This is a genomic window from Pseudomonas khavaziana, from assembly GCF_019145205.1.
In the GTDB taxonomy this organism is placed as follows: Bacteria; Pseudomonadota; Gammaproteobacteria; order Pseudomonadales; family Pseudomonadaceae; genus Aquipseudomonas; species Aquipseudomonas khavaziana.
On the sequence record NZ_JAHSTT010000003.1, the window covers coordinates 284013 to 341001 of the forward strand.

Genomic DNA, 56989 nt, shown 5'->3' on the forward strand with positions numbered 1-56989 from the left:
CGACCCGGCGACGGGAGTGATGCGTCATGCGGATGCGGGTTATCAGATCGCTATCGATTGCGCTAAAGAGCAGGGTCTGAACCTGCCGATGATCACTGGCTGACGCACCTACTGTAGGAGCGAGCTTGCTCGCGAAGGTATTCCAGGCGCCTCGCTGCGTTGAATGTACATTTTTCGCGAGCAAGCTCGCTCCTACAGAAAAGCATCGAACAATCCATCAGAGGTTGAACAACATGGCTGCGAATGACACCACCCCGTTGATCGAAAGGCGCTCGATCGACTACATCCCGGAAGCGGAAAGACACGGTCGTCTATTCAGTCAGTTCACCCTGTGGATGGGCGCCAACCTGCAAATCACTGCGATTGTCACCGGGGCCCTGGCGGTGGTGCTGGGCGGTGATGTGTTCTGGTCGTTGATCGGCCTGCTGGTCGGTCAACTGATTGGCGGCGGCGTCATGGCCTTGCATGCGGCCCAAGGACCCAAGCTTGGCCTGCCGCAGATGATTTCCAGCCGGGTGCAGTTCGGCGTGTATGGCGCGGCCATCCCGATCGTGCTGGTGTGCTTGATGTATCTGGGTTTCACCGCAACTGGCACCGTGTTGTCGGGTCAGGCGCTGGGGCAGTTGTTTGGAGTCAGCGACAGTGTCGGCATCCTGATCTTCGCCAGTGTCATCGTGCTCGTCACCGTGCTGGGTTATCGGGTGATCCATTTCATCGGTCGTGTCGCCAGCGTCATTGGCGTGATTGCCTTTGTCTACTTGTTCAGTCGCCTGATGAGCCAGACCGACGTTGGCGCGCTCCTGCAGATCCGCCATTTCAGCTGGAGCAGTTTTCTGCTGGCCGTGTCGCTCGCGGCATCCTGGCAGATCGCCTTCGGCCCGTATGTGGCGGATTATTCGCGTTACCTGCCGAGCCAGACCTCATCGGTGAAAACCTTTCTCGCCGCTGGCGCGGGCTCGGTCACCGGTGCGCAGGTGGCGATGGTCCTCGGCGTGTTTGCCGCGGCCATGTCCAACGGGCAGTTCGCCGGTCATGAAGTGGCTTATATCGTGGGCTTGAGCGGCACGGGCGCCACCGCTGCATTGCTGTATTTCAGCATCGCGTTCGGCAAGGTCACCATCTCGACGCTGAACTCCTACGGCAGCTTCATGTGCATTGCGACCATCGTCAGCGGTTTCCGTGGTCGCCTGGAGGTCACGCGGCTGCAGCGCCTGATGTTCGTGTTGGCGATTGTTGGTACGGCCACCCTGATTGCGTTGCTCGGCCAGCACTCGTTCCTCGGTGCGTTCAAGTCTTTCATCTTGTTCCTGCTGGCGTTCTTTACCCCCTGGAGTGCGATCAATCTGGTGGATTACTACTGCATCACCCGCGAGCGCTATGACGTGCCGGCACTGGCCGACCCGAACGGCCGCTACGGGCGTTGGAACCTGCTGGGTATCAGCGTCTATGTCTTCGGCGTGCTGGTGCAACTGCCGTTCATCGCCACCAAGTTCTACACCGGACCTTTGGTGGCCACGCTGGGTGGCGTGGATATTTCCTGGATCATCGGCCTGGTACTGCCGGCGGCCCTGTATTACGTGTGTGCGAAAAAATGGCACGGCACGGTACCTGATCACCTGATCCTGCCAAAAGAGCAGGGCGCTTTACCCACAACAAGCGGGCTGGCTGCACAAGCCTGATGGGACGTGGACAGGGCAGGACGCCTACTGACTGCCGTAATCCATTTCATGATTGGGAGCGTCACAACAATGACTATGAATAAGACCTTGCTGGCTACCTTGTTCTCAGTGGGCTTGCTGACAAGCGCCGGCGCCCAGGCGGCCGGCTGGTGCGAATCCGGCAAACCGGTGAAATTCGCTGGCCTGAACTGGGAAAGCGGCATGTTGCTCACCGACATCCTGCAAACCGTGCTGGAAAAAGGCTACGACTGCAAAACCGACAGCCTGCCGGGCAACTCCATCACCATGGAAAACGCCCTGGGCAGCAATGACATCCAGGTATTCGCCGAGGAGTGGGTAGGCCGCAGTGAAGTCTGGAACAAGGCCGAAAAGGCCGGCAAGGTCGTCGGCGTCGGTGCCCCGGTGGTCGGCGCGGTGGAAGGTTGGTACGTGCCGCGTTATGTGATCGAAGGCGACGCCAAGCGCAAGCTGGAAGCCAAGGCCCCGGACCTGAAACGCATCGCCGACCTGGCCAAATACGCCTCGGTGTTCAAGGACCAGGAAGAACCCTCCAAGGGCCGTTTCTACAACTGCCCGGCCGGCTGGACCTGTGAGCTGGACAACAGCGAAATGCTCAAGAGCTACGGCCTGGAAAGCACCTACACCAACTTCCGCCCAGGCACCGGCCCGGCGCTGGATGCGGCGGTGCTGTCGAGCTACAAGCGCGGCGAGCCGATCCTCTTCTACTACTGGTCGCCGACGCCGCTGATGGGCCAGGTGGATTTGGTCAAGCTGGAAGAAAAGCCCGGCGTGGATAAGAGCGTGCACATCAAGGTCGGCCTGTCCAAGACCTTCCACGAGCAAGCCCCGGAACTGGTGGCCGTGCTGGAAAAGGTCAACCTGCCCATCGACCTGCTGAACCAGAACCTCGGGCGCATGGCCAAGGAGCGCATTGAGTCGCCAAAACTGGCGAAAATTTTCCTCAAGGAACATCCTGAAGTCTGGCACGCCTGGGTGAGCGACGACGCAGCCAAGAAAATCGAAGCGGCCTTGTAGGTCAAGTGTGCACGGCTACCCTCAGGGGTGGCCGGGCGGCTGGCCACAACCCACTGGATCGAGAGCACGATATGTTTCCTGAGAGTTTTACGTTTTCCATCGCCGACTGGGTCAACGGTTGGGTGGACTCGCTGGTCACCAACTACGGCGATGTGTTCCGGCACATCTCCGACACCCTGCTATGGGCCATCGTCAACCTGGAAGGCCTGCTGCGCATGGCGCCCTGGTGGCTGATGCTGGCCATCGTCGGCGGCATTGCCTGGCACGCCACGCGCAAGCTGGTAACCACGGCGGTGATCGTCGGTTTGCTGTTCCTGGTGGGCGCCGTTGGCCTGTGGGACAAGTTGATGCAAACCCTGGCACTGATGATGGTCGCCACGGTGATCTCGGTGCTGATCGGCATTCCCCTGGGCATCCTGTCGGCGCGCAGCAATCGCCTGCGTTCGGTGCTGATGCCACTGCTCGACATCATGCAGACCATGCCCAGCTTCGTGTACCTGATCCCGGTGCTGATGCTGTTCGGCCTGGGCAAGGTCCCGGCGATCTTCGCCACGGTGATCTACGCCGCGCCGCCACTGATCCGCCTGACGGACCTGGGCATTCGCCAGGTCGATGGCGAAGTCATGGAAGCCATCAACGCCTTCGGCGCCAACCGCTGGCAGCAACTGTTCGGCGTGCAACTGCCGCTGGCGTTGCCGAGCATCATGGCTGGGATAAATCAGACCACCATGATGGCGCTGTCGATGGTGGTGATCGCCTCGATGATCGGCGCCCGTGGCTTGGGTGAGGACGTGCTTGTCGGCATCCAGACGCTCAACGTTGGCCGTGGCCTGGAAGCCGGGCTGGCGATCGTGATTCTCGCAGTGGTCATCGACCGCATCACCCAGGCCTATGGTCGTCCACGGCATGAGGCGAGCAAATGACTACTGTCAGCAAAATCGAAGTAAAGAACGTTTTCAAGATATTCGGCGCGCGTTCCAAGGATGCCCTGGCCATGATCGGCCAAGGCAAGACCAAGGACCAGGTATTGGCCGAGACCGGCTGCGTGGTTGGCGTGAATGACCTGTCGCTGAGCATCGGCACTGGTGAGATCTTCGTGATCATGGGCCTGTCGGGTTCCGGCAAGTCCACCCTGGTACGCCACTTCAATCGCCTGATCGACCCCACCAGCGGCGCGATCCTGGTAGACGGCGAAGACATCCTGCAACTGGACATGGAAGCCCTGCGCCAATTCCGCCGACACAAGATCAGCATGGTGTTCCAGAGCTTCGGCCTGTTGCCCCACAAGAGCGTGCTCGACAACGTTGCCTACGGCCTGAAAGTACGTGGCGAAACCAAGCAGGTGTGTGCCGAGCGCGCCCTGCACTGGATCGAAACCGTGGGCCTCAAGGGCTATGAAAACAAATACCCGCACCAGCTTTCCGGCGGCATGCGCCAGCGTGTGGGCCTGGCCCGCGCCCTGGCGGCCGACACCGACATCATCCTGATGGACGAGGCCTTCAGCGCCCTCGACCCGCTGATCCGCGCCGAGATGCAGGACCAGCTGCTCGAGCTGCAAAAGACCCTGCACAAGACCATCGTGTTTATCACTCACGACCTCGACGAGGCCGTGCGCATCGGCAACCGCATTGCGATTCTCAAGGACGGCAAGCTGATCCAGGTCGGCACACCGCGGGAGATCCTGCATTCGCCGGCGGATGAGTATGTGGATCGGTTTGTTCAGCGACGGGCGGCGGTGGTCTGAGCCGGGCTTTGTGGTGAGGCTGCTGGCTCCATCGGGAGCAAGCCCCCTCCCACATTTTGAACTGTGAACACCTTTAAAGGTGGGAGGGGGCTTGCCCCCGATTGGGCCGGTAAGGCTGCACAAGAATTAAAGAAGGTATGAAGATGCCCCAGGCAACAACAATCATCATCGCCGACGCGCCGATGCGCTGGCAGGACGTGGCCGCCGTGGCTCGTCATGGCGCCGTGCTCGAGCTCTCGGGCCAGGCCTGGGCGCGCATCGACAACGCCCAGGCCATCGTGCAACGCATCGTCGCCAGCGGCGAGCGCGCCTATGGCGTCAACACCGGCCTGGGCGCCTTGTGCAACGTGTCGCTCAAGGGCGAGCAATTGAGCCAGCTGTCGCGCAATACACTGTTGAGCCACGCTTGTGGCGTCGGCCCGGTGCTCAGCGACGAGCAGACCCGCGCGATCATCTGCGCGGCGATCGTCAACTACAGCCACGGCAAGTCCGGCCTGCACCCACAGGTGGTGCACTCGTTGCTGGCGCTGCTCAATCACGGCATCACCCCACAAGTGCCGTCCCAGGGCTCGGTGGGTTACCTGACCCACATGGCCCATGTCGGCGTGGCCTTGCTCGGCGTCGGCAACGTGAGCTATCGCGGCCAGGTGGTCACGGCGCAACACGCTTTGCAGGCTGAAGGCTTGCAACCCGTGGTGCTCGGCGCCAAGGACGGCCTGTGCCTGGTCAACGGCACGCCGTGCATGACCGGCCTGAGCTGTTTGGCCCTGGCCGATGCCCACCATTTGTTGCAATGGGCCGATGTGATCGGTGCCATGAGCTTCGAAGCCCAGCGCGGCCAGATCGACGCCTTTGACGCAGAAATCATCGCCCTCAAGCCGCACCCGGGCATGCAGCAGGTCGGCAGCAACCTGCGCGCCTTGCTCGACGGCAGCGAAGTCATCGCCAGCAATAAAGGTATTCGCACCCAGGACGCCCTGAGCATTCGTTCGATCCCGCAGATCCACGGCGCGGCTCGCGATCAGCTTGAGCACGCCACCCGCCAGGTCGAGACTGAGCTCAACAGCGCCACGGACAACCCACTGCTGCTTGGCACCCCGGATAACTACCGCGTGGTATCCCAGGCCAACCCGCACGGCCAGTCCGTAGCGCTGGCGGCGGACATGCTGGCGATTGCCATGGCCGAAATCGGCTCGGTGGCCGAACGTCGCCTGGACCGCCTGATCAACCCGCACGTCAGCGGCTTGCCGGCGTTCCTGGTCAGCAACCCCGGGGTCAACTCCGGAATGATGATCGTGCAGTACGTCGCCGCATCCTTGTGCGGGCAGAACCGTCAACTGGCGCAACCGGCGGTGCTCGACAACTTCGTCACCTCGGGCCTGCAGGAAGACCACTTGAGCATGGGCACCAACGCCGCGCTCAAGCTGCACCAGGTGCTGGTCAACGTCACCCAGATCCTCGCCATCGAGTATTTGCTGGCCGCCCAGGCGTTCGAATTCCTCAAGGACCAGCGCTTCGGCGTGGGCACCGACCACGCCTGGCGCTTGCTGCGCGAAGTGGTCCCCGCTTACGAGCAGGACCGTTGGCTGGCGCCGGATATTGCCGCCGCTGCCCAGTTGCTTAAAGACACTGCGTTACCGAATTTGCACTGAACACTCAAGAATAATTCACAAGGAGAACGAATGTGACTGCGCTAAACCTGATTCCAGGCCAACTGACCCTCGCCCAACTGCGGGCCATCTACCAGCAGCCGGTAACCCTCAGCCTGGATGACAGCGCCTCGGCCCAGATTGAAGCCAGCGTCGCCTGTGTGGAGCAGATTCTCGCCGAGAACCGCACCGCCTACGGCATCAACACCGGTTTCGGCCTGCTCGCCTCTACCCGCATCGCCAGCGAAGACCTGGAAAACCTCCAGCGTTCCCTGGTGCTGTCCCACGCTGCAGGCGTCGGTGAGCCGATCAGCGATGCGCTGGTGCGGCTGGTCATGGTGCTCAAGGTCAACAGCCTCAGCCGCGGGTTCTCCGGGATCCGTCGCCAGGTGATCGACGCGCTGATCGCGCTGATCAATGCCGAGGTGTATCCGCACATTCCATTGAAAGGTTCGGTCGGCGCCTCTGGTGACCTGGCGCCATTGGCCCATATGTCCCTGGTGCTGCTGGGCGAAGGCAAGGCGCGCCACAAGGGTCAATGGCTGGAAGCCACCGAAGCGCTGAAAGTTGCCGGCCTCACGCCGCTGACCCTGGCCGCCAAAGAAGGCCTGGCCCTGCTCAATGGCACCCAGGTATCCACCGCTTATGCATTGCGCGGCCTGTTCGAAGGTGAAGACCTGTTCGCCGGCGCGCTCACCTGCGGCGGCCTCACCGTAGAGGCCGTACTGGGTTCGCGCTCGCCGTTCGATGCGCGTATTCATGCGGCGCGTGGCCAGCGTGGACAGATCGATTCGGCTGCGGCCTATCGTGACCTGTTGGGCGAAAGCAGCCAGGTGTCGCAGTCGCACCAGAACTGCGACAAGGTGCAAGACCCGTACTCCCTGCGTTGCCAGCCACAGGTCATGGGCGCCTGCCTGACTCAGTTCCGCCAGGCCGCCGAAGTGCTGGTGGTCGAAGCCAACGCGGTATCGGATAACCCGCTGGTATTTGCCGCCGAAGGCGACGTAATTTCCGGCGGTAACTTCCACGCCGAACCGGTGGCCATGGCCGCTGACAACATGGCCTTGGCCATCGCCGAAATAGGCTCCCTGAGCGAGCGGCGCATCTCGCTGATGATGGACAAGCACATGTCGCAACTGCCGCCGTTCCTGGTAGGCAATGGTGGGGTGAACTCCGGTTTCATGATTGCCCAGGTCACTGCCGCTGCACTCGCCAGCGAGAACAAGGCACTGGCCCATCCCCATAGCGTCGACAGCCTGCCGACCTCGGCGAACCAGGAAGACCACGTGTCCATGGCCCCGGCTGCGGGCAAGCGCCTGTGGGAAATGGCCGAGAACACCCGTGGCATTCTCGCGGTGGAATGGCTTGCAGCCTGCCAGGGCCTGGATTTGCGCGACGGCCTGAAGACCTCGCCTGCACTTGAAAAAGCCCGCGGCATCCTGCGCGATAAGGTGGCGTTCTATGACAAGGATCGCTTCTTCGCCCCGGACATCAACGCCGCCAGCGAACTGCTCGCCACCCGTTGCCTGAATGAGCTGGTACCGGCCAAGTTGCTGCCAAGCTTGTAAGCACGACGCCGCCTTCACGTTAGGAGCGAGCTTGCTCGCGAAAATCGCCAACGATTACGCGGTAAACCTGACATCCATCAGCGCTCTCAGGTTTTTCGCGAGCAAGCTCGCTCCTACAGGTGAGGTCGCGTTTTTCTCAGGATAAGAATAATAGGGACGAGAAATGCACCAGCCAGAAAAAGGTTTGAAACGCGGGCTCAACGCCCGACATATTCGCTTCATGGCACTCGGTTCCGCGATCGGCACCGGGCTGTTCTATGGTTCGGCCTCGGCCATCCAGATGGCCGGCCCTGCCGTGCTGCTGGCCTACCTGATCGGCGGCGCCGCCGTGTTCATGGTGATGCGCGCCCTCGGTGAAATGGCTGTGCACAATCCGGTATCCGGCTCCTTCGGCCAGTACGCCAGCACCTACCTGGGGCCAATGGCCGGGTTTATCCTCGGCTGGACCTATGCGTTTGAAATGATCATCGTCTGCCTGGCCGACGTCACCGCCTTCGGCATCTACATGGGCTTCTGGTTTCCCGAGGTCGCCCGTTGGGTCTGGGTGCTGGGCATCGTGTTTTTGATCGGCGGCCTGAACCTGTGCAACGTCAAGGTTTTTGGCGAGATGGAGTTCTGGCTGTCGTTGCTCAAGGTTGGCGCCATCGTGGCGATGATCCTTGGCGGGTTCGGCATCATGCTGTTCGGCATTCACTCGGCGGGTGAAACCCAGGCCAGTGGCTTGAGCAACCTGTGGGCCCACGGCGGCTTCATGCCCAACGGCATCGGCGGGCTGATTGCCTCGTTTGCGGTAGTGATGTTTGCCTTTGGCGGGATCGAAATCATCGGCATCACGGCCGGCGAAGCCAAGGACCCGCAGCGGGTGATCCCCAAGGCGATCAACGCGGTGCCGCTGCGTATCCTGTTGTTCTACGTGCTGACCCTGTTCGTGTTGATGGCGATCTACCCATGGCCGCAGATCGGCAGCCAGGGCAGCCCGTTCGTGCAGATCTTCAGCAACCTGGGAATAGGCTCGGCGGCGACCATTCTCAATATTGTGGTGATCTCGGCGGCCGTGTCGGCGATCAACAGCGACATCTTCGGCGCCGGCCGCATGATGTACGGTCTGGCCCAGCAAGGTCAGGCGCCCAAGGGATTCGCGCAATTGTCCAAACAGGGCGTGCCGTGGATGACCGTGGTGGTGATGGGGGCCGCGTTGCTCGGCGGCGTGGTGCTCAACTACCTGATCCCGGAAAACGTGTTCCTGCTGATCGCGTCGATTGCCACCTTCGCCACTGTGTGGGTATGGCTGATGATCCTGTTTACCCAGGTCGCCATGCGTCGCTCCATGACCAAGGAGCAGGTCGCCGAACTGAAATTCCCGGTGCCGTTCTGGCCCTATGCGCCGGCAGCAGCCATTGTGTTCATGCTGTTTGTATTTGGTGTGCTCGGTTACTTCCCGGACACCCAGGCCGCCTTGATGGTCGGCGCTGTATGGATTGTGCTGCTGATCGTCGCGTACCTGCTGTGGGTCAAGCCCGCCGCCGGGCAAGGGGCCAAGGTCCATTACGAACAGGCTTTGTCTCATCGATAACTTAGGGAGGCGTTGATGAAAACCCTTTGGCAACACTGCCACGTCGCAACCATGGCTCAGGGCAGATACTCGATTATCGAGGATGCCGCCATGGTGACTGCGGGCTCGCTGATCGAGTGGATCGGCCCGCGCAGCCAGGCACCCACGGGCGATTACGCCCAGGTGCATGACCTGCAAGGCGCGTGGGTCACCCCCGGGCTGATCGACTGCCACACTCACACCGTGTTTGGCGGCAATCGCAGCGGCGAATTCGAGCAGCGCCTTGAGGGCGTCAGCTACGCCGACATCGCGGCCAAGGGCGGCGGTATCGCCAGCACCGTGCGTGCCACCCGCGCTGCCACGGAAGATGAACTATTTGCCAGCGCTGAAAAGCGCCTGCGCAGTCTGTTGCGTGACGGCGTGACCACGGTGGAGATCAAATCCGGCTACGGCCTGGACTTGGCCAACGAACGCAAGATGCTGCGCGTGGCCCGGCGCCTGGGCGAAGCGCTGCCAGTCAGTGTGCGCGCCACGTGCCTGGCCGCCCACGCTTTGCCGCCGGAATACAAGGACCGCGCCGACGCCTACATCGAGCATATCTGCACCGAGATGCTGCCGGCCCTGGCGGCAGAAGGGTTGGTGGATGCGGTGGATGCCTTCTGCGAATACCTGGCGTTTTCCCCCGAGCAGGTTGAGCGCGTATTTAAAGTAGCCCAGCAACTCGGCCTGCCGGTGAAGCTGCACGCCGAGCAACTCTCGTCCCTGCATGGCTCGAGCCTGGCGGCGCGTTACCAGGCGCTGTCGGCAGACCACTTGGAGTTCATGACCGAAGACGACGCCATCGCCATGGCCGCTGCCGGCACCGTCGCCGTCTTGCTGCCGGGTGCATTTTACTTTCTGCGTGAAACCCAGTTGCCGCCGATGGAGGCCCTGCGCAAGCACGGGGTAAAGATCGCCATCGCCAGCGATCTCAACCCTGGCACCTCGCCGGCGTTGTCGGTGCGCCTGATGCTGAACATGGCCTGCACCCTGTTTCGCATGACCCCGGAAGAAGCCCTGGCTGGCGCCACGCAACACGCGGCTACCGCATTGGGCATGGGCGACACCCATGGTTCCCTGGAAGTGGGCAAAGTTGCGGATTTTGTCGCCTGGCAGATCGATCGCCCCGCCGACCTGGCCTACTGGCTGGGCGGCGAGCTGGATAAACGCGTCGTGCGCCATGGCGTCGATGTCACTGTTTAAGGAGAAGCGTTGTGGATAAGGTCCTGACATTCAAACAAGGCCGCGTACCGCTGCTGATCAGCATGCCCCACGCCGGCCTGCGCCTGACGCCTGCGGTCGAGGCCGGGTTGATCCCCGAGGCGCAAAGCCTGCCGGACACCGACTGGCATATACCTTTGCTGTATGACTTTGCCGAAGAACTGGGCGCCAGCACCCTGGCGGCAGAGTACTCGCGGTTTGTCATCGACTTGAACCGGCCTTCCGATAACACGCCGCTTTATGCCGGCGCCACCACCGGCCTGTACCCGGAGACGCTGTTCGATGGCGTGCCGTTGTTTCGTGAAGGGCAGACGCCCTCCGAGGAAGAGCGTGCGAGCTACCTGCAGAAGATCTGGGGGCCTTATCACCGCCAGCTGCAAGAGGAACTGGCGCGCCTCAAGGCCGAGTTCGGCTATGCGCTGTTGTTCGATGCGCACTCGATCCGCTCGGTAATCGCGCACCTGTTCGACGGCAAGTTGCCGGACTTCAACCTCGGTACCTTCAACGGCGCCGCATGCGATCCGGAATTGGCCCGCCAGCTGGAAGCCATCTGTGCTCAGCATCCCCAATACACCCATGTGCTGAACGGGCGTTTCAAGGGCGGCCACATCACCCGGCACTACGGCGACCCGGCGCAGGATATCCATGCCGTGCAACTGGAGTTGTGCCAGAGCGCGTATATGGAGGAGTTTGAGCCGTTTCGCTATCGCCCCGACCTTGCGGAGCCGACCCAGGTGGTGTTGAAGCAGCTGCTGCAAGGGTTTTTGTCTTGGGGGCAAAGCCGTTACCGATGATTCAGGGTGCTGCTCAAATAGCTATCGGGAGCAAGCCCCCTCCGACATTTTGACTGCATTCACACAGTCCAAATGTCGGAGGGGCTGGAGGGGGCGACTGTAGGATTATCTGCGGAGCGAACTGCTGACACAGGTCTGAGTGCTCAAGGACATGCTCATTGCACAATTCGGGTTTATGATGCCAGACGGCAAAATAATAGACGTCCCCCCAGGGATGAACCCGACACCCTACGGAGCGCGCAATGCAGACTTGGTACCCGCAGATCAAACCCTACGCCCGGCATGATCTGGCAGTCGATGACACCCACACCCTGTATGTCGATGAAAGTGGCTCCCCCGAAGGCTTGCCCGTCGTGTTCATCCACGGTGGCCCAGGTGCCGGTTGCGACGCCCAGAGCCGCTGCTACTTCGACCCGAACCTGTACCATATTGTGACCTTCGACCAGCGTGGCTGCGGTCGCTCGACCCCGCGCGCCAACCTCGAAAACAACACCACCTGGGATCTGGTCGCCGACCTTGAGCGCATCCGCGAACATCTGGGCATCGACAAATGGGTGCTGTTCGGCGGCTCCTGGGGCTCGACCCTGGCCCTGGCCTACGCGCAAACCCACCCGGAGCGCGTGCTTGGCCTGATCGTGCGCGGCATCTTCCTGGCGCGCCCGCAGGACATCCATTGGTTCTACCAGGAGGGGGCGAGCCGCCTGTTCCCGGATTACTGGCAGGACTACCTGGCGCCGATCCCGGTGGAAGAGCGCCACGACATGATCGCCGCCTACCACAAGCGTCTGACCGGCAACGACCAGATCGCCCAGATGCACGCGGCCAAGGCCTGGTCCGGTTGGGAAGGGCGTATGCTGGGCCTATGCCCGAGCCCGCAGCATGTCGAGCGCTTCTCCGAGCCGCAGCGCGCCTTGTCGATTGCCCGCATCGAGTGCCATTACTTCACCAACAACTCCTTCCTGGAACCCAACCAGCTGATTCGCGATATGCACAAGATCGCCCATCTGCCCGGCGTCATCATCCATGGCCGCTACGACATGATCTGCCCGCTGGATAACGCCTGGGAGCTGCATCAGGCCTGGCCCAACAGCGAGCTGCAGGTGATTCGCGAGGCCGGGCATGCCGCCTCCGAGCCGGGTATCACCGACGCTTTGGTGCGTGCGACCGGCGAAATGGCACGGCGCCTGCTTGATCTGCCCCCTGAAGAAGCATGAAGGGCCTGTTGCAGCGGGTGCGTGGCGCCCGCGTCGAAGTTGCCGGGGAGGTCGTAGGGGCGATTGACCAGGGTTTGCTGGTGCTGGTCGCCGTCGAACCTTCAGATACGCCCGAGAGCGCCGGTAAACTGTTGCACAAGCTGCTTAACTATCGGGTGTTCAGTGACGACGAGGGCAAGATGAACCTGTCGCTCAAGGATATCGGCGGCGGTTTGCTGCTGGTGTCGCAGTTCACCCTGGCGGCGGACACAAAAAGTGGGCTGCGGCCAAGTTTTTCCACGGCGGCCCCACCGGCCCTGGGAGCGGCGCTTTTTGAGCACTTGTTGTTACAAGCGCAACAATTGCATGGCAAGGTGGCTTCAGGGCGTTTTGGCGCCGATATGCAGGTGCATTTGGTCAATGATGGCCCTGTGACCTTTCTCTTACAGACATGAATGTATTAAAAACGACTTTAATGCTGAAAAACGCAGGTTTTCGCTACAAATACTTCACTGTCCCTGATGCGTTGTCTCGCGGGCTACTAGATAATCGCGCGCTACGGGGATCAGCGTTGTTTGGTCCATTTTTGACTTAGGTAGAGACTTGTCCGATAGCCTTTGGGGAATCATTTGGCCCTAGGGGAGTCGGAACATTGCTCGCCAACCTGGCATATAGATAGCTGGCCGTTGGTTTTTTGATCTGTTTTCGGCGAGGGTTGCTCGTGATTGTTAGTCCCTGTAATGCACCAAAATTGTCTGCCAAACGGTTACGAAACGCACTGGTGACGGGCTCTGCCCTGTTTTGCCTGTTCGGCGCGGGTCAACTGTGGGCATTCAGTCTGGATGATGTGTCGGCCAAGGCAAAAGAGCTGGCCGGGCAGAAATACGAAGCTCCGCGCAGCAATCTGCCGAACGAATTCCGCGAAATGAAATTCGCTGACTACCAGAAGATTCGTTTCCGCAATGAAAAAGCCGAGTGGGCCGATCAGAACACCCCGTTCAAGCTGTCCTTCTATCACCAGGGCATGCATTTCGACACGCCGGTGAAAATCAACGAAGTCACTGCCGACAGCGTGCATGAAATCAAGTACGACCCGACACGTTTCGACTTCGGCGACGTGAAATTCGATCCCAAGGCCACTGAACAGCTGGGTTATGCCGGTTTCCGTGTGCTTTTCCCGATCAACAAGGCTGATAAGCAAGACGAAATCATGACCATGCTCGGCGCCAGCTATTTCCGCGTCGTGGGCAAGGACCAGGTATATGGCCTGTCTGCCCGTGGCATGGCCATTGATACCGCACTGCCGTCCGGCGAAGAGTTCCCGCGTTTCACGGAGTTCTGGATCGAACGTCCAAAACCGGGTGACAAGCACCTGGTGATCTTCGCCCTGCTGGATTCGCCGCGCGCCACAGGCGCCTATCGCCTGATCCTGCGCCCTGGCACCGACACCGTAGTTGATGTGAAATCGCAGATGTACCTGCGCGACAAGGTCAGCAAGCTGGGCGTGGCCCCGTTGACATCGATGTTCCTGTTCGGCGCCAACCAGCCGTCCAAGGTCCTCAACTACCGCCGCGAGCTGCACGACTCCAGCGGCCTGTCGATCCATGCCGGCAATGGCGAGTGGATCTGGCGCCCGTTGAACAATCCTAAACACCTGTCGGTCAGCAACTTCAGCGTCGAGAACCCGCGCGGGTTCGGCCTGCTGCAACGTGGCCGCAATTTCAGCCACTACGAAGACCTGGACGACAACTACGACAAGCGCCCAAGCGCCTGGATCGAGCCTGAGGGCGATTGGGGCAAGGGCACCGTCGATCTGGTAGAGATCCCGACGGCCGATGAAACCAATGACAACATCGTGGCGTTCTGGAGCCCGGCTGAACTGCCGGAAGTCGGCAAGCCGCTGGACGTGTCCTACCGCCTGCACTGGACCCTGGACGACGCCGCATTCCATTCGCCGGACAGTGCCTGGGTCAAGCAGACCCTGCGTTCCACCGGTGACGTGAAGCAATCCAACCTGATCCGTCAGCCCGATGGCAGCGTGGCCTACCTGGTGGACTTCGAAGGCCCGTCCCTGAAGAAACTGCTGCCGGACGCCCCGGTGCGCAGCCAGGTGAGCGTCAGTGACAACGCAGAGCTGGTTGAAAACAGTGTGCGCTACAACGAGCACACCAAAGGCTGGCGCCTGACCCTGCGCATGAAGATCAAGGACGCGGGCAAGCCGACCGAAATGCGTGCGGCACTGGTGCAGGATATCGTGCAGCCAGAGCCTGAGCCGGTTTCCAACCATGTGTTGAAGGCCGACAAGGTCCTGGCCAAGCAGCACGAGAAACAGGCCAAGAAAGACGCGAAAGACAAGCAAGCCCAGCAGCCAGAAGCTGCCCCAGCCACTCCGGAGCCGATCAAGACTGAGCAAGTCCTGACCGAAACCTGGAGCTATCAGTTGCCTGCCGATGAGTAATTCCCAAATAACGCCTGAGACTCTGTCCGAGTACCTGGCGCATCTGCCCATGACGGCCGAGCAGCGCGCCGAGCTGGCGGGCTGCAGCTCGTTCAGCGAGTTGCATGAGCGCCTGTCGTCAAAAACCTTCGACGCCCCGACCGACGCCGCCCAGGCCTCGGTCGGCCGTCGGCTGACCCTCAGCACTGCCGAAGAGCTGCAAGACGCCGAAATGCTGGCGCTCGACGCCAGCGGTCGCGTATGCCTCAAGGCCACGCCACCGATCCGCCGGACCAAAGTGGTGCCCGAGCCTTGGCGTACCAATATCCTGGTGCGTGGCTGGCGGCGGATCACCGGTCGCACCAACCCGCCCAAGCCACCGAAAGACGAGCGGGTGTTGCCGGCTGCGCGCTGGCGTACCGTGGGTTCGATCCGTCGCTATATCCTGCTGGTGCTGATGCTCGGCCAGACCATCGTGGCTGGCTGGTACATGAAAGGCATCATGCCGTACCAGGGCTGGTCGCTGGTCGACTTCGACGAAATCCGCAACCAGACCCTGCTGCAAACGGCAACCCAGGTACTGCCTTACGCCCTGCAAACCAGCATCCTGATCATGTTCGGGATTCTGTTCTGCTGGGTGTCGGCCGGCTTCTGGACCGCGTTGATGGGCTTCCTGGAGCTGCTGACCGGTCACGATAAATACCGCATCTCCGGTAAAAGTGCCGGTGACGAGCCGATTCCGAAGGATGCGCGCACCGCCTTGGTGATGCCGATCTGCAACGAAGACGTGCCGCGGGTATTCGCGGGTTTGCGTGCGACCTTCGAATCGGTGGCTGCCACCGGCGACCTGGATCGCTTCGATTTCTTCGTGCTCAGTGACAGTAACGACGCCGACATCTGCATCGCCGAGCAGCAAGCCTGGCTCGACGTGTGCCGCGAAGCCGGTGGCTTCGGCAAGATCTTCTATCGCCGCCGTCGCCGCCGCGTAAAGCGCAAGAGCGGCAACCTCGACGACTTCTGCCGTCGCTGGGGCGGTGACTACAAGTACATGGTAGTGCTCGACGCCGACAGCGTGATGAGCGGCGAGTGCCTGACCAGCCTGGTGCGCCTGATGGAAGCCACGCCGGATGCGGGCATTATCCAGACCGCGCCACGGGCGTCGGGCATGGACACCCTGTATGCGCGCATGCAGCAGTTCGCCACCCGCGTGTACGGCCCGCTGTTTACCGCCGGCCTGCACTTCTGGCAGCTGGGTGAATCCCACTACTGGGGTCACAACGCGATCATCCGCATGAAGCCGTTTATCGAGCACTGCGCCCTGGCGCCGTTGCCCGGTAAAGGCGCGTTTGCCGGTGCGATCCTCTCCCACGACTTCGTTGAAGCTGCGCTGATGCGCCGTGCCGGCTGGGGCGTGTGGATCGCCTACGACCTGCCCGGCAGCTACGAAGAACTGCCACCGAACCTGCTGGACGAACTCAAGCGTGACCGTCGCTGGTGCCACGGTAACCTGATGAACTTCCGCCTGTTCCTGGTAAAAGGCATGCACCCGGTGCACCGTGCGGTGTTCCTGACCGGCGTGATGTCCTACCTGTCGGCGCCGTTGTGGTTCTTCTTTCTGGTGTTGTCCACCGCGCTGCTGGCGGTGAATACCTTGATGGAGCCGCAGTACTTCATGGCTCCGCGCCAGTTGTACCCGCTGTGGCCACAATGGCACCCGGACAAGGCGGTGGCGCTGTTCTCCACCACCATCGTGCTGCTGTTCCTGCCCAAACTGCTGAGCATCATCCTGATCTGGGCCAAGGGCGCGAAAGAGTTCGGCGGCAAGTTCAAGGTGACCTTGTCGATGCTGCTGGAGATGCTGTTCTCCATGCTGCTGGCGCCGGTGCGGATGATTTTCCACACCCGTTTCGTGCTTGCCGCGTTCCTCGGCTGGGCCGCCACCTGGAACTCGCCGCAGCGTGACGACGACTCCACGCCATGGAGCGAAGCGGTCAAGCGCCACGGGCCGCAAACCTTGCTGGGCTTCCTGTGGGCCCTGCTGGTGGTGTGGTTGAACCCAAGCTTCCTGTGGTGGCTGGTGCCGATTGTCGGCTCGCTGATGCTGTCGATCCCGGTGTCGGTGATTTCCAGTCGGGTCAAGCTGGGTCTCAAGTCCCGCGACGAGAGCCTGTTCCTGATTCCTGAGGAATACAATCCGCCGCAAGCGTTGCTGTCGACCGAGCAATACACCCATGAAAATCGCTGGCACGCCCTCAATGACGGGTTTGTGCGTTCCGTGGTCGACCCGCAGCAGAACGCCCTGGCCTGCGCCTTGGCGACTTCGCGGCACCGTGAGGCCGAGCCGATCGAGTACCTGCGCATGGAGCGTGTTCGCCACGCGTTGAAAGTCGGCCCGGCCGGCCTCAACAACAGCGAACGCCTGGCCTTGCTCAGCGACCCGGTGGCTCTGGCACGCCTGCATGAGCAGGTCTGGAGCGAAGGCCACGCCGAGTGGCTCGGTGCCTGGCGTGCATCGATCAAGGCTGATCCGCATGCGCCGTTGCTGCCGCTGCAACCGCAGTCGGCCCAGGCTCAACCAGCCTGATTCAGACGCCCCCGAGGGCTCACCTCGGGGGTGTTCCAGACGCTGGTCCTACAGCGTTTACAGTGCCTTCTTTGTATCCCTAACTCCTTGTTATTTCGAAACAAAAGACCTCTGTTCGAAGCGTATTGCCGTGCCGGCGACTGGGTTAGCATCGCCCCCCAAAATTTGACTCGCCACGGGGGCATTCATGATCAAGAAGTACTGTGCGGCATTGCTGATTAGCTGTTTCCTATTGGTACACACAGGGCTGCTGAAGGCGGGTGCGCTGGACGATGCTGTTCGCCGTGGTGTATTGAAAGTTGGCACGACTCCCAACTACGTGCCGTTCGAAATGCTGGATAAACAGGGACGCATCATCGGCTTTGAAATCGACTTGCTCCATGCCATGAGCCGCGCACTGGGCGTAAAGCTTGAGCTGGTGGCGGTGCCCTATACGGAGTTGTTAGCCGGGTTGATGGCGAACAAGTTCGATCTGATTGGCAGCGGCATGACGGTCACCCAGGAGCGCAACCTCAAGCTCAATTTCAGCGACTCGTTTATCGTGGTGGGCCAGAGCGTGCTGCTGCATCCTCGCCTGACGGGTTCGATTTTCAGCATTGAAGACTTGAACCAAGCCGGTTATCGAGTCGTCGCCATTGAAGGCACCACGGGAGAGGACGCAGCACGACGCTTTCTTGGGGCGGCGCGCCTCAGCAGCGTGACGACCCCGGAAGAGGGGGTGCGCCAGGTTGTGGAGGGCACGGTCGACGCATTCGTGCATGACGCACCCTACAACCTGATCGCGCTGAGCCGGCCGCAGAACAGCGCATTGCTGGCACTGGAACAACCCTTCACCTTCGAACCCCTGGCCTTCGGCGTGAAAAAAGGCGACTACGACAGCCTCAACTGGATCAATCACTTCCTCAACCAGATCGCCCAGGACGGCACCTACGATCGCCTGCATGACAAGTGGTTCACGGACACTGCCTGGGTGTCTGAGCTTGAGTGATCGTCATAACTACTTACACATCAATCAATTGCCCAGCCGCTGCGCCGATGTGTCTACCTCTGCATTGAACCGCAACGCTGTCGGGGGTTTGCGACATACGCCGATATGATTTACCCGTGAAACCTTTGTGACGGGCAGCGTGTGGGTTAGGATCGCACCCCGAAATGGCGCAGCCCTCTTGCGCGCCAACCTTATAAGAATCGTTCAGGGGACTTGTTGATGAAAAAGTATCTTTCGATGCTGATGCTCGGTGTCACTGCGCTGGTCGCTGCCACTGCGGCACAGGCCGGTGCCATCGACGATGCGGTCAAGCGCGGCACGCTGAAAGTCGGCATGGACCCGACCTACATGCCGTTTGAAATGACCGACAAGCGCGGTGAGATCATTGGTTTCGAAGTCGACATCCTCAAGGCCATGGCCAAGTCCATGGGGGTCAAGCTGGAGCTGGTTTCTACAGGCTATGACGGCATCATCCCGGCCTTCCTGACCGGCAAGTTCGACATGATCGGCAGCGGCATGACCCTGACCCAGGAGCGCAACCTGCGCCTGAACTTCAGCGAACCCTTCATCGTGGTCGGCCAGACCCTGCTGATCCGCAAGGAACTGGAAGGCACGATCAAGTCCTACAAAGACCTGAACGACGAGAAATACCGCCTGACCTCCAAGCTCGGCACCACCGGTGAAATGGTGGCCAAGAAGCTGATCTCCAAGGCCAAGTACCACGGTTACGACAACGAGCAGGAAGGTGTGCTGGACGTGGTCAATGGCAAGGCCGATGCCTTCGTGTATGACGCGCCGTACAACGTGGTTGCCGAGAAGAAAGTCGGCAACGGCAAGCTGGTGTTCCTGGAAGAACCCTTCACCTTCGAGCCCCTGGCGTTTGGTTTGAAGAAGGGTGACTACGACAGCATCAACTTCATCAACAACTTCCTGCACCAGATCAAGAACGACGGCACCTACGATCGCATCCATGACAAGTGGTTCAAGAGCTCCGAGTGGCTCAAGGACATGGAATAAGGCCTGAAACCGAGTTGCCTGCATCGCAGGCAAGCCAGCTCCCACATTTGACTGTATTTACACATCGAATGTGGGAGGGGGCTTGCCCCCGATGGCGGCCTATCAGGCAATACATATCCGGAAAATGAAATGAAACAGAAAAAAGCCCAATGGCCCTGGCACCTGCTCACCGTGGTTGTGCTGGTCGGCCTGGCTGGCGCCTTGTACTACGCCACCTCGCTGATGTCCTACGAGTGGCGTTGGAACCGCGTGCCGCAATACTTCGCCTATCAAGCCGAGACCTCCCAGCGCGCTGCGGATATGTCCACCGTGGTCGAGTTGGTACGCAAAGGCGACATGGCCGAAGTCACCCTGCGCAATGACGCGGGGGGCGAGCAAAAGCTCACGGTTGCCGACAACAGCCTGCAAGTGGCGCGCGGCGACGATGTGGCTGAGGGTGACGTGGTCGGCGTGACTCGCCAGTGGGCGCTCGGGCCGTTGATGTGGGGCTTGTGGACCACGTTGTGGCTGTCGGTGGTGTCCGGCGTCCTCGGCTTGGCCATTGGCTTGGCGACCGGGTTGTGCCGGCTCTCCAAAAACCCGACCTTGCGCGACCTGTCGACGATCTACGTCGAACTGGTGCGCGGTACGCCGTTGCTGGTGCAGATCTTCATTTTCTATTTCTTTATCGGCACGGTGCTCAACCTGTCCCGGGAGTTTGCCGGGATTGCCGCGCTGTCGTTGTTCACCGGCGCCTACGTGGCGGAAATCGTCCGCGCCGGGGTGCAGTCCATCACCCGTGGCCAGGACGAAGCGGCGCGCTCCCTGGGCTTGAGCGCCAGCCAGTCGATGCGCCATGTGGTGTTGCCGCAAGCCTTCAAGCGCGTGCTGCCGCCCCTGGCCGGGCAATTTATCAGCCTGGTAAAAGACACGTCGCTGGTGTCAGTGATCGCGATTACCGAGTTGCTCAAGAGTGGCCGCGAGGTGATCACCACCTCGTTCTCGCCGTTTGAGATCCTGTTCTGTGTGGCAGGCCTTTACCTGCTGATCAACCTGCCGCTGTCGAAAATGGCCAGCCGGCTTGAGCGGAGGCTCGCCCAAAGTGATTGAAGTGCGCGATCTGGTAAAAGTCTTCGACACCCGCGGGCACGTGGTGCGTGCGGTGGATCACGTCACCACCCAGGTCGCCAAGGGCGAAGTGCTGGTGGTGATCGGCCCGTCCGGCTCCGGCAAGTCCACCTTCCTGCGCTGCCTCAACGGCCTGGAAGAATTCGACTCGGGCTCGGTGAGCATCGACGGCCTGCAACTGGCCGACCCGAAGACCGACGTGAATGCCTATCGGCGTGAAGTCGGCATGGTGTTCCAGCATTTCAACCTGTTCCCGCACATGACCGTGCTGGAAAACCTGTGCCTGGCGCAAAAGGTCGTACGCAAGCGCGGCAAGCAAGAGCGCGAGGCCAAGGCTCTGGCTCTGCTGGAAAAGGTCGGTATCGCACAGAAGGCCCATGAGTTTCCGTCACGCCTGTCTGGCGGCCAGCAGCAGCGGGTTGCGATTGCCCGGGCCCTGGCCATGGAGCCCAAGGTGATGCTGTTTGACGAGCCCACCTCGGCCCTTGACCCGGAAATGGTCGGTGAAGTGCTGGACGTGATGAAGACCCTGGCCCTGGAAGGCATGACCATGGTCTGCGTCACCCACGAGATGGGCTTTGCCCGGGAAGTGGCGGACCGGGTGCTGTTTTTCGACCATGGCAAACTGCTGGAAGATGCCGCACCCGCCGCCTTCTTCGCCGCTCCCCAGGACCCCCGGGCACAAGCCTTCCTGCGCCAGGTGCTGTAGCCGCTCAGACCTTGAAGCGGCCTACCGAACGCGCCAGCTCGGAGCCCAGGCGTGCCAGTTCAACACTGGCCGCCGCCGTCTGCTCACTGGCCGTCGAGGTTTGCTCCGACGCTTCCTTGACCTTCAGTACGCTACGATTGATCTCCTCGGCCACTGCGCTTTGCTCCTCGGCCGCTGCGGCAATCTGCGGGTTCATCTCCTGGATCACTGAGACCGTGCGGGTGATGTTGGCCAGGGCCTGACCTGCGCGACGCGTCAGTTCCACGCTGTTGTCGGTCAGGCTGAGGCTGTTGTCCATGATGTCGGCAGTGTGTTGTGTGCCCCGCTGCAAACCCTCGATCAAGCCTTCGATTTCCTCGGCTGATTGTTGGGTGCGCTGAGCCAGGGTGCGTACTTCGTCGGCGACTACGGCGAAACCGCGACCTGCCTCACCGGCGCGTGCCGCTTCGATAGCGGCATTGAGGGCCAACAGGTTGGTCTGCTCGGACACCGACTTAATCACCTCCAGCACGCTGCCGATCTTCTGGCTTTCCTGTTGCAGGCCTTGCATCGCCTCGCTTGAGCGGTTCATTTGCTCAGCCAGGTGCTCGATATGGGTAATCGCCTCGGCCACCACCTGGTCGCCCACGCCCGCTTGCTGATCAGCCTCGGTGGCGGCAATCGAGGCTTGCTCGGCATGGCGTGCGACCTCTTGGGAGGTGGCGAGCATTTCGTTCATGGCGGTGGCGACTTGTTCGGTCTCCAGTTTCTGGCCATTGACCCCGGCGCGGGTTTGCTCGGTGACGGTGGACAATTGCTCGGCGGCACTGGCGATCTGGCGGGCGCTGTCGTTGATGCCGCCGATCAGGGTGCGCAGGTTCAGGGTCATCTGGCCGATGCTGCGCTGCAATTGGCCCAGTTCGTCGCGTCGCGATGTAGTGATGTCATGGCTCAGGTCACCCTCGGCGATGCGGTTGGCGGTTTGCAGCGCCTGGCGCAGCGGCCTGACGATCTGGCCGGCGATCAACCAGGCGGCGAGGGCGCCGAGCAGCAACGCCGCGCCGGTTACATAGAGCATCAGCAGGCGCGCCAGGCCGGCTTCCTTGTCGCGTTGCTGGGTCTGCTCCTCGCTCAACCGGTCGCTTTGCGACAGCAGTTGGTCCAGCCATTGTTCCAGTTGGTTCTGGGTGGTTTCAACGGTGACCTGCGCCTCCTTGAGGCGATTGAGTTGGGCGCGATAATCGAGCAATGCACTGTTGAGCGCGCTGCTGTCTACCGGCAGAGCCGTCACGGCAGACTGGGCGCTGTCGAGGGTTTTGAGCGCAGCGTCCACCGCTTGCGTGTAGATTTGCAGTGTGTCGGCGGCCCAGGCGGGGGACTTGGTGCGGTCTTCGGCTGCCTCCATGGCCTGGCGCAGGTCCTCCACGCTGTCCAAGGCTTTCTCGTCATTCTGGTCTGGCAAGTCGCTGGACAGTTGTCCCAGGGTGTCACTGGCGGTCACGGCGCTGCTGGTGAGTCGTTTCTGCGCTTGCTCGCGTTGTTCGATCAGGTTGGGCAGACCGGCCAGTGCCGTCTTGAAGCGTGCGCTGAGACGACTGGAATCCTGGACTTGCTGCAGGTGCATGGGGATTTTCAGGCGCTCGGCCAACTCGACCAGATAACCGTCGATTTTTTCCATGTGCCGGCCGAGCTTGTCAAAGCTTGCCGGGTCATTCACGACGCGGTACACAATCCGGTCGGCACGCAATTCTTCGCCGGTCACGGCCAGTCGGGAAAGCGTGGTGAGGGTTTGTGCGCGAAACAGTGAGGCGTTCAGGGCCTGCCAACCGGTCAGGGCGACAGCCATGCACAACGCCAGTATCAGGCCGAAACCAAGGATGAGTTTGAGGGTGACGCTGGTGTTGCCTAATACGCGGGTCAGTGGTCGAAACATGATGCACCTCCATCAGAAAAGAGAGCGTTTCGCACCCCGGCTGACGCAGGTCAGGAGGAGTGAGAACGCTAAATCTTTTCGGCATAGGGCGCGTAAGAATTGACCTGAAAGACGTGTAGGAAATTTCACAAGTTGCAGGCGGCCCAGAACGGGCCGCCACTTAGATGGAATCAGCTCAGACCCGGAAGCGCCCGACCAAGGCTTGCAGATGGGTGCCCAGGCGCGCCAGTTCGGTACTCGAGGCGGCGGTCTCTTCGCTGGCTGCCGCCGTTTGCTCGGAGATATCGCGCACATTCAGCACGCTGCGGTTGATCTCTTCGGCTACGGCACTTTGTTGCTCGGCGGCGGTGGCGATCTGTGAGTTCATCGCCTGGATGGTCGAGACGGTGCGGGTGATATTGCCCAGCGCATTACCGGCCCGGCGCGTCAGCTCCACGCTGCTTTCGGTCAGCTCACGACTGTTGTCCATGATGGTCGCCACCTGCTGCGTGCCGCTTTGCAGGCCGACGATCAACTCTTCGATCTCCTCAGTGGACTTCTGCGTGCGCTGGGCCAGGCTGCGCACCTCATCGGCCACCACGGCAAAGCCGCGCCCGGCCTCACCGGCACGCGCCGCTTCAATGGCTGCGTTGAGGGCCAGCAGGTTGGTCTGCTGGGCCACGGACTTGATCACGTCGAGCACGCTGCCGATCTTATCGCTCTCGCGCTTCAGGTCGCCCATGGCGACCGTGGAGTTGCCGACCTCGGTCGCCAGGCGTTCGATCTGGGCGATGGCTTCACCGACCACCTGGTCGCCTTCACGGGCCTGCTGGTCGGCGGCGACGGCGGCTTCGGACGCCTCCTCGGCATTGCGCGCCACTTCCTGCACAGTGGCGGCCATTTCGTTCATGGCGGTGGCCACCTGGTCGGTCTCGACTTTCTGGCTATTGACCCCGGCGCTGGTCTGCTCGGTCACGGCGGACAACTGCTCGGCCGCGCTGGCGATCTGGGTGACGCCATCGCTGATACCGCCGATCAACTCGCGCAGGCCCACGGTCATGCTTTGCATGGCGCGTTGCAGCTGGCCCAGTTCATCCTGACGGCTGGAATCCAGATTGTGGCTCAGATCGCCGGAGGCCACGCGCTCGGCGACTGTGAGGGTCTGGTTCAGGGGAATGACGATCTGGCGAGTAATGGCCCAGGCGGCGAGCACGCCGAAGATCAGCGCCAGTACGGTGGCGAGCAATAGCCAATATTTGGCCTGCGCGGCATCATGATCGCGAACGGCGGTTTGCGATGTGGTGAGTTTGTCACTGTGGCCCAGCAGGATGTCGCCCTGGGCGGTCATGGTTTTCAAGGCCGCCGCACTGGCCACCTGGGCGTCACGATACTGGCTGACTGCAGCGCGGTAGGCTTGCAGTGAAACACCGGCTTCTTGCAGGTTGGCCTGGTACTGCGCCGGCAATTGGCCTTCGAGCTCGGTGCCTTTCTTCAGGGCGTTGTCGATGGCGTCCAGGGCCGGCTGCTCGGCTTCGACCTTACCGCTATAGGTGTAGCCGCGTACCTGGAAGCGCGCTTGCTGGATCAGCTTGCTCAGGTCGACGACGCTATTGAATTGGGTGACGCTGTCGCCTTGCAGCAGGGCCTTCTCAACCTCGTTGATCCTGGCCACGGCATTGTCGGCAGTATCGCCGAGCTTGCTGCGCGCGCCCTCACGCTTGAGGCCCGCCTGGACCATGGCGGCGAAGGCTTTTTTATACTGGTTCAGGGCTTCCAGTTGTTGTTCGACCAAGGCTTTATCGTCGGGTTGCTCAATCAGCTCGGCGGCGGTTTTCAGGCCGCTGTCCAATTGGGCGAGCAGCCCGTTGACCGCGTCGGTGCCTTGTTCGCCACGGCGCATGTCGAAGTCCAGGCGCGCCAGGCGCAGGTCCTTGGTCAGGCCGTTGAGACTGGAGATGAAGCCCAGTTTATCGCCGCGGCTGATCACGTCACCCAGGCCGGTCCAGCCGGTAAAAGTGATCAACAGCGTCAGGATCAACACCAGGCCAAAGCCGACGCTCAGCTTGCGGTTGACGCTGACATTCCCCAGTTTTTCGGCTAACCAACGATACATGCTGCGAACTCCCCTGGAACAAGGCTTGGACTTATTCAGAGGCTATCGGCATGTGCGCAGGTTTCTGTAGCTATGCATATCTGATGGGGAAGGATGCTCCCCCAATTTCTGTAGGAGCGAGCTTGCTCGCGAGAAACCCATAGGCGCCGCGTTTATCCAGGAGACACACGTTATCGTTGACGTTTTTCGCGAGCAGCTCGCTCCTACAGTGGATCGCCAGTATTTCATTAGAACAGTCGGGCGAGCAGTGCGGTGACAGCGGTTTCAACCCGCAGGATGCGTGCACCTAGCTGCACCGGTTGCAAACCGGCTTTAGCCAACAGCTCCACCTCATAGGGGATCCAACCACCTTCCGGACCGATCGCCAGGGTGACAGGCTCATCCAGCCCACGGGGACACGCAGGGTAATCACCGGGATGGCCGATCAGGCCCAGGGTGCCTTGAACCATGGCCGGCAGGCGATCTTCGACAAACGGCTTGAAGCGCTTCTCGATAATGATCTCGGGCAGTACCGTGTCCCGCGCCTGTTCCAGGCCGAGGATCAGTTGCTCGCGCACCGCTTCAGGCTCTAGAAATGGCGTCTGCCAGAAGCTTTTTTCCACACGGTAGCTGTTGACCAGCACCACCTTCGGCACGCCCATGGCTGCCACCGTTTGCAGCACCCGGCGCAGCATTTTCGGGCGGGGCAGGGCCAGCAGCAGGGTCAGGGGTAGTTTGGACGGCGGTGGTTGATCGAAACTGACTTGCAGCTCGGCTTCAGCAGCGTCCAGGCGCAGCAGCTGGGCATTGCCCATCAGTCCGCCAATGCGGCCCACACGCAGGTTGTCACCTACGACGGCGCGGTGGACTTCCTGCATATGTACCAGGCGCCGATCACGCAGCACCACCCGGTCTGCCGCGATAAAGTCGGCATCGAAAAGCAGCAGCAGGTTCACGGCTGGGTCGCTGGCGGCTGGTCGTCGTCGGCAGCCTGATCATCCGGGTGTTCGCCACGCTTGCTGATCAAGCCGCTGAACAGGATACCCACTTCGAACAGCATCCACATCGGCACGGCCAGCAGGGTCTGGGAGAAAATATCCGGCGGCGTGAGGATCATGCCGACCACGAAGCAGCCGATGATCACGTACGGGCGGATCTTCTTCAGGTACTTGACGTCGACTACGCCGATCCATACCAGCAACACCACGGCCACCGGGATTTCGAAGGCGACGCCGAAGGCGAAGAACAACGTCATCACGAAGTCGAGGTAGCTGGTGATGTCGGTCATCATCTCCACGCCGGCCGGGGTGGCAGCGGCGAAGAACTTGAAGATCAGCGGGAACACCAGGAAGTACGCGAAGGCCATGCCGGTGTAGAACAGCAGGATGCTCGACACCAGCAATGGCACGGCGATGCGCTTTTCATGCTTGTACAGGCCCGGGGCGATAAAGCCCCAGATCTGATGCAGGATCACCGGGATCGCCAGGAACAGCGAGACCATCATGGTCAACTTCAACGGCGTCAGGAACGGCGACGACACATCGGTGGCGATCATCGTCGCGCCGACGGGCAGGTACTGGCGCAACGGCGTGGAAACGAAGGTGTAGATCTGCTGGGTAAAGGCGAACAACCCGGCAAAAATGATGAAGATTGCCGCTACGCAACGCAGCAGGCGGGTACGCAGCTCGGAGAGGTGCGAGACCAGCGGCATGTGCTGGTCGTTTTCCGGTTTATCAGCGCTCATGGGGCTCGCGGCGGCAATGTAGGGTCATGGGGCGCGGGCGACGCAACGGGCGTCGGCGCGGGCTCTGTCGGGGCCGGCTCGGCAGTGGTGGAGGGCGCGGGCGCAATATTGTGGTCGGCCACCGGTGGTGTAACCGGCTTGGCCGGTTCTTGCACCGGGGAGAGAATCTTGCGTGCCTCCTGCTCCAACGACAGGATATGTTCGTTGTGCAATTGCCGGCGGATCTCGTCGGCACCGATTTCCCGTTCAACTTCCTGTTTGATCGCGTTGAAACTGCGTTTCAGGCGCCCGATCCACAGGCCGGCGGTACGTGCGGCGCCGGGCAGGCGTTCCGGCCCCAGTACCAGCAGGGCCACCAGGCCGACGAGCAGCAGTTCAGAGAAGCTGATACCAAACATTAGTCAGTGCTCACGAGTCTTTGCGGGTCGGCTCTTGGACTTTCTCAGCCTGCACGTCGAAGGTGCGACGTTCGGTGATCGGCTGAGTGGCCTGCGGGTGCACAGGCTGGGCCGGGGGCACCGGGTTTACCGTTGGCTCGGCTGGTTTTTCGTCGTCGTTCATGGCTTTACGAAAGCCCTTGATCGACTCACCGACGTCGGTGCCGAGGTTTTTCAGTTTCTTGGTGCCGAACACCAGAACAACCACCACCAGAATGACGATCCAGTGTTTCCAGTCAAAAATGCCCATGCTGCAAATCCTCAAGTCTTAGTTATTCAGGCGGACGGGCGCGAGGCCTTCTCGGCGTGCCCGGACAGGCCGAAGCGACGGTCCAGTTCATCCAGCACGGCCTGTGGATGCTGCCCCAGTTGGGCGAGCATGACCAGGCTATGGAACCACAAGTCGGCGGTCTCATAGATTACATCGCTGCAATCACCGCTGATTTGCGCGTCCTTGGCCGCAATGATGGTCTCGACGGATTCCTCGCCGAGTTTTTCCAGAATCTTGTTCAGACCCTTGTGGTACAGGCTGGCGACATAGGAGCTGTCGGCATCCGCGCCTTTGCGGTCTTCCAGCACCTGGGCCACACGGTTCAGGGTATCGCTCATGTTCAGTGTCCTGCGGAATAAATGGCGTGCGGGTCTTTGAGCACCGGTTCCACAACCTTCCATTCGCCGTTCTCGAACACGCGATAAAAGCAGCTGTGGCGCCCGGTATGGCAAGCGATACCACCGATCTGTTCGACCATCAGGATCACCACGTCGGCGTCGCAGTCCAGGCGCATCTCATGCAGGACCTGCACGTGCCCGGACTCTTCGCCCTTGCGCCACAGTTTGCCACGCGAACGTGACCAATAGATGGCGCGCTGCTCAGTGGCAGTGAGGCTCAGAGCCTCGCGGTTCATCCAGGCCATCATCAGTACGCGCCCGGTCTTGTAGTCCTGGGCAATGGCCGGCACCAGGCCGTCACTGTCCCATTTGATCTCGTCCAGCCAGTCTTTCATGTTCGGCTCCGGCAATTTGCGACAGTGTATAACCGGATTGGCTATCGACGCACGATCAGATAAACGCCCACGGCTACCATGATCCCGGCCGGCCAGTGGCCCAGCTGGTTCAATGGGCCGCCAACCGCCAGCATCACGCCGCCTACCAGGTGCGCGGCGCCCAGCAGGCGCAGGAACCAGTCGTCCTTGCGCTTTTTCCATGGCGGTGCGGGATCCTTGGCGTGCGGCTGGGACATGCGCTCCAGCAGATCGCGGGTCATATTCGCCAAATGGGGCAGTTGTTCCATCTGGCTGTGCAGGTTGCCCAGCATGGTTTTCGGGCTCATCCGCTCGCGCATCCAGCGTTCCAGGAACGGTTGCGCGGTGTTCCACAGGTCGAGGTCCGGGTACAGCTGGCGGCCCAGGCCCTCGATGTTCAGCAAGGTCTTCTGCAACAGCACCAGTTGCGGCTGCACTTCCATGTTGAAACGCCGCGCGGTCTGGAACAGGCGCATCAGTACCTGACCGAAGGAAATATCTTTTAAAGGTTTTTCGAAGATCGGCTCGCACACCGTGCGGATCGCCGCTTCGAATTCATTGAGCTTGGTTTCCGCCGGCACCCAGCCCGAATCGATGTGCAACTGCGCCACACGGCGGTAGTCGCGCTTGAAGAAGGCAAACAGGTTGCGGGCCAGGTAGTCCTGGTCTTCCGGGGTCAGGCTGCCGACGATGCCGCAGTCGATGGCGATGTACTGCGGGCTCCACGGGTTGACGGTGCTGACGAAGATGTTGCCCGGGTGCATGTCGGCGTGGAAGAAACTGTCGCGGAACACCTGGGTGAAGAAAATCTCCACACCGCGCTCGGCAAGCATCTTCATGTCGGTGCGCTGGTCGGCCAGGGTAGCGAGGTCGGTAACCTGCACGCCGTAGATGCGCTCCATCACCAGCACTTTCGGCCGGCACCAGTCCCAATACACTTGCGGCACGTACAGCAGTTGCGAGCCTTCGAAGTTGCGTCGCAATTGGCTGGCGTTGGCCGCTTCGCGCAAAAGGTCGAGTTCGTCGTAGATGGTTTTTTCGTAGTCGGCGACCACATCCACCGGGTGCAGCAAACGCGCATCGGCGGAGAAGCGTTCGGCGGCGCGGGCGAGGATAAACAGCCACGCCAGGTCCTGGCCGATGATCGGCTTGAGGCCAGGGCGAATGACCTTCACCACCACTTCTTCGCCGGTCTTGAGCTGCGCGGCGTGCACTTGTGCCACCGACGCCGAGGCCAGTGGCTCGACGTCGAAGCGGCTGAACACCTCGCTGATCTTCTTGCCCAGTTGTGCTTCGATCAGCGCCATGGACTGCTGAGAGTCGAACGGCGGCACGCGGTCCTGCAGCAGCATCAGCTCGTCGGCGATGTCTTCGGGCAGCAGGTCGCGGCGGGTCGAGAGGATCTGCCCGAACTTGATAAAGATCGGCCCCAGGTCCTGCAGCGCCAGGCGCAGACGCGCTCCACGGCTCAGCTCCAGCTGCTTGCGCGGCAACCAGCGCCACGGCAGTACGAAACGCACCGCCAGCAAAAACCACGGCAGGGGCAGGGCAAACAGCAGGTCATCGAGGCGGTAGCGGATTACGACGCGCTGGATACGAAACAAACGGCGGACGGCGAGCAGCTTCATGCGTTATCGCTTGGATCAAGGGAACGGCTCAGGCGCTCGAAGCGGGCCTCGAGGCGTTCCAGGTCGATTTTGGCCTTGTCGAGCTCGCGAAAGCGCGCTTGCGCTTCCCGTTGCCCGACCAGGGTGCGCGATTCTTCGCTCAGGTATTCGGCGAGGTTCTGGTTGAGGCTGGCGAACCCCTGCTGATACCAGCGCGTGCGGCTGCGCAGGTGCCCGCTGATCAACTGGGTGGCAACGGGGCCTATCCAGCGCGACAGTTCGTATTCCCAGTCCAGCTCCAGGTCTTGCAGCACGGCGGCCAGGTCCATCAGCACCGCGCTGTCGCCTTCCAGCTCCACCTCGGGGCCATGGAGGATGGCGGTTTTGTTGCGGCTCAGCGCCAGGTGCAACAGGCTGGAGGCCGGTGCACGCAGGGTGCAGTCAGCTTCGGCGGCCCATTGGGTGGCGAGCAGCAGGCCTTCATCACTGGGCAGGATAAACAGCTGCACGGCGGGGCTGCGGCAGTCGACGGCAATGACTTTGCCGTTCAAGTGCGCGAGCCGCGCCAGGGCGGTGCTGTCCAGGCGCAGTACACGGTTGAGGCCGTGCTCGACGCTGGCGAGAAGACCTTGCAGCAGCATCAGGGCTTGATGCCGCGGTGCAGGGCGACGATGCCGGAGGTCATGTTGTGGTAGGTCACGCGGTCGAAACCGGCTTCTACCATCATCGACTTCAGGGTCTCCTGGTCTGGGTGCATGCGGATCGATTCGGCCAGGTAGCGGTAACTCTCGGCGTCGTTGGTGATCAACTTGCCCATCAGCGGCATGAAGGCGAACGAGTAGGTGTCGTAGACCTTGGACATCAGCGCGTTGGTCGGCTTGGAGAACTCCAGCACCAACAGGCGGCCACCCGGCTTGAGGACGCGCAGCATCGAGCGGATCGCGTCTTCCTTATGGGTGACGTTGCGCAGGCCGAAGGCGATGGTCACGCAGTCGAAATGATTGTCGGGGAACGGCAGCTTCTCGGCATCGGCCTGGACGAATTCGATATTGCCGGCCACGCCTTTGTCGAGCAGGCGGTCGCGGCCAACCTTGAGCATCGAGCCGTTGATATCGGCCAATACCACCTGGCCGGTCGGGCCAACCAGTTTGGAAAATTTGGCCGCCAGGTCACCCGTGCCACCGGCGATGTCCAGCACGCGGTTGCCGGTGCGTACGCCCGACAGCTCGATAGTGAAGCGCTTCCACAGGCGGTGCATGCCACCGGAGAGCACGTCGTTCATCAGGTCGTACTTGGCCGCCACGGAGTGGAACACCTCAGCGACTTTTTCCGCTTTCTGGCTTTCCGGGACGTTCTTGAAGCCGAAGTGGGTGGTGGGTTCGGCATCGCTGCCTTTGCGCTGATCAGTCATATCGCTGTCACCAAAAGAGAATGCGGGACATGATAATCCCCAGGGCCTGCTTTGTCTTGGCAAGGCTGCAGGTAAGATAGACCCTCACCGAGACCTTTTGCCGCATGGCGGGTGTTCCGAGTCGTTATAAAGAGGAGTCATTGCAATGGCCCGTATTACCGTTGAGCGTGAACACACCCTGGGAAAAGAACAGGCGCGGGCAAAGGCCGAGCAATTGGCGCGCAAGCTCGAGGATAAATATGGCGTGGAGTCCTCGTGGTCTGGCGATACCCTCAAGCTCAAGCGTTCAGGGATCAAAGGCACGGTGGCAGTGGCCGATGACTCACTGCGTATCGACGTGGAACTGGGCCTGTTGATGTCGGCCATGAGCGGCACGATCAAGTCCGAAATCGAAAAAGCCCTGGATAAAGCGCTGGCCTGAGCTTGATGTTCTTAGGGTGCCGATTCTAATTTTTAACCCTACTTTGTGCCCAAGCCCTCAACTCCTGCGGGCCGTCCGCCACCCTATTTTGTGTGAGGTGCACCATGGCCAAAGTTATGTTGAAGAAAAAAATCGACGTTCAGACCACTACCCTGAGTGAGGTTAAAAGCTATGCCCGCAAGATCTGGCTGGCAGGCCTTGGTGCCTATGCCAAGGTCGGCAGCGAGGGCGGCGATTACTTCAAAGAGCTGGTTAAGAGTGGTCAACGTGTTGAAAGCAAAGGCAAAAAAGTTGTAGTTGAACAACTTGATGCTGCTAACAGTCAGATTGATCAAGTAAGGAGTAACGTCTCCAGCGTCAAAGGCCTGGTTGAAGTTCAACTGGATAAAGTTGAAAAAGCTTTTGATACTCGTGTCGGCAGTGCCTTGAATCGGATCGGCATTGCGTCTAAACATGACGTGGAGACACTCTCTGCTAAGCTCGAAGAGCTGACGGCATTGCTCGAACGTGTCGCGCGTAAACACTAAGGAGACATCGGGATGGCTGTTAAAAAGACTACTCAGAAAGAAGGCAGCTCGTGGGTCGGGAAAGTTGAAGAATATTCCCGCAAAATCTGGCTCGCTGGTTTAGGCGTGTACTCGAAGATCGACAGTGACGGCAGCAAACTCTTCGAGACCCTGGTTAAAGACGGCGAGAAGGCCGAGAAGTTGACCAAGAGCACGGTTGGTAAAAAAGTAGACGCTGCCAAGGCCAGTGCGGGTTCGGCCAAATCGAGCATTTCGGATACATGGGGCAAGTTGGAAGAGACATTCGACAAACGCCTCAACAGTGCTATTTCGCGACTGGGCGTACCGAGCAAGGCTGAGTTGAAAGCGCTGCACAGCAAGGTCGATACCTTGACCAAGCAAATCGAAAAACTCACCGGCGCCAAAGCGGCTCCCGCCAAGACCGCCGCAGCCAAGCCTGCAGCAAAACCGGCGGCCAAACCAGCAGCTAAAACCGCCGCCGCAAAACCCGCCGCCAAAACTGCCGCCAAGCCTCTGGTTAAAGCCGCCGCCAAGCCGGCTGCAAAACCCGCTGCAAAAGCGCCAGCCAAAGCTGCTGCAAAACCTGCGGCCAAGCCAGCGGCTAAAACCGCTGCCGCCAAACCGGCTACCAAGCCTGCCGCTAAGCCAGTGGCCGCTAAAACCGCCGCCAAACCAGCGGCGAAACCGGCTGCCAAACCTGCGGCTAAAACCGCTGCCGCTAAACCGGCTGCCAAGCCCGCCGCTGCGAAACCAGCGGCAAAACCTGCAGCGGCCAAAAAGCCTGCGGTAGCGAAAAAACCGGCAGCCGCAAAGCCCGCCGCAACGGCCAAGCCAGCCACGGCGCCAGCACCGGCCGCTTCTTCCGCCAATTCGGTGTCCGCACCCACGCAAGCGGCAGCTACCCCGACTGCAACGCCGGCCACCCCGACGCCATCCAGTCAGTCCTGATTTCTACGGGACACAAAAAACGCCCGGTCTGCGAAGATCGGGCGTTTTTTATGCAAACCTGAAAAACGCCGCATGGCCCAATTTTGTAGGAGCGAGCTTGCTCGCTCCTACATGTTTAATCCGCGTCATCCAGGTACTTCAAGGCGAACTTCTCAGTCGCCTGCCGCGCCGTCGGCAGCAGATGGGGTGCCACCAGCATCATGATCTGGTACACCACCACCCGTATCTCACCTTCACGGTCCAGAATCCGTTGGTAATCCAGGGAAAACAGCAGGGTCAGGGTGATCTGCTCCACCAGTTGCCCCAACGCCTGGGTATCACTGACCAGTTGCCCTGCCGTCTTCAAACGCGCGAGCAAGGACGCCAATGTTCGTTTGAGCGCCGTGAGCAGGAGGCGAATCCCCTTGGCCAGCTTCGGCAAGCGCCCGGCCAGGTTCGACAGGTCCTGGAACAGAAACCGGTAATGAGCCATGCGCTCGACAATCAGGTGCAGGAACAGCCAGTAATCCTCGGCCTCCAGTTGCGCGTCGGCGGGAGGGTCGAGCAAGGGCGCCAATTCGCATTGGAAGCGCTCGAACAGCCCGAGCACCAGCGGCTCCTTGCCGTGGAAGTGGTAGTAGAGGTTGCCGGGGCTGATCCCCATTTCATTGGCCACCTCCATGGTCGACACGTTCGGCTCACCCTTCTGGTTGAACAGCTGCAGGGCACATTCAAGGATACGGTCGCGGGTCTTCATCCAGTCTTCTTAATCTGATCGTTGAGCTCAGCGCACCCGCACGTAAGTGCCTGGCGCCGCTTCCATCGGTGGGTAGTTCTGGTTGCCCAGGGCGGTGAGGGTCTGGCGTTGTACACCGGAGCGCTGCTGCACCCACGCCAGCCACTGCGGCCACCAACTGCCTTCGACGTGCTGGGCGTCGTAGTACCAGGCGCGTGGGTCGCTGCTCAGCTTGAGGTTTTCGACGTAGTTGGCCTTGGGGTTGCCCGGCGGGTTGAGGATGCTCTGGATATGCCCGCTGTTGGACAGCACAAAGCGCCGCTCGCCGCCCAGCAACTGGGTTGAGCGATACACCGCGTCCCAGGGCGTGATGTGGTCGTTGATCCCGGCCACGCTGAAACTGTCCACCGTGACTTTGCGTAGGTCGATGGGGGTGCCACACACTTCCAGCCCGCCGGGATGGCTCAGCGGGTTGTGCTTGAAGAAGTCCAGCAGGTCGCCGTGCAAGGCGGCAGGCAGGCGTGTGTTGTCGTTGTTCCAGTACAGGATGTCGAAGGCCGGTGGCTCCTTGCCCAACAGGTAATTGTTGATCCAGTAGCTCCAGATCAGGTCGTTGGGGCGCATCCATGCAAACACCTTGGCCATGTCGCGGCCGTCCAGCACGCCTTGCTGATAGGAGCGGCGCTTGGCGGCTTCCAGGGTCTGCTCATCGGCAAACAAGGTCGCGGGGCTGTCGATCTGGCTGTCCAGCAGGCTCACCAGGTAGCTGGCGCTGGAGATACGCCGCAACTGGCGCTTGGCTTGCAGGTGGCCTTGCAGGGCGGCGATGGTCAAGCCACCGGCGCAGGCGCCCATCAGGTTGACCTCGCGTGCGCCGCTGATCGCCCGGCAGACGTTGAGCGCTTCTTCAAGCGCGGCCACGTAGGTGGACAGGCCCCATTCGCGATGACGTACATCCGGGTTGCGCCAACTGACCATGAACGTCTGCAGCCCGTTTTTCAGGGCGTATTGCACAAAACTGTTAGCGGGACTCAGGTCGAAGATGTAGTACTTGTTGATTTGCGGCGGCACCACCAGCAGCGGCTTGGCGTACTGTTTTTCGCTCATGGGCTTGTACTGGATCAACTCCAGCAACTCGTTGCGAAACACTACCGAGCCGGGCGTGGTCGCTACTGTCTTGCCCACTTCGAAGGCGTGCTTGCTGACCTGGCGCGGCAGGCCATCGTTGTGCAGCAGGTCTTCGAAGAGGTTGCTCACACCGCGCACTACACTGCTTCCACCGGAGTTGAGCAGTTCCTTGATCGCCAGTGGGTTGAGCAGGGTGTTGGAAGGGGAAACGGCATCGTTGAGCAGGGCAAAGGCGAACTGGGCGCGGGTGCGATCATCGTCACTGAGGTTGCTGTCATCGATCCAGTGCAGCGTCTGCTTCTGCCAGCTCAGATACGCTTGCAAGCTGCGTCGGTACAGCGGGTTGAGTTTCCAGGTGGGGTCACTGAAGCGATTGTCCTTGGGGTTGGGCTCGTGCACGGTTTCACCCAGCAGCACGCGGCCCAGTTGGCCGCCCAAGGCTAGGGCGTGGCGGGCGGTGTGGACCGGGTTGCGCAGGCCATGCGCGGCGACGGTGCGCAGGGTCGACAGTAGATCGCGCCCCCTGAGGCCGGTGATCGCATTTTGCGCGTTGATGAACGCAGCAGGGGTGGGCGCCGGGTTCGTCACGGGTCTTTCTCGCATGAGCCAACACTCCTTCGTCAAGACATCAAGCAGGCACGCCAATCCAGAACCTTAGTCGGTTTCTGGCAAGTTGCGCGCTGGTGTGATCCTTCACACCGCCGGTCGCGGATGTATCACAGCGCGCAGGCGCTCCTCTTCGAGAAACTTCATGATGATCGGCGCCACGGCTTCGGCCCGGGTGATCAGGAACAGGTGGCCGTCATCGATGATGTGCAACTGCGCATTCGGGATGCGCCAGGCCAGCATGCGCATGTTGATCAGCGGGATCAGCGGGTCATCGTCACCAGCCAGCACCAGGGTGGGCTGGCGGATCTTGTGCAGCCAATGAATGCTGGTCCAGCCAAGCCCGGCGAACAATTGCCAGTAGTAACCCAGCTTGCCGGCCGAGCGCACTTTGCTGGCGTGTTCGGCGGCCAGGTTCGAATCGCGGCGGAACGAGCCGCCATAAATCATCGGTGCAATGCGCACCACATGGGAGGGTTGGATATAACGCCGAGGGCTGGCCATCAGCCACAGAACCTTGGGCTTGCCGGGGACCATAAAGGCCCCGGCCGCTGTGGCCGCCAGGATCAGCTTCTTGCAGCGTTCCGGGTAGTCATAGGCGAACTGCTGCGCCAGCGCGCCGCCCCAGGACACACCCACGGCGTTCACCTGGCCGTAGTCGAGGTAATCGAGCATACGCGCGGTGAGTTTGGCCAGGCCGGGGAAGCGATAGGGCCGGTTTGGCGTCGAGGAACCGCCAACGCCGGGTACATCGAACGCAATCACTTCCAGGTCCGGGTCCAGGGCCTGGACGAACGGGAACACCAGCTCAAGGTTGGCGCCGATGCCGTTGAAGACCAGCAGCGGCGTCAAGTGGGGCTTGCCCGGGCGCACCGCGGTACGGATGGTCTGGCCATCCAGGTCGATGGTACGGAAGATGAACGGTTGCGGCATGCTCAAGCCCTGTGAAGTGTTACAGGAGGAATATAGTCAAAGTGTGGGAGGGGGCTTGCTCCCGATGGCAGTGTGTCATTGAGCACACCTGACACTGATCCATCCCTATCGGGAGCAAGCCCCCTCCCACATTTGGATCTCATTCCAATCTACCGCTCATGTACATAGGTACCTGGCGCCGCTTCGGCGGCGGCATAGGTTTTACTGCCTAATGTCGTCGGGGCTTTCTTCAACTTGCCCGCTCGCTCTGCCTGCCACACCTGCCAATGCAGCCACCACGAATCGGTGTGCTTGGTGGCGTTCTCCTGCCACTCCAGCGCGCTGCCCGCCAAGCCCTCGCTGGTCTGGTAGCGCGCCTTGGGGTTGCCCGGCGGGTTGAGGATGCTCTGGATATGCCCGCTGCTGGACAACACAAACTCGACCTTGCCGCCAAACAACTGCGCCGACTTGTAGCAGGACTGCCACGGTGTGATGTGATCGTTGGTGCCGGCCAGGGCGTAGACATCGGCGGTGACCTGCTTGAGGTCGATGGGCGTGCCGCACACTTCAAGGGCGTTGGCGCGTACCAGTGGGTTGTTCTTGAACAGTTCGATCAGGTCGCCATGGAAAGCGGCCGGCAAGCGGGTGGTGTCGTTGTTCCAGAACAGGATGTCGAACACCGGCGGCTCGTTGCCCAATAGGTAGTTATTGACCCAATAGTTCCAGATCAGGTCGTTGGGGCGCATCCAGGCGAACACCTTGGCCATGTCGCGGCCTTCCAGCACGCCGGCCTGGTAGGAATGGCGCTTGGCTGCTTCCAGGGTCTGCTCGTCGACAAACAGCGCCACCTGGGTGTCCAGGGTCGTGTCCAGCACGCTCACCAGCAGGGTCAGGGCATTGACCTTCTTTTCCCCCAGCGCCGCGTAGTGGCCCAGCAGCGCGGTGCAGGTGATGCCCCCGGAGCAGGCGCCGAGCATATTCACGTCCTTGCTGCCGGTAATCGCCGTGACCACATCGACCGCTTCCTTGAGCGCCTCGATATAAGTCGATAGGCCCCACTCGCGCTGGGCCTTGGTGGGGTTGCGCCAGCTGACGATAAACGTCTGCTGCCCATTGCGCAGGCAGAAGCGCGCCAGGCTCTTATCCGGGCACAGGTCGAATATGTAGAATTTGTTGATCTGCGGCGGCACCACCAGCAGCGGACGCTCGTGTACCTGCTCGGTGGTGGGCTTGTACTGGATCAGCTCCAGCACATCGTTGCGAAACACCACCGCGCCTTCGCTGGTGCCCAACGTCTTGCCGACTTCAAAGGCGCCCATGTTGACCTGGCTCGGCATGCCGCCGTTATGCACCATGTCCTTGGCCAGGTGGGACAAACCGTCGAGCAGGCTTTTACCGCCGGTTTCAAAGAAGCGCTTGACCGCCGCCGGGTTGGCCGCGCTATTGGTGGGGGCCATGGCTTCGGTCATCAGGTTGATCACGAAGTGGCCGCGGCTGATGTCCTGTGCCGACAGACTGCTGTCGTCGATCCAGTCGTGGAGTTCCTTGCGCCACGCCAGGTAAGTCTGCAGGTAGCGTTTGTAGAGCGGGTTCTGGCTCCAGGCCGGGTCGTTGAAGCGACGGTCGTCGCCCTCGGGTACCAGTGGGGATTTGCCGAACATCACATTCTTCAATTCGACGCCAAAGTGGGCGACGTGCTTGACGCTGTGCAACGGTTGCTTGATGGCTTGGGTCAGCACCATCCTGGCCGAGGCCAATAAATCCTTTTTGCGTAACGCGATGATCGGGTTCAGCCCCAGGGTGTTTTCCGACGCCTGGCGTTTCAAGTCATCGTTATTCTTGTTACTCATCTACGACGCTCCATTGTCCGAAAGACGAGTACCGGCGATTGCTGCGCACCCAATTTCGATACACGACACCAGCCTGGTACTGCGACCCGGGTGACCGTTGATACCGCATCGTCAAATGCAGGGAACTTGCCAGTTCCATTGGTTACCCGAGTTTATTTTTTTTCGCAAGCGGGCCGATCATTGGCCTCGCGACAGGGCATTCAAGCAGATGAAATTAGAAAATGCCCTCTAAAGAGCAAGACGCCTGGGCTAGAGCATCAGCCGCACGACCGACTGGTTCGGGTCGCGGGTTTTTCCGGCCGCTTTGAGCTCGGCCAGGTAATCGCTCCACAGTGCGTCCTGACGTACGGCGAGTTGGTAGAGGTAGTCCCAGGTGAATAGTCCACTGTCATGGCCGTCGTCGAAGGTCAATTTCAGTGCGTACTGGCCGGCCGGTTCGACCTTGTTCAACCTGACGTTGAGCTTGCCGAATTGCAGGATGGGTTTGCCGTGGCCCTGGACCTCGGCGGAAGGCGAGTGCACCCGCAGGAATTCGGCGGGCAGTTGGTAGGTTTCATCCGGACCGTAAGTCAGGCCAAGGGTATTGGAGGTTTTATGCAGGTTTACTGCGCTAGGAAACTTGGCCATATGGGATGCTCCTGAATAAACCGGCTTAAATGTGGGAGGGGGCTTGCTCCCGATGGCGGTGTGTCAGTCAGCTCATCTGATACTGATACACCGCCATCGGGAGCAAGCCCCCTCTCACATTTGAAGCAAAGCAGTTCGGTGTGAGTTTTACAGAATATACCGCGACAGATCTTCGTTCTGCGCCAATTCGCCCAGGTGGCTGTTGACGTAGTCAGCATCGATCTGGATCGCTTCGCCATTCTGCGCACCGGCCATGTCACCAGCACTGAACGACACTTCCTCAAGCAGGCGCTCAAGCAGGGTATGCAGGCGACGGGCACCGATGTTCTCGGTCTTCTCGTTGACCTGCCAGGCGATTTCCGCCAAACGCTTGATGCCGTCGGCCTGGAACTCGATACCCAGGCCCTCGGTTTTCAGCAGCTCACGGTATTGCTCGGTGAGCGATGCGTGGGGTTCGCTGAGGATGCGCTCGAAGTCGCCCGGGGTCAGCGCCTTGAGTTCCACGCGAATCGGCAGGCGGCCTTGCAGCTCGGGCACCAGGTCGCTTGGCTTGCTCAGGTGGAAGGCGCCGGAGGCAATAAACAGGATGTGGTCGGTCTTGACCATGCCCAGCTTGGTGTTGACTGTGCATCCCTCGATCAGCGGCAGCAGGTCGCGCTGCACGCCTTCACGGGAGACATCGACGCCGCCGGAGTTGCCGCGCTTGGCCACCTTATCGATCTCATCGATAAACACGATGCCATGCTGCTCGACAGCTTCCAGTGCCTTGGCCTTGAGTTCTTCCTCATTGACCAGGCGCCCGGCTTCTTCATCGCGCACCAGCTTGAGCGCTTCCTTGACCTTGAGCTTGCGGCTCTTCTTCTTGCCCTTGCCCATGTTGGCGAACAAGTTCTGCAACTGGCTGGTCATTTCTTCCATGCCCGGCGGAGCGGAAATATCCACACCGGACACTTCGGCCACTTCGATCTCGATTTCCTTGTCATCCAGCTGGCCTTCACGCAGACGCTTGCGGAACAGTTGGCGGGTGTTGGAATCCGAGGACGATGCGGCGTCTTCGTTGAAACCCATGCGTGCCGGTGGCAGCAGGGCATCGAGGATGCGTTCTTCGGCAGCATCTTCGGCGCGGTGGCTGACCTTGGTCACTTCCTGTTCGCGCAGCATCTTCAGGGCAGCATCGGCCAGGTCACGAATGATCGACTCGACGTCGCGGCCCACATAGCCGACTTCGGTGAATTTGGTCGCTTCCACCTTGATGAACGGGGCATTGGCCAACTTGGCCAGACGTCGGGCGATTTCGGTTTTACCGACACCGGTCGGGCCGATCATCAGGATGTTCTTGGGCGTTACTTCAACGCGCAGTTCTTCCGGCAGTTGCATCCGGCGCCAGCGGTTACGCAGGGCGATGGCAACGGCGCGCTTGGCATCGTCCTGGCCGATGATATGGCGATTGAGTTCATGGACGATTTCGCGGGGAGTCATGGACATAGTTGTTTGGCGGCCTCAAGCGAGAATAAGCCCAAGGCTTACTCGGCGAGGTCCTGCTCCTCAATGGTCTGGTTGTGGTTGGTGAACACGCAGATATCGCCGGCGATGCCCAGGGCGGTCTCGACGATTTCCCGGGCCGACAGGTCGGTTTTCTTCAGCAACGCACTGGCCGCAGCCTGGGCGTAGCCACCGCCGGAACCCATGGCGATCAAGCCGTGCTCAGGTTCTACCACGTCGCCATTGCCGGTGATGATCAGGGAAGCGTCTTTGTTGGCGACGGCAAGCATGGCTTCAAGGCGGCTGAGGGAGCGGTCGGTGCGCCATTCCTTGGCCAGTTCGACAGCAGCGCGCACCAGGTGGCCCTGATGTTTCTCAAGCTGGCCTTCGAAGCGTTCGAAGAGGGTAAAGGCGTCGGCGGTAGCGCCTGCGAAACCGGCAAGTACCTGGCCGTGGTACAGGCGACGCACTTTTTTCGCGTTGCCTTTCATCACGGTGTTGCCCAGGGAAACCTGGCCGTCGCCGCCCATGACAACTTTGCCGTGGCGACGTACTGAAACGATGGTGGTCAAGGGGAGAGTCTCCACGCAGCGGGGCGAAAATGCCCTGATGGAAACTCATATGGGGGTGGCGGTGGGGATTTCAACCGTAGGACCGGTGTGCGGACGAGTGGTGTTATTGATCCGACACCTATCCAAGAACACCGCAAAACCAAATGTGGGAGGGGGCTTGCTCCCGATGGCGGTGTATCAGTCGCCGGATATGCTGACTGGTCCACGGCCATCGGGAGCAAGCCCCCTCCCACATTAGCCCTGCTATGCCTTCGGAATCAGCGGCTCTGGCGCTGTTGTAACAATAGGTTGCTAAAGCCCGCGCCAGCCAATTGTTTCTGCGCCACGGTTAATTGCTCACGGTTGCTGAACGGCCCTACCAATACGCGATACCAGGTCGCTTCCTTCACCGTGCCGGATTCCACCGTCACCGACTGGCCCAACAGGATGATCTGCGCACGCACGCGATCAGCATCCGCCTGTTTCGGGAACGAGCCCGCCTGCAGGAAGAACTTGGTCACCGGCGCGGCCTTGGTGGCAGCGACCGGCGGTGGTGGCGGCGGCGTGATCCCGGCCAGCGCGGCCTGGGCCCGGGCTGTGTCGATTTTCGCGGCTTCCGCAGGTGTCACCGGCGTGGTTGGCACTTGCGGCGTCGGCAGGGTTTTCTCCGGCACGGCCTCGGGTGGCACGATCACTTCCGATTCAGGCAGCAGTGTGTAGAAGTCGTACTTTGGCTTCACCGGTGCAGTCGGGCTCGGCGCGGTCTTGTTGGCCTCGGCGATTTTTGTGGCTTTCTGCTGCTCCTGTTTGACGCGCTTGACGTCATCGCCCTGGCCGGGTTCAAGCTTCATCAAAAATACGATGAATGCACCGACTGTGAGGCCGATAGCCATCCACAGCCAGCCCGGAATCGGCTGTTTCGCCGGGGCCTGGTAGCGGCTGGCGCCGCGCTTGGGTGCAGGTTTTTTCTTGGCAGCCAACTTACATACGCTCCAGAGTTTCCAGGCCCAAGAGTTCCAGGCCTTGCTTGAGGGTGCGTCCAGCCAGGGCGGCGAGGCGCAGGCGACTTTGTTTCTGGGCTTCGTCGTCGGCGGTCAGGATCGGGCAGTTCTCGTAGAAACTGGAGAACAACCCTGCCACTTCGTACAAATAGGTGCACAGGATATGCGGTGTGCCTTTCTCGCCGACGCTGTTGAGCACTTCGCCGAACTGCGCCAGCTTGGCGGCCAGTTCCTGTTCATGGGCGGCATCCAGCACGATTTGGCCTTCGACTTCGCTGAAGTCCTTGCCCAGCTTGCGGAACACACCCGCCACGCGGGTGTAGGCGTACAGCAGGTATGGCGCGGTGTTGCCTTCGAAATTGAGCATCAGGTCGAAGTTGAAGCTGTAGTCGCTGGTGCGGTGTTTGGACAGGTCGGCATATTTCACCGCGCCAATGCCTACCACGCGGGCGATGTTGCGCAGGTCGGCCTCGGCCAATTCCGGGTTCTTTTCCTTCACCAGGTTGTAGGCACGTTCCTGGGCCTCGGTGAGCAGGTCGATCAGCTTCACGGTGCCGCCGTCGCGGGTCTTGAACGGGCGGCCATCGGCGCCGTTCATGGTGCCGAAACCCATGTGTTCCATATGCATCGGGTGGGTGACGAAACCGGCACGGCGGGCCACTTCGAACACTTGCTGGAAGTGCAGGGCCTGGCGCTGGTCAACGAAGTACAGCGCGCGGTCGGCCTTGAGCACGCCGCTGCGATAGCGCACGGCGGCCAGGTCGGTGGTGGCGTAGAGGTAGCCGCCATCGGCCTTGACGATGATCACCGGCAGCGGCTCGCCGTCGGCGGTCTTGAATTCTTCAAGGAACACGCACTGCGCGCCGTTGCTCTCCACCAGCAGGCCCTTGGCCTTGAGGTCGTTGACTACGTTGATCAGGTCGTCGTTGTAGGCGCTTTCGCCCATCACGTCGGCCATGGTCAGTTTCACGTTGAGCAGCTCGTAGATTTCCTGGCAGTGGGACAGGGAGATTTCCCGGAAGCGGTTCCACAGCGCCAGGCACTCCTCATCGCCCGCTTGCAGCTTGACCACCAGGCCACGGGCGCGGTCGGCGAACTCTTCGGATTCGTCGAAACGCTTCTTGGCGGCGCGGTAGAAGTTTTCCAGGTCGGCCAGCTCGTTGCTGGTGATCGGGTTTTCCTGCAGGTAGGCCATCAGCATGCCGAACTGGGTGCCCCAGTCGCCCACATGGTTCTGGCGGATCACCGTATCGCCGAGGAACTCCAGGACCCGGGCCACGCCGTCACCGATGATGGTGGAGCGCAGGTGACCAACGTGCATTTCCTTGGCCAGGTTCGGCGCCGACAGGTCGATGACCACGCGCTGGGCGGCACCAGCCTTGTGCGCGCCGATGTGAGCGTCGGCCAGGGCGGCGTCCAGGCGCGAAGCCAGGGCCTGGGTGTTCTGGAAGAAGTTGATGAAACCCGGGCCGGCTATTTCGGCCTTGGTCACACTCGCGTCAGCCGGCAGCGCGGCAATGATTTTTTCCGCCAGGTCGCGGGGTTTCATACCGGCCGGCTTGGACAGCATCATCGCGATATTGCTGGCGAAGTCGCCGTGGGTCTTGTCGCGGGTGTTCTCCACCTGGATCGCCGGCGACAGGCCTTCAGGCAACACACCTTCGTTGACGAGTTGGGTGAGGGCTTGTTGGATCAGCTGGCGAATGGTGTCTTTCATGGTGTTCTCTTTCGACCGCAAGCGGCGGCGCGCGATGCGCAGGTGGAAAAACTCGGCATTATCCGTGGCGAGGGCGGGCTTGCCAACCGTTCCGGACCTGTGGAGCAGTTTGTAGGAGCGAGCTTGCTCGCGAAAATCGTCAACGATAACGCGGGCTTCCTGATTTAACGCGGTGTTCTTGAGTTTTCGCGAGCAAGCTCGCTCCTGCAGTGTTGGGTGGATCAGTACAAATCTACAGGGTCTACATCCAGTGACCATCGCACTTGTCGGCCGCTGGGCATTTGCTCCAGCTCAAGCATCCAGCGACTTAATAACCGATGCAGCGGCGCACGGGAGGTTGCCTGCAAGAGTAGCTGAGCGCGATAACGTCCGGCGCGACGCTCCATGGGCGCGGGTACCGGCCCGAGCAATTCGATGCCGCTCAGACTCAATTCACCCAGCAAACGTTCGGCGGTACTGCAAGCTTCATCCAGGAAACCTTCTGCTTGTCCCGGCTTATGCGCCTCGGCACGCAACAACGCCAGGTGTGCAAAGGGCGGCAGGCCAGCGGCGCGGCGTTCACTCAAGGCCTGCTCGGCGAAGGCGAAGTAGCCTTGTTCTGTCAGCTGAATCAGTAATGGATGGTCGGCCAGGTGCGTCTGGATAATCACCTTGCCCGGCTCTTCGGCCCGTCCGGCGCGCCCTGCCACCTGCACGATCAACTGCGCCATGCGTTCGCTGGCGCGGAAATCCCCAGAGAACAACCCGCCGTCGGCATCCAGGATCGACACCAGGGTCACCCGTGGGAAGTGATGCCCTTTGGCAAGCATCTGCGTGCCCACCAGAATGCACGGCTGACCTTTCTGGATGGTGGCGAACAACTGGTTCATCGCGTCTTTGCGCGAGGTGCTGTCGCGGTCGACCCGCAGCACCGGGTAATCCGGAAACAGAATGCCCAGGCGCTCCTCGGCGCGCTCGGTGCCAGCCCCTACCGGGCGCAGATCCACCTTGCCGCACTGCGGACAATGGCGCGGCACCCGTTCCACATGGCCGCAGTGGTGGCAACGCAGTTCGCCATAGCGCTGGTGCACGGTCATGCGTGCATCGCAGCGTTCGCATCCGGACATCCAGCCGCAGTCATGGCACAGCAGTGTGGGGGCAAAGCCGCGGCGATTGAGAAACACCAACACCTGCTGGCCGGCGGCAAGGGTCTGGCCGATGGCCTGTTGCATCGGACCGGAGATACCACTGTCCAGCGGGCGGCTCTTTACGTCCAGGCGCAGGAAGCGTGGTTGCTTGGCACCGCCGGCGCGCTCGTTCAGGCGTAGCAGGCCGTAACGGCCGGTATAGGCGTTGTGCAGGCTTTCCAGGGATGGTGTGGCCGAACCCAGCACAATCGGGATGTCTTCCTGGCGTGCGCGCACCAGTGCCAGGTCGCGGGCGTGGTAGCGCAGGCCTTCCTGCTGTTTATAGGATCCGTCGTGCTCCTCGTCGATGATGATCAGCCCGGGGTTCTTCATCGGGGTGAACAGCGCCGAACGTGTGCCGATAATAATGTCGGCCTCACCGTCCCGCGCCGCCAGCCACGACTCCAGGCGCTCACGGTCATTGACCGCCGAGTGCACCAGGGCAATGCGGGCGTTGAAGCGCTGTTCGAAACGCGCCAGGGTCTGTGGGCCCAGGTTGATCTCGGGGATCAGCACCAGCGCCTGCTTGCCGGCCTGCAGGGTTTCGCGGATCAGTTGCAGATACACTTCGGTCTTGCCACTGCCGGTGACGCCGGCCAGCAGGAACGCATGGAAGCTGTCGAACCCTGCGCGAATTGCCTCGTACGCGGCGCGTTGCTCGGGGTTCAGCGGCAATTCCGGTTGGGCCAGCCAGTGTTCGTGGCGCGGGTCCGGAGCGTGCTTGCGGATTTCCACCTGCACCAGGCCCTTGGCCAACAGCAAGTCGAGGCTGTCTTTGCTCAGCATCAGCTTGCTTAACAGCTGATGGGCGACGCCATGGGGATGCTGGGCCAAGGTGGCCAGGGCTTCACGCTGGCGCGGGGCGCGGGCGATGCGTGGGTCGTCCAGGCGCGCGCCAGGCGTCATCGACCAGAAGCGCTCCTGGCGTGCTTCTGCCAGTTCGCCCTGGCGCAGCAGCACCGGCAGCGCCCAACTCAAGGTGTCGCCCAGGCTGTGCTGGTAATACTGAGCGGTCCACAGGCACAGCTTGAACAGCTCGGGCGGCAGCGGTGGCGTGGTGTCGAGGATGGCCAGCGCCGGCTTGAGTTTCTCCGCCGGGACTTCGCTGTGATCGGTGACCTCCACCAGAATGCCGATCATCTCACGCCGCCCGAACGGCACGCGCACGCGCATGCCTGGCTGCAACTGCGCCCGCAGCACGCCGGCCGGAGCCCGGTAATCGAACAGGCGGCGCAGGGGCGAGGGCAGGGCTAGGCGCAAAATGGCGTCGGGCACGCGAGGGGTCTCATATAAAGGCAGGCGGTGGTGCAGGGGCGCGAGCCTAGCAGACGAGGGGGGGCTTGGGTATGCCTCGCTTTTCTGATGAAAGGCGCTTTTATCTTTACAAGCAAATAGTGTTGCCGCTTGCGCGTTTAGAAAGGTCTGGTAGAATCCGCGGCCTAATTACGTGCGGTATTCGACAATAGTGTCGAGTGGCGGCACGCTAGCCCGAGGAAGTGCCATGAAAGCCCATATCCATCCAGCGTACGAAACCATCGAAGTCACCTGCAGCTGCGGCAACAAGTTCGAAACCCGTTCGAACCTGTGCAAGCCACTGGGTACTGACGTATGCAACGAGTGCCATCCGTTCTACACCGGTAAGCAGAAAACTCTGGACACCGGCGGCCGTGTACAGCGCTTCGCAGATCGCTTTGGTGCTTTCGGCAAGAAGCCTGCTGCTGCTACTCCAGCAGAGTAAGGTTCAAGAGCCTCATGGGCTTTTGCCAGCTGTTGAAAAAGGCGTCCCTTGTGGGCGCCTTTTTTGTGCCTGGGATTTGGCTGGCGACCGCCCGGGCCGAAGCATTCTGCCCCGCCCCGGCCGCTGTGGTGCGTGTCGAGGTGCAGCGGGTGGTGGACGGCGACACCGTGCGCCTCAAGGATGGCCGCAGCGTGCGCATGATCGGCCTCAATGCGCCGGAAACCGCCAAGAAGGGGCGCACCGACGAGCCATTTGCCGTCGCCGCCCGCCAGCGTTTACAGGCGCTGGTGCGGGCCAGTGATGGGCGTGTCGGTCTGGTGCTGGGGCGCGAGGGCAAGGATCACTACGGTCGTACCCTGGCCCACCTTTACGGCGCCAACGGTGAGAACCTGGAGGCGCAATTGTTGGCCGAGGGCCTGGGTTTCCAGGTGGGCGTGGTGCCGAATGTGGACTTGGTCGCCTGCCAGCAGGCCGCCGAAAACAGCGCCCGCCAAGCGCGGCTCGGCCTATGGCGCCAATCGCCGGTGCAGTCCGTGGCGCAACTCAAGCAGTCCGGGTTTGCCCTGGTCACTGGCCGGGTCACCACGATCGAGCGCAATCGCGGTGGAATCTGGATTGAATTGCAGGGTTCGCTGGTATTACGTATTGCACCCAACCTGATCAGTCGTTTCGATGCGACCCTGCTCAATGGTCTGCAAGGCCGCACCCTCGAGGCGCGTGGCTGGGTGCAGGATCGCTCGCGACGCGGCGGTCTGCAAAAGGGCCAGTCACGCTGGCTGCTGCCATTGACCGACCCCAGCATGCTGAAATCAGCACCTTGAATAAAAAATTGTAGACATTTTTTATTTAGATTGTGAACAGTTCAGCCCTTGTATCCCGTGGCTCTTGGCCAAAAGTCGTAGCCCAGGGCGCTTGACACCCGTGACTGCCCAGTCTTGTAGGTAAATTGCTACGCGCGTATCCTCGGCGGTCCGTCGACCAACAGTAAAAGCGGAATGCCGATATGTCTGATTTGAAAACTGCCGCTCTCGAATATCATGCCCATCCTCGTCCAGGAAAGCTGAGTGTAGAGCTCACCAAAGCCACTGCCACTGCTCGCGACCTGTCGCTGGCCTACAGCCCTGGTGTTGCCGAGCCCGTACGTGAAATCGCCCGTGACCCAGAACTGGCGTACAAGTACACCGGCAAAGGCAACCTGGTTGCAGTGATTTCCGATGGCACCGCGATCCTTGGCCTGGGTAACCTCGGCCCATTGGCATCCAAGCCAGTCATGGAAGGTAAAGGCGTGCTGTTCAAGCGCTTTGCCGGCATTGACGTTTTCGACATCGAAGTTGATTCCGAAAGCCCGCAGGCGTTCATCGACACGGTCAAGCGCATTTCCATCACGTTCGGTGGCATCAACCTGGAAGACATCAAGGCACCTGAGTGCTTCGAGATCGAAAAGGCCCTGATCGAGCAGTGCGACATTCCGGTATTCCACGATGACCAGCACGGCACTGCGATCGTTACCGCAGCCGGCATGATCAACGCCCTGGAAATCGCTGGCAAAACCCTTGGCGAGGCGAAGATTGTCTGCCTGGGCGCCGGTGCAGCAGCCATTTCCTGCATGAAACTGATCATCAGCATGGGTGCCAAGCTGGAAAACATCTACATGGTCGACAGCAAGGGCGTGATCCAGTCCGAGCGTACAGACCTGAACCAGTACAAGGCGATGTTTGCCCATCCGTCCTCCAAGCGCACCCTGGCTGACGCCCTCGACGGCGCCGACGTGTTCGTCGGCCTGTCCGGCCCGAACCTGCTGAGCGCCGAAGGCCTGAAGTCCATGGCACCGAACCCGATCGTGTTCGCCTGTTCCAACCCGGATCCGGAAATCTCGCCAGAGCTGGCCCACGCCACCCGCAGCGACGTGATCATGGCCACCGGTCGTTCGGACTACCCGAACCAGGTCAACAACGTCCTGGGCTTCCCGTTCATCTTCCGTGGTGCCCTGGACGTACGCGCCAAGCGTATCAACGAAGAAATGAAAGTGGCCGCCGCCAACGCCCTGCGTGAACTGGCCAAGCTGCCAGTGCCTCAGGACGTCTGCGACGCCTACGGTGGTGCCAAGCTGGAATTCGGTCGTGAGTACATCATCCCGAAACCAATGGATAAGCGCCTGATCACCCTGATCTCCGATGCCGTGGCCAAGGCCGCCATCGAGACCGGCGTGGCGACCCTGCCGTATCCTAAGAACTACCCGCTGCAAAGCGTGGATGATGTGTTCAACGGCTAAGCTGTTGTAGCGCATCAACAAAAAGCCCCGGCTCTCGCGAGCCGGGGCTTTTTTTATGGCAATTTTCTTGAAGCCGATAGAGGTCAAATGTGGGAGGGGGCTTGCTCCCGATGGCGGTGTATCAGTCGCCATATTCATTGACTGAAAGTCCGCCATCGGGAGCAAGCCCCCTCCCACATTTGGATCTATGTTGCGTCTTGGATCGGGTCAGAACAAATCGATCGGCGCGCCTTCATCCGCCGGTAGCGGGCTGCCCGGTGCCACGCCATTGCCCAGCTCGTTGACCGACGGCGGCGTGTCTTCACTCTTGAACAGCTCGAAGTAGGCATTAGGCGTACTCGGCGAAGCCGCACGGCCACTGATCGGATCAATGCGCAGGCTGAGGATGCCTTCCGGCTCCGGCTGGGTGTGCAAAGGCTTGTCCTTCAAGGCCGCGCCCATGTAGCTCATCCAGATCGGCAGCGCGACGGTGCCGCCAAACTCACGGCGGCCCAGGCTCTCTGGCTGGTCGTAGCCGGTCCACACGGTGGTCACGTAGTCGCCGTTATAACCGGAGAACCAGGCGTCCTTGGATTCGTTGGTGGTACCCGTCTTGCCGGCGATGTCCGCACGGCCCAGGGCCAGGGCACGGCGGCCAGTGCCCTTCTTGATCACGTCTTGCAGGATGCTGTTAAGAATATAGGTGGTACGGCCATCCACGATGCGCTCGGCAACGGCCGGGGCTTGCGGTTCGGCGGTCGCGGGGGCGGTTGCCGCAGGCGTGGTGCCTGGCGCCGGCTCGATGGTGATGCCGCCATTGCCCGGTGCCGCGAGACCATCGGTCGCTGCCACCCCATTGACCACGTCACCCGGCACTCGCGGTGGGTTGGCAGTGAACAGCGTGTCGCCGTTGCGGCTCTCGATCTTGTCGATCAGGTACGGTGTGATCTTGTAGCCGCCGTTGGCAAAGGTGCTCCAGCCGGTGGCAATCTCCATTGGCGTGAGGGTCGCGGTGCCCAGGGCCAGGGACAGGTTCGGCGGCAGGTCGGACTTGGCGAAGCCAAAGCGCGTCATGTAGTCGATGGTCTTGCCCACGCCCATTGCCTGCAACAGTCGGATCGACACCAGGTTGCGCGACTTGTACAGCGCCTCGCGGATGCGGATCGGGCCGAGGAAGGTGTTGGTGTCGTTCTTCGGGCGCCAGACCTTGTCCAGGTATTCATCGACAAACACGATCGGCGCGTCGTTGACCAGGCTGGCGGCGGTGTAGCCGTTGTCCAGCGCGGCGCTGTAGACGAATGGCTTGAAGCTCGAACCCGGCTGGCGCTTGGCCTGGGTGGCGCGGTTGTAGTTGCTTTGCTCGAAGGCAAAGCCGCCGACCAGTGCACGGATCGCACCGTTCTGCGGGTCCAGGGACACCAGGGCGCCCTGGGCGACCGGGACCTGGCTGAACTTGAGGCTGTCATCCGTCTGGCGTTGCACGCGGATCAAATCGCCCACCTGGGCCACGTCGGACGGCTGCTTGGGCAGTGGCCCCATGCTGTTGGTATTCAGGAATGGGCGCGCCCATTTCATGCTGTCCCAGGCCACATGGGCCTCTCCGGTGCGGGTCAGCACCTGTATGCCGTCTTTCATTACTTGGATGACAATGGCCGGTTCCAGGCCGCTGATCGAGCGCTGCTTGCCCAGCTCGGTGGTCCAGGCACTCAGGGTCTTGCCGGGCAGGCGCGATTCGGGTCCGCGGTAGCCGTGACGCTGGTCGTAGGTGATCAGGCCTTCATGCACCGAGTGGTTGGCGATTTCCTGCAAATTGCTCGGAACCGTCGTGGTCACCCGGAAGCCTTCAGTGTAGGCGTCGCTGCCATAGCGGCCGACCATCTCGGCGCGGGCCATTTCGGCGATATACGGCGCATTCACTTCCGGTGTCGGCACGTGATAACTGGCGTTCAGCGGCTCGGCTACAGCGCTTTCGTAGGCGGCCTGGTCGATCTTGCCCAGCTTGTACATGCGCCCCAGGATCCAGTCGCGTCGCTCTTTACTGCGCGCCGGGTTGGCCAGCGGGTTAAAGCGCGACGGGGCCTTGGGCAGGCCGGCAATCATGGCCATCTGCGCCAGGCTGGCGTCGCGGATCGACTTGCCATAGTAAACCTGGGAGGCGGCCTCGATGCCGTAGGCGCGGTTGCCCAGGTAGATCTTGTTGACGTACAGCTCAAGGATTTCGTCCTTGGTCAGCTGACGTTCGATCTGCAACGCCAGCAGGATCTCGGTGGCCTTGCGGGAAAAACTGCGCTCGCTGGTAAGGAAGAAGTTCTTCGCCACCTGCATGGTGATGGTGCTGCCGCCGGATTGAATGTGTCCGCTTTTTACCAGCTGTGTGGCCGCACGCACCAGGCTGCTGGGGTCGACGCCGTAGTGGTTGGCGAAATTGTCGTCTTCAGCCGACAGCAAGGCACTGATGAAATTGGGCGGAATATCGGCGAAACGGATCGGTGTTCGGCGCATTTCGCCAAACTCCGCGATCAGTTTTTCATCGCTGCTGTAGACCCGCAAAGGAATCTGCAACTGGATACTTCTGAGGGCCTCTACGGAAGGCAAACCCGGACTAAGGTAGAGGTAGGCCCCGCTGAGTACGAGCAGCAGCCCGCAGACGATGGCGACAATGGAGTACCCGAAAAACTTCAGCAGACGAATCAAGGCTTTTGGATTTCCAGAGAAAAGAATGAGTTACGCGTCGGGTCATGCATGGCAACCAATGGTTCGACCCGGGCAGCAGATAAAAGCGGAAAAAAACGCTGGGCATTAAAGCATTTTTCGGCTTCGGGCGTCATTCACGTGCCTCGAACAAGCCGACCGAATGCAGGGCGCCTGGCAGCAATCAGGCGATATGGCAGCCGGTATGACAGGGAAAGTTTTAGGGAGTTTTATGGGAAAAGGATTTTTCAGGCAAAAAGTCGACACCGTCCTGGGCGTCGATATCAACGACAGCAGCATCAGGCTGATCGAGCTGGGCCGCTCTGCGGGCGGTTTCAGCGTCCAGGGCTACGTGACCCAGGCGCTGCCGGCCCATTCGGTGGTTGACGGTACCCTATTGGACCTTGAAGGCGTGGGGCGGGCATTGCAGCAGGCATTATCGCGCTTGCAGCCTTCGGCCCGATGCGCCGCAGTGGCGGTGACGGGCCCTTCGGTCATCACGCGGTTGATCGAAATGGACGCAGGCCTCAGCGACGAGGAAATGGCCTGGAAGATCCAGATGGAAGCCGACCAGTTCATTCCCTACCCACTGGACGAGGTGGCCATCGACTTTCAGATCCAGGGGCCGTCGGCCCAGGGGGCACAATGGGTCCAAGTGATGTTGGCGGCATGCCTGCGTGAGCAGGTCGAGGCGCGTGAAGCGGTTTTGTCCCTGGCGGGGCTGGTGCTGCGGGTGGTAGATGTGGAAGAGTTTGCATTGGAGCGCGCTTGCCGTCAGGATTTTGCCAGCTTCGCGCCGGGTCATCGAGTCGATGGCGCACAATGGGCCGTGGATGCCCAAGGGATGGGAGTGGCTTGCGGGTTGGCCCTGAGGAGTTTCGCTGGATGATACGAATCAATCTTTTGCCTTGGCGCCAGGCGCTGGCGGAACGCAGACGCAGATATTTCCTGATGCTGATGCTGGCGTTTGCCTGCGTGGCGCTGGCCGCAGTTTGGTTGGCTGATCAGGTGATCGACCAGGCGATAGACCGACAGGTAAGCCGCAACAATCGCCTGGGTGAGGACATTGCTGTACAGGATTCACGGATAAGGACCATCGACGACCTGCAGGAGCGCAGCCAGCAATTGGCCGAACGCATGAAGGTCGTGCAGGATCTGCACGATGCCCGCTCTTCCGGTGCCCGGCTGTTCGATCAGTTGTCTCGCGCAGTGCCCGAGGGCGTACATCTGCATGAGGTGGTGGCGAACGGCGATACCATCAGTATCCGCGGCAGTGCTGAAAGCCACCAGGATATCGCCCAGTTGATGCGTCGGCTCGAGGCCACGCAAGGGGCTCACGCGACTCGTCTGCAGCGCGTGGAGACCGAAGGCGAGCGCGGCGAAAGTGAATTTCAACTGATGGTGCGCCAGGGGGAAACCGTCGAGGCGCAACCATGAGCCTGTCCAGGCTCGACGTTTCCACGCTTTCCTACAACGCTGCCAAATGGCCCTTGCCCTGCCGGGTCCTGCTCGGCTTTGCGCTGGCCGGCATGGTGCTGCTGGTGGGTGAGGTTTTGTGCCTGAGCCCGTCGCGGGAACGCTTGCAGGGGGGCGAGGCGCGGGGACATGCACTGCAACAGCAGCTTGCAGAAAAAACACAATTGGCTACCAGCCTTGAGGCGCGTACCGAACATTTGCGCGCAATGGAGGATAAGTTCGTGGGCCTTCTGCGGCAGTTGCCCGCAGAGTCCGAAGTGCCTGCCTTGCTCGAAGATGTTGCCCGACTGGCGGTTGCCAATGGTGTATGGGTCGAGGGCATCACGCTGCTGGAAGAAGAGCCCCGTCAACTCTACACCGAGCAACCTGTGCAGATGGGCGCGACCGGGGCCTACCACGACCTGGCGGCGTTCGTCAGTGCCTTGGCTGGGCTGCTGCGGGTCGTCACCGTACAGGATGTCACGCTTCGGCCTGAGGGTGCCTTGCTGCGTCTGGAAATGGTGGCCAAGACTTATCGGGGCACCATGCCAAGCGGCCAGGCCCTCCAGGCGCTCGAGCCAGGCCCGCGATTTGTCTATGACCCTTCAACCCTGCGCGATCCGTTCCGGTCGCCCACCTTGCAGGCCGCCCGCGTGCCCGGCCGGCCGGCGCTTTCGCCGGATCTCACCCGATCACGGGGGCTGCTGGAGGGCATGAGCATCGATCAGTTCGAAATGGTCGGCACACTGTCCAATGGCGTGCAGGCTTTCGCCTTGCTGCGTGCGGGATCATTGGTGCATCGCCTGGCGGTCGGTGATTACCTTGGGCCGGACCACGGCCAGGTCACGGCCATTCAAGACGGTTATATCGAATTGGTCGAGCTGTTCCCCGATGACCAGGGCGCATGGCTGGAGCGCCCGCGAACCCTGGTGCTGAACGTCAACTCATAACGGAATCAAACAATGAAAAGGACTTTCTCGTCCTTCGGTGTGGCGCTATGGATAGCGTTTACGGCACCGATGGCTGCCGCTGTGCCCAATCGCCCGGACCTGATCCACCTGCCGCCGCCTGACAGTGCCTTGCCGGCCAGCTATACGGGCGAAAAATTGACCCTCAATTTCCAGGACATCGACCTGCGCGCGGTATTGCAGCAAATCGCCGATGTCGCCGGGCTCAACCTGGTGACCAGCGACGAGGTACAGGGTTCGATCACCCTGCGGCTCAAAAATGTGCCCTGGGATCAGGCGCTGGACCTGGTGCTGCAAACCAAGGGCCTGGACAAACGGGTGCAGGCCGGCGTGTTGCTGGTGGCGCCCGCCGATGAATTAGCCGCTCGCGAACTGCTGGTGCTGGAGTCGCGCAAGCAGATGGCCGAGCTGGCACCGTTGCGTCGGGAGTTATTGCAGGTCAATTACGCCAAGGCTGCGGACCTGGCCAAGCTGTTCCAGTCAGTGACCGGCTTTGAAGGTGCCACGGATGAGCGCGGCTCGGTGGCGGTGGATGACCGCACCAACAACATCATCGCCTACCAGACCGGCGAACGCCTCGAAGAGCTGCGGCGCATCGTGGCGCAACTGGATATCCCGGTACGCCAGGTGATGATCGAGGCGCGGATTGTCGAGGCCAATGTCGACTACGACAAAAGCCTGGGCGTGCGCTGGGGTGGGCGGCTCAGCCGCGGCAACTGGGGCGCGGGGGGTATTTCCAAACCCCTGGCGGACGGCGCCGAGCTCCCGGCAAACCCGCCCAGTTCGCCCTTTGTCGACTTGGGTTCGCTGACCGGTACGTCGGGGCTGGGTATCGCCTTCATCACCGACAACCTGTTGCTGGATCTTGAGCTGACGGCGATGGAGAAAACCGGCAACGGCGAAATCGTTTCGCAGCCCAAGGTGGTCACGTCCGATAAGGAGACCGCACGCATCCTCAAAGGCACCGAGATTCCCTATCAGGAGTCCACCTCCCAGGGCGCCACCTCGGTGTCGTTCAAGGAAGCGTCCCTTTCACTGGAGGTCACGCCGCAAATCACCCCCGATGACCACGTGATCATGGCGGTCAAGGTCACCAAGGACGAGCCCGACTACCTGAACCGGCTCAATGACGTGCCGCCGATCAAGAAAAACGAAGTCAACGCCAAGGTACTGGTCCGGAATGGCGAAACCATCGTCATTGGTGGGGTTTTCTCCAATACCCAAAGCAAAGTGGTAGATAAAGTGCCATTTTTGGGCGATGTGCCGTATCTTGGCCGCCTTTTCCGGCGCGATGTGCTGGCGGAGAAAAAATCCGAGCTGCTGGTATTCCTGACTCCGCGTATTATGAATAACCAGGCGATTGCTGTGAGTCGTTGATTCTGTGCGAAATTTGATTCTTGTAGGACCGATGGGGGCTGGAAAGAGCACCATCGGCCGTTTGCTGGCCAAAGAGCTGCGCCTGCCATTCAAAGACTCCGATAAGGAAATTGAATTGCGCACGGGTGCCAATATCCCATGGATCTTCGATAAGGAAGGCGAACTGGGCTTTCGCGACCGTGAGCAGGCGATGATTGCTGAGCTGTGCGGCTGCGATGGCGTGGTGTTGGCAACCGGTGGTGGCGCGGTGATGCGCGATGAAAACCGTCGGGCGCTGCATGCCGGTGGTCGGGTGGTGTATTTACACGCGTCGGTCGAACAGCAGGTGGGCCGCACTGCCCGCGACCGCAATCGCCCGTTGCTGCGCACTGCCGACCCGGCGAAAACTTTGCGGGACCTGCTGGCACTGCGCGATCCGCTGTATCGGGAAATCGCCGATCTGGTGGTGGAAACCGATGAACGGCCGCCGCGAATGGTGGTGCTCGACATTCTTGAGCGCCTGCAAAGGTTGCCGCCCCGTTAAAGCCTGGCCCGAAATGCGCTATTCTCGGCGGCGCGCCATAACCTTGTGAGGTATGGCGTAGAGCTATCAGGCGGTGTCGGATCACGGCGTTGCCGGTCGTCAATATATCTTCAACGCGGGGACACATGCAGACACTTAAGGTCGATTTAGGCGAGCGCAGCTACCCGATCCACATTGGCGAAGGCCTGTTGGACCAGTCCGAGTTGCTTGCGCCGCATATTGCCGGTCGGCAGGTGGCGATCATCTCCAACGAAACGGTCGCGCCGTTGTATCTTGAGCGTCTGAGCCGCAGCCTTGCGGCGTATTCGGTGATCTCCGTGGTGTTGCCTGACGGCGAAGCGCACAAGAACTGGGAAACCCTGCAACTGATTTTTGATGGCCTGCTGACTGCGCGCCATGATCGTCGAACCACCGTGGTCGCCCTGGGCGGCGGTGTGATCGGCGACATGGCCGGTTTTGCCGCGGCCTGCTACCAGCGTGGCGTGGATTTTATCCAGGTGCCGACCACCCTGTTGTCCCAGGTCGATTCGTCGGTAGGCGGCAAGACCGGTATCAACCATCCGCTGGGCAAGAACATGGTCGGTGCCTTCTACCAGCCCCAAGCCGTACTGATCGATACCGCGACCCTCAACACTCTGCCGCCGCGCGAGCTGTCGGCGGGCCTGGCGGAAGTCATCAAGTACGGGTTGATCTGCGACGAGCCCTTCCTGACCTGGCTCGAAGAACACGTAGATGCCCTGCGCGCACTTGATCAGGTGGCCCTGACCGAAGCGATTTCCCGCTCCTGCGCCGCCAAGGCGCTGGTGGTAAATGCC

General features: G+C 61.1%; 53 protein-coding genes and 2 pseudogenes (2 of these 55 only partly in view). 31 read left to right on the plus strand and 24 right to left on the minus strand.

Going from position 1 to position 56989, the window contains the following annotated elements; translation table 11 throughout:
• From hutU to KVH01_RS09425, 18 genes are all read left to right on the plus strand, one after another.
• On the plus strand, positions 1-103 hold the 3' end of the coding sequence (gene hutU, locus KVH01_RS09340) for a urocanate hydratase (protein WP_241194027.1). 1586 nt of this gene lie to the left of the window's left edge; 103 of the gene's 1689 nt are visible here — the last part of the coding sequence; the start codon falls outside the window, past its left edge; the stop codon is at positions 101-103.
• 130 nt (positions 104-233) lie between these two features.
• Positions 234-1679 carry a purine-cytosine permease family protein gene (locus tag KVH01_RS09345; RefSeq protein ID WP_217881240.1) on the plus strand — a complete coding sequence of 482 codons (1446 nt, stop codon included), beginning with the start codon at positions 234-236 and terminating at the stop codon, positions 1677-1679.
• A gap of 69 nt (positions 1680-1748) precedes the next feature.
• Entirely contained in the window at positions 1749-2714 is a 966-nt protein-coding gene (locus tag KVH01_RS09350; protein ID WP_217881241.1) for an ABC transporter substrate-binding protein, read from the plus strand.
• Positions 2715-2785: 71 nt separating this feature from the next.
• Positions 2786-3637 (plus strand): ABC transporter permease, encoded by an 852-nt coding sequence (locus KVH01_RS09355; protein WP_032878340.1) that lies wholly within the window; start codon positions 2786-2788, stop codon positions 3635-3637.
• Positions 3634-4458: a quaternary amine ABC transporter ATP-binding protein gene (locus tag KVH01_RS09360; protein WP_052501115.1), complete on the plus strand. Its 825-nt coding sequence runs from the start codon at positions 3634-3636 to the stop codon at positions 4456-4458. Before KVH01_RS09355 ends, KVH01_RS09360 begins: the two co-directional genes overlap by 4 nt.
• Positions 4459-4601: 143 nt before the next feature.
• On the plus strand, positions 4602-6110 hold the full coding sequence (locus KVH01_RS09365; protein WP_217881423.1) for an HAL/PAL/TAL family ammonia-lyase: 1509 nt from the start codon (positions 4602-4604) through the stop codon (positions 6108-6110).
• A gap of 32 nt (positions 6111-6142) precedes the next feature.
• A complete protein-coding gene (gene hutH / locus KVH01_RS09370; protein ID WP_217881242.1) occupies positions 6143-7675 on the plus strand; it encodes a histidine ammonia-lyase in 1533 nt (510 codons plus the stop codon).
• A gap of 163 nt (positions 7676-7838) precedes the next feature.
• On the plus strand, positions 7839-9248 hold the full coding sequence (locus KVH01_RS09375) for an amino acid permease (protein ID WP_043047270.1): 1410 nt from the start codon (positions 7839-7841) through the stop codon (positions 9246-9248).
• 15 nt (positions 9249-9263) lie between these two features.
• Positions 9264-10469 (plus strand): imidazolonepropionase, encoded by a 1206-nt coding sequence (gene hutI, locus KVH01_RS09380; protein WP_217881243.1) that lies wholly within the window; start codon positions 9264-9266, stop codon positions 10467-10469.
• Positions 10470-10480: 11 nt separating this feature from the next.
• Entirely contained in the window at positions 10481-11281 is an 801-nt protein-coding gene (gene hutG / locus KVH01_RS09385) for an N-formylglutamate deformylase (RefSeq protein ID WP_217881244.1), read from the plus strand.
• 242 nt (positions 11282-11523) lie between these two features.
• A complete protein-coding gene (gene pip, locus KVH01_RS09390; protein WP_043047267.1) occupies positions 11524-12495 on the plus strand; it encodes a prolyl aminopeptidase in 972 nt (323 codons plus the stop codon).
• Complete coding sequence (dtd, locus tag KVH01_RS09395; RefSeq protein WP_217881245.1) at positions 12492-12929, plus strand: D-aminoacyl-tRNA deacylase; 438 nt, start codon at positions 12492-12494, stop codon at positions 12927-12929. The genes pip and dtd overlap by 4 nt, the downstream gene beginning before the upstream one ends.
• Before the next feature lie 323 nt (positions 12930-13252).
• Positions 13253-14932 carry a glucan biosynthesis protein G gene (locus KVH01_RS09400; RefSeq protein WP_225924133.1) on the plus strand — a complete coding sequence of 560 codons (1680 nt, stop codon included), beginning with the start codon at positions 13253-13255 and terminating at the stop codon, positions 14930-14932.
• Entirely contained in the window at positions 14925-17495 is a 2571-nt protein-coding gene (gene mdoH, locus KVH01_RS09405; RefSeq protein WP_217881246.1) for a glucans biosynthesis glucosyltransferase MdoH, read from the plus strand. Before KVH01_RS09400 ends, mdoH begins: the two co-directional genes overlap by 8 nt.
• A 187-nt stretch (positions 17496-17682) precedes the next feature.
• On the plus strand, positions 17683-18483 hold the full coding sequence (locus KVH01_RS09410) for a transporter substrate-binding domain-containing protein (RefSeq protein ID WP_217881247.1): 801 nt from the start codon (positions 17683-17685) through the stop codon (positions 18481-18483).
• A 219-nt stretch (positions 18484-18702) separates the two neighbouring features.
• On the plus strand, positions 18703-19500 hold the full coding sequence (locus KVH01_RS09415; protein WP_057010631.1) for a transporter substrate-binding domain-containing protein: 798 nt from the start codon (positions 18703-18705) through the stop codon (positions 19498-19500).
• Positions 19501-19629: 129 nt separating this feature from the next.
• Positions 19630-20589 carry an amino acid ABC transporter permease gene (locus KVH01_RS09420; protein ID WP_043047262.1) on the plus strand — a complete coding sequence of 320 codons (960 nt, stop codon included), beginning with the start codon at positions 19630-19632 and terminating at the stop codon, positions 20587-20589.
• Complete coding sequence (locus KVH01_RS09425) at positions 20582-21316, plus strand: amino acid ABC transporter ATP-binding protein (RefSeq protein ID WP_032878328.1); 735 nt, start codon at positions 20582-20584, stop codon at positions 21314-21316. Before KVH01_RS09420 ends, KVH01_RS09425 begins: the two co-directional genes overlap by 8 nt.
• A 4-nt stretch (positions 21317-21320) precedes the next feature.
• On the opposite strand, the gene KVH01_RS09430 is transcribed toward KVH01_RS09425, so the two are convergent.
• From KVH01_RS09430 to ubiE, 12 genes and pseudogenes are all read right to left on the minus strand, one after another.
• On the minus strand, positions 21321-23228 hold the full coding sequence (locus tag KVH01_RS09430; protein WP_217881248.1) for a methyl-accepting chemotaxis protein: 1908 nt from the start codon (positions 23226-23228) through the stop codon (positions 21321-21323).
• Positions 23229-23403: 175 nt separating this feature from the next.
• A complete protein-coding gene (locus KVH01_RS30545; protein WP_404822038.1) occupies positions 23404-24276 on the minus strand; it encodes a methyl-accepting chemotaxis protein in 873 nt (290 codons plus the stop codon).
• A pseudogene (locus tag KVH01_RS30550) lies at positions 24262-25320 on the minus strand (methyl-accepting chemotaxis protein); the annotation flags it as partial. The pseudogene KVH01_RS30550 and the gene KVH01_RS30545, both read right to left, overlap by 15 nt.
• A 227-nt stretch (positions 25321-25547) precedes the next feature.
• Positions 25548-26255 (minus strand): 16S rRNA (uracil(1498)-N(3))-methyltransferase, encoded by a 708-nt coding sequence (locus KVH01_RS09440; RefSeq protein ID WP_217881250.1) that lies wholly within the window; start codon positions 26253-26255, stop codon positions 25548-25550.
• On the minus strand, positions 26252-27043 hold the full coding sequence (gene tatC, locus KVH01_RS09445) for a twin-arginine translocase subunit TatC (RefSeq protein WP_043047258.1): 792 nt from the start codon (positions 27041-27043) through the stop codon (positions 26252-26254). The genes KVH01_RS09440 and tatC overlap by 4 nt, the downstream gene beginning before the upstream one ends.
• On the minus strand, positions 27040-27441 hold the full coding sequence (tatB, locus tag KVH01_RS09450; RefSeq protein WP_217881251.1) for a Sec-independent protein translocase protein TatB: 402 nt from the start codon (positions 27439-27441) through the stop codon (positions 27040-27042). Before tatB ends, tatC begins: the two co-directional genes overlap by 4 nt.
• A gap of 10 nt (positions 27442-27451) precedes the next feature.
• Positions 27452-27730, minus strand: coding sequence for a twin-arginine translocase TatA/TatE family subunit (locus tag KVH01_RS09455; RefSeq protein ID WP_043047256.1), 279 nt, complete (start codon positions 27728-27730; stop codon positions 27452-27454).
• Between the two features lie 26 nt (positions 27731-27756).
• Positions 27757-28089, minus strand: a complete 333-nt coding sequence (locus tag KVH01_RS09460) for a phosphoribosyl-ATP diphosphatase (RefSeq protein ID WP_003209299.1) — start codon at positions 28087-28089, stop codon at positions 27757-27759.
• Positions 28090-28091: 2 nt separating this feature from the next.
• Positions 28092-28484, minus strand: a complete 393-nt coding sequence (gene hisI, locus KVH01_RS09465; protein WP_217881252.1) for a phosphoribosyl-AMP cyclohydrolase — start codon at positions 28482-28484, stop codon at positions 28092-28094.
• 41 nt (positions 28485-28525) lie between these two features.
• Positions 28526-30130 carry a ubiquinone biosynthesis regulatory protein kinase UbiB gene (gene ubiB / locus KVH01_RS09470; protein WP_124411393.1) on the minus strand — a complete coding sequence of 535 codons (1605 nt, stop codon included), beginning with the start codon at positions 30128-30130 and terminating at the stop codon, positions 28526-28528.
• Positions 30127-30750, minus strand: coding sequence for a ubiquinone biosynthesis accessory factor UbiJ (locus tag KVH01_RS09475; protein WP_043047253.1), 624 nt, complete (start codon positions 30748-30750; stop codon positions 30127-30129). The genes ubiB and KVH01_RS09475 overlap by 4 nt, the downstream gene beginning before the upstream one ends.
• The gene (gene ubiE / locus KVH01_RS09480; protein WP_003171186.1) at positions 30750-31520 is read right to left on the minus strand and encodes a bifunctional demethylmenaquinone methyltransferase/2-methoxy-6-polyprenyl-1,4-benzoquinol methylase UbiE; all 771 of its coding nucleotides are present in this window, start codon (positions 31518-31520) and stop codon (positions 30750-30752) included. Before ubiE ends, KVH01_RS09475 begins: the two co-directional genes overlap by 1 nt.
• Before the next feature lie 145 nt (positions 31521-31665).
• Between ubiE and KVH01_RS09485 the strand changes: the two genes are divergently transcribed.
• From KVH01_RS09485 to KVH01_RS09495, 3 genes are all read left to right on the plus strand, one after another.
• Positions 31666-31941, plus strand: a complete 276-nt coding sequence (locus KVH01_RS09485; protein WP_043047252.1) for a polyhydroxyalkanoic acid system family protein — start codon at positions 31666-31668, stop codon at positions 31939-31941.
• A 104-nt stretch (positions 31942-32045) separates the two neighbouring features.
• Entirely contained in the window at positions 32046-32468 is a 423-nt protein-coding gene (locus KVH01_RS09490) for a phasin family protein (RefSeq protein WP_043047251.1), read from the plus strand.
• 12 nt (positions 32469-32480) lie between these two features.
• Complete coding sequence (locus KVH01_RS09495; RefSeq protein ID WP_217881253.1) at positions 32481-33416, plus strand: phasin family protein; 936 nt, start codon at positions 32481-32483, stop codon at positions 33414-33416.
• A gap of 115 nt (positions 33417-33531) precedes the next feature.
• Here the strand turns inward: KVH01_RS09495 and KVH01_RS09500 are convergent, their stop codons facing one another.
• From KVH01_RS09500 to argS, 9 genes are all read right to left on the minus strand, one after another.
• A complete protein-coding gene (locus KVH01_RS09500; RefSeq protein ID WP_217881254.1) occupies positions 33532-34152 on the minus strand; it encodes a TetR/AcrR family transcriptional regulator in 621 nt (206 codons plus the stop codon).
• A 27-nt stretch (positions 34153-34179) separates the two neighbouring features.
• Positions 34180-35862: a class II poly(R)-hydroxyalkanoic acid synthase gene (gene phaC, locus KVH01_RS09505; RefSeq protein WP_217881255.1), complete on the minus strand. Its 1683-nt coding sequence runs from the start codon at positions 35860-35862 to the stop codon at positions 34180-34182.
• Positions 35863-35952: 90 nt separating this feature from the next.
• A complete protein-coding gene (gene phaZ / locus KVH01_RS09510) occupies positions 35953-36798 on the minus strand; it encodes a poly(3-hydroxyalkanoate) depolymerase (protein WP_043047247.1) in 846 nt (281 codons plus the stop codon).
• Positions 36799-36947: 149 nt separating this feature from the next.
• Positions 36948-38627: a class II poly(R)-hydroxyalkanoic acid synthase gene (gene phaC / locus KVH01_RS09515; RefSeq protein WP_217881256.1), complete on the minus strand. Its 1680-nt coding sequence runs from the start codon at positions 38625-38627 to the stop codon at positions 36948-36950.
• A gap of 249 nt (positions 38628-38876) precedes the next feature.
• Positions 38877-39254, minus strand: coding sequence for a gamma-butyrobetaine hydroxylase-like domain-containing protein (locus tag KVH01_RS09520; RefSeq protein WP_043047245.1), 378 nt, complete (start codon positions 39252-39254; stop codon positions 38877-38879).
• 147 nt (positions 39255-39401) lie between these two features.
• The gene (gene hslU, locus KVH01_RS09525; protein WP_217881257.1) at positions 39402-40739 is read right to left on the minus strand and encodes an ATP-dependent protease ATPase subunit HslU; all 1338 of its coding nucleotides are present in this window, start codon (positions 40737-40739) and stop codon (positions 39402-39404) included.
• 38 nt (positions 40740-40777) lie between these two features.
• Entirely contained in the window at positions 40778-41308 is a 531-nt protein-coding gene (gene hslV / locus KVH01_RS09530) for an ATP-dependent protease subunit HslV (RefSeq protein WP_003171209.1), read from the minus strand.
• A 257-nt stretch (positions 41309-41565) separates the two neighbouring features.
• The gene (locus KVH01_RS09535; protein ID WP_043047243.1) at positions 41566-42267 is read right to left on the minus strand and encodes an SPOR domain-containing protein; all 702 of its coding nucleotides are present in this window, start codon (positions 42265-42267) and stop codon (positions 41566-41568) included.
• A gap of 1 nt (position 42268) precedes the next feature.
• Entirely contained in the window at positions 42269-44005 is a 1737-nt protein-coding gene (gene argS / locus KVH01_RS09540; RefSeq protein WP_217881258.1) for an arginine--tRNA ligase, read from the minus strand.
• Between argS and KVH01_RS09545 the strand changes: the two genes are divergently transcribed.
• Positions 43976-44173: a hypothetical protein gene (locus KVH01_RS09545; RefSeq protein WP_124375951.1), complete on the plus strand. Its 198-nt coding sequence runs from the start codon at positions 43976-43978 to the stop codon at positions 44171-44173. The genes argS and KVH01_RS09545 overlap by 30 nt on opposite strands.
• A 53-nt stretch (positions 44174-44226) precedes the next feature.
• Here the strand turns inward: KVH01_RS09545 and KVH01_RS09550 are convergent, their stop codons facing one another.
• Positions 44227-46446: a primosomal protein N' gene (locus tag KVH01_RS09550; protein WP_217881259.1), complete on the minus strand. Its 2220-nt coding sequence runs from the start codon at positions 46444-46446 to the stop codon at positions 44227-44229.
• A gap of 226 nt (positions 46447-46672) precedes the next feature.
• On the opposite strand from KVH01_RS09550, the gene rpmE reads away from it, so the two are divergent.
• The 3 genes from rpmE (at position 46673) to KVH01_RS09565 (ending at position 49181) form a co-directional block, all read left to right on the plus strand.
• Positions 46673-46909, plus strand: coding sequence for a 50S ribosomal protein L31 (rpmE, locus tag KVH01_RS09555; protein WP_217881260.1), 237 nt, complete (start codon positions 46673-46675; stop codon positions 46907-46909).
• Between the two features lie 14 nt (positions 46910-46923).
• Positions 46924-47730 carry a thermonuclease family protein gene (locus KVH01_RS09560; protein WP_217881261.1) on the plus strand — a complete coding sequence of 269 codons (807 nt, stop codon included), beginning with the start codon at positions 46924-46926 and terminating at the stop codon, positions 47728-47730.
• Between the two features lie 182 nt (positions 47731-47912).
• Positions 47913-49181: a malic enzyme-like NAD(P)-binding protein gene (locus KVH01_RS09565; protein WP_005784034.1), complete on the plus strand. Its 1269-nt coding sequence runs from the start codon at positions 47913-47915 to the stop codon at positions 49179-49181.
• A gap of 207 nt (positions 49182-49388) precedes the next feature.
• On the opposite strand, the gene KVH01_RS09570 is transcribed toward KVH01_RS09565, so the two are convergent.
• Together KVH01_RS09570 and KVH01_RS09575 are read right to left on the minus strand one after the other, a co-directional pair.
• On the minus strand, positions 49389-51851 hold the full coding sequence (locus KVH01_RS09570) for a penicillin-binding protein 1A (protein WP_404822039.1): 2463 nt from the start codon (positions 51849-51851) through the stop codon (positions 49389-49391).
• Entirely contained in the window at positions 51851-51988 is a 138-nt protein-coding gene (locus tag KVH01_RS09575; protein ID WP_161796498.1) for a hypothetical protein, read from the minus strand. Before KVH01_RS09575 ends, KVH01_RS09570 begins: the two co-directional genes overlap by 1 nt.
• Before the next feature lie 95 nt (positions 51989-52083).
• Between KVH01_RS09575 and pilM the strand changes: the two genes are divergently transcribed.
• From pilM to aroB, 6 genes and pseudogenes are all read left to right on the plus strand, one after another.
• Positions 52084-52740 carry a type IV pilus biogenesis protein PilM gene (gene pilM, locus KVH01_RS09580; RefSeq protein WP_217881263.1) on the plus strand — a complete coding sequence of 219 codons (657 nt, stop codon included), beginning with the start codon at positions 52084-52086 and terminating at the stop codon, positions 52738-52740.
• Positions 52737-53288 carry a PilN domain-containing protein gene (locus KVH01_RS09585; protein WP_217881264.1) on the plus strand — a complete coding sequence of 184 codons (552 nt, stop codon included), beginning with the start codon at positions 52737-52739 and terminating at the stop codon, positions 53286-53288. The genes pilM and KVH01_RS09585 overlap by 4 nt, the downstream gene beginning before the upstream one ends.
• A complete protein-coding gene (locus tag KVH01_RS09590; RefSeq protein WP_217881265.1) occupies positions 53285-54256 on the plus strand; it encodes a pilus assembly protein PilP in 972 nt (323 codons plus the stop codon). The genes KVH01_RS09585 and KVH01_RS09590 overlap by 4 nt, the downstream gene beginning before the upstream one ends.
• 138 nt (positions 54257-54394) lie before the next feature.
• A pseudogene (locus KVH01_RS09595) lies at positions 54395-55651 on the plus strand (type IV pilus secretin PilQ); the annotation flags it as partial.
• Between the two features lie 4 nt (positions 55652-55655).
• Entirely contained in the window at positions 55656-56174 is a 519-nt protein-coding gene (aroK, locus tag KVH01_RS09600; RefSeq protein ID WP_003187914.1) for a shikimate kinase AroK, read from the plus strand.
• A gap of 125 nt (positions 56175-56299) precedes the next feature.
• Positions 56300-56989, plus strand: partial view of a 3-dehydroquinate synthase gene (gene aroB, locus KVH01_RS09605; RefSeq protein WP_217881266.1) — the 5' portion only. Its footprint extends 411 nt past the window's final position; 690 of the gene's 1101 nt are visible here — the first part of the coding sequence; its start codon is at positions 56300-56302; the stop codon falls past the right edge of the window.

Bases quoted from the DNA above. Each gene is read 5' to 3' on its own strand.
- KVH01_RS09345 (WP_217881240.1), top strand. From the start codon at position 234: ATGGCTGCGAATGACACCACCCCGTTGATCGAAAGGCGCTCGATCGAC.
- KVH01_RS09350 (WP_217881241.1), top strand. From the start codon at position 1,749: ATGACTATGAATAAGACCTTGCTGGCTACCTTGTTCTCAGTGGGCTTG.
- KVH01_RS09355 (WP_032878340.1), top strand. From the start codon at position 2,786: ATGTTTCCTGAGAGTTTTACGTTTTCCATCGCCGACTGGGTCAACGGT.
- KVH01_RS09360 (WP_052501115.1), top strand. From the start codon at position 3,634: ATGACTACTGTCAGCAAAATCGAAGTAAAGAACGTTTTCAAGATATTC.
- KVH01_RS09365 (WP_217881423.1), top strand. From the start codon at position 4,602: ATGCCCCAGGCAACAACAATCATCATCGCCGACGCGCCGATGCGCTGG.
- KVH01_RS09375 (WP_043047270.1), top strand. From the start codon at position 7,839: ATGCACCAGCCAGAAAAAGGTTTGAAACGCGGGCTCAACGCCCGACAT.
- hutI (WP_217881243.1), top strand. From the start codon at position 9,264: ATGAAAACCCTTTGGCAACACTGCCACGTCGCAACCATGGCTCAGGGC.
- pip (WP_043047267.1), top strand. From the start codon at position 11,524: ATGCAGACTTGGTACCCGCAGATCAAACCCTACGCCCGGCATGATCTG.
- dtd (WP_217881245.1), top strand. From the start codon at position 12,492: ATGAAGGGCCTGTTGCAGCGGGTGCGTGGCGCCCGCGTCGAAGTTGCC.
- mdoH (WP_217881246.1), top strand. From the start codon at position 14,925: ATGAGTAATTCCCAAATAACGCCTGAGACTCTGTCCGAGTACCTGGCG.
- KVH01_RS09410 (WP_217881247.1), top strand. From the start codon at position 17,683: ATGATCAAGAAGTACTGTGCGGCATTGCTGATTAGCTGTTTCCTATTG.
- KVH01_RS09415 (WP_057010631.1), top strand. From the start codon at position 18,703: ATGAAAAAGTATCTTTCGATGCTGATGCTCGGTGTCACTGCGCTGGTC.
- KVH01_RS09420 (WP_043047262.1), top strand. From the start codon at position 19,630: ATGAAACAGAAAAAAGCCCAATGGCCCTGGCACCTGCTCACCGTGGTT.
- KVH01_RS09430 (WP_217881248.1), bottom strand. From the start codon at position 23,228: ATGTTTCGACCACTGACCCGCGTATTAGGCAACACCAGCGTCACCCTC.
- KVH01_RS30545 (WP_404822038.1), bottom strand. From the start codon at position 24,276: ATGCAAAGCATGACCGTGGGCCTGCGCGAGTTGATCGGCGGTATCAGC.
- tatC (WP_043047258.1), bottom strand. From the start codon at position 27,043: ATGAGCGCTGATAAACCGGAAAACGACCAGCACATGCCGCTGGTCTCG.
- tatB (WP_217881251.1), bottom strand. From the start codon at position 27,441: ATGTTTGGTATCAGCTTCTCTGAACTGCTGCTCGTCGGCCTGGTGGCC.
- KVH01_RS09455 (WP_043047256.1), bottom strand. From the start codon at position 27,730: ATGGGCATTTTTGACTGGAAACACTGGATCGTCATTCTGGTGGTGGTT.
- KVH01_RS09460 (WP_003209299.1), bottom strand. From the start codon at position 28,089: ATGAGCGATACCCTGAACCGTGTGGCCCAGGTGCTGGAAGACCGCAAA.
- hisI (WP_217881252.1), bottom strand. From the start codon at position 28,484: ATGAAAGACTGGCTGGACGAGATCAAATGGGACAGTGACGGCCTGGTG.
- ubiB (WP_124411393.1), bottom strand. From the start codon at position 30,130: ATGAAGCTGCTCGCCGTCCGCCGTTTGTTTCGTATCCAGCGCGTCGTA.
- KVH01_RS09475 (WP_043047253.1), bottom strand. From the start codon at position 30,750: ATGCTGCTGCAAGGTCTTCTCGCCAGCGTCGAGCACGGCCTCAACCGT.
- ubiE (WP_003171186.1), bottom strand. From the start codon at position 31,520: ATGACTGATCAGCGCAAAGGCAGCGATGCCGAACCCACCACCCACTTC.
- KVH01_RS09485 (WP_043047252.1), top strand. From the start codon at position 31,666: ATGGCCCGTATTACCGTTGAGCGTGAACACACCCTGGGAAAAGAACAG.
- KVH01_RS09490 (WP_043047251.1), top strand. From the start codon at position 32,046: ATGGCCAAAGTTATGTTGAAGAAAAAAATCGACGTTCAGACCACTACC.
- KVH01_RS09495 (WP_217881253.1), top strand. From the start codon at position 32,481: ATGGCTGTTAAAAAGACTACTCAGAAAGAAGGCAGCTCGTGGGTCGGG.
- KVH01_RS09500 (WP_217881254.1), bottom strand. From the start codon at position 34,152: ATGAAGACCCGCGACCGTATCCTTGAATGTGCCCTGCAGCTGTTCAAC.
- phaC (WP_217881255.1), bottom strand. From the start codon at position 35,862: ATGCGAGAAAGACCCGTGACGAACCCGGCGCCCACCCCTGCTGCGTTC.
- phaZ (WP_043047247.1), bottom strand. From the start codon at position 36,798: ATGCCGCAACCGTTCATCTTCCGTACCATCGACCTGGATGGCCAGACC.
- phaC (WP_217881256.1), bottom strand. From the start codon at position 38,627: ATGAGTAACAAGAATAACGATGACTTGAAACGCCAGGCGTCGGAAAAC.
- KVH01_RS09520 (WP_043047245.1), bottom strand. From the start codon at position 39,254: ATGGCCAAGTTTCCTAGCGCAGTAAACCTGCATAAAACCTCCAATACC.
- hslU (WP_217881257.1), bottom strand. From the start codon at position 40,739: ATGTCCATGACTCCCCGCGAAATCGTCCATGAACTCAATCGCCATATC.
- argS (WP_217881258.1), bottom strand. From the start codon at position 44,005: ATGAAAGACACCATTCGCCAGCTGATCCAACAAGCCCTCACCCAACTC.
- rpmE (WP_217881260.1), top strand. From the start codon at position 46,673: ATGAAAGCCCATATCCATCCAGCGTACGAAACCATCGAAGTCACCTGC.
- KVH01_RS09560 (WP_217881261.1), top strand. From the start codon at position 46,924: ATGGGCTTTTGCCAGCTGTTGAAAAAGGCGTCCCTTGTGGGCGCCTTT.
- KVH01_RS09565 (WP_005784034.1), top strand. From the start codon at position 47,913: ATGTCTGATTTGAAAACTGCCGCTCTCGAATATCATGCCCATCCTCGT.
- KVH01_RS09575 (WP_161796498.1), bottom strand. From the start codon at position 51,988: ATGACGCCCGAAGCCGAAAAATGCTTTAATGCCCAGCGTTTTTTTCCG.
- pilM (WP_217881263.1), top strand. From the start codon at position 52,084: ATGGGAAAAGGATTTTTCAGGCAAAAAGTCGACACCGTCCTGGGCGTC.
- KVH01_RS09585 (WP_217881264.1), top strand. From the start codon at position 52,737: ATGATACGAATCAATCTTTTGCCTTGGCGCCAGGCGCTGGCGGAACGC.
- KVH01_RS09590 (WP_217881265.1), top strand. From the start codon at position 53,285: ATGAGCCTGTCCAGGCTCGACGTTTCCACGCTTTCCTACAACGCTGCC.